The sequence below is a fragment of the Pantoea sp. YR525 genome, assembly GCF_900116775.1.
Classification (GTDB): Bacteria; Pseudomonadota; Gammaproteobacteria; order Enterobacterales; family Enterobacteriaceae; genus Pantoea; species Pantoea symbiotica.
On sequence record NZ_FPBU01000016.1, the window covers coordinates 1 to 57671 of the forward strand.

At 55.1% G+C, this 57671-nt stretch carries 55 protein-coding genes; 21 read left to right on the plus strand and 34 right to left on the minus strand.

Annotated features, from left to right (window positions below):
• The first annotated feature begins 297 nt into the window (after positions 1–297).
• Positions 298–1344, plus strand: a complete 1047-nt coding sequence (locus BM323_RS22980; RefSeq protein WP_008108172.1) for an AI-2E family transporter — start codon at positions 298–300, stop codon at positions 1342–1344.
• 35 nt (positions 1345–1379) lie between these two features.
• Here the strand turns inward: BM323_RS22980 and BM323_RS22985 are convergent, their stop codons facing one another.
• Together BM323_RS22985 and BM323_RS22990 are read right to left on the minus strand one after the other, a co-directional pair.
• The gene (locus tag BM323_RS22985) at positions 1380–2324 is read right to left on the minus strand and encodes an ABC transporter substrate-binding protein (protein WP_008108171.1); all 945 of its coding nucleotides are present in this window, start codon (positions 2322–2324) and stop codon (positions 1380–1382) included.
• Between the two features lie 10 nt (positions 2325–2334).
• Positions 2335–3099, minus strand: a complete 765-nt coding sequence (locus BM323_RS22990; RefSeq protein WP_008108170.1) for a class II aldolase/adducin family protein — start codon at positions 3097–3099, stop codon at positions 2335–2337.
• Positions 3100–3337: 238 nt separating this feature from the next.
• On the opposite strand from BM323_RS22990, the gene BM323_RS22995 reads away from it, so the two are divergent.
• The gene (locus BM323_RS22995; protein WP_008108169.1) at positions 3338–4942 is read left to right on the plus strand and encodes an EAL domain-containing protein; all 1605 of its coding nucleotides are present in this window, start codon (positions 3338–3340) and stop codon (positions 4940–4942) included.
• Complete coding sequence (locus BM323_RS23000; RefSeq protein WP_091004337.1) at positions 4917–5876, plus strand: D-2-hydroxyacid dehydrogenase family protein; 960 nt, start codon at positions 4917–4919, stop codon at positions 5874–5876. Before BM323_RS22995 ends, BM323_RS23000 begins: the two co-directional genes overlap by 26 nt.
• Here the strand turns inward: BM323_RS23000 and BM323_RS23005 are convergent.
• The 3 genes from BM323_RS23005 to BM323_RS23015 form a co-directional block, all read right to left on the minus strand.
• Entirely contained in the window at positions 5868–6347 is a 480-nt protein-coding gene (locus tag BM323_RS23005; RefSeq protein ID WP_008108167.1) for a hypothetical protein, read from the minus strand. The two genes, BM323_RS23000 and BM323_RS23005, sit on opposite strands and share 9 nt — an antisense overlap.
• A gap of 111 nt (positions 6348–6458) precedes the next feature.
• The gene (locus BM323_RS23010; RefSeq protein ID WP_238541742.1) at positions 6459–6971 is read right to left on the minus strand and encodes a hypothetical protein; all 513 of its coding nucleotides are present in this window, start codon (positions 6969–6971) and stop codon (positions 6459–6461) included.
• Positions 6922–7722 (minus strand): hypothetical protein, encoded by an 801-nt coding sequence (locus tag BM323_RS23015; protein WP_008108165.1) that lies wholly within the window; start codon positions 7720–7722, stop codon positions 6922–6924. Before BM323_RS23015 ends, BM323_RS23010 begins: the two co-directional genes overlap by 50 nt.
• Positions 7723–8081: 359 nt before the next feature.
• On the opposite strand from BM323_RS23015, the gene proP reads away from it, so the two are divergent.
• From proP to BM323_RS23030, 3 genes are all read left to right on the plus strand, one after another.
• Positions 8082–9587 carry a glycine betaine/L-proline transporter ProP gene (proP, locus tag BM323_RS23020; protein WP_008108164.1) on the plus strand — a complete coding sequence of 502 codons (1506 nt, stop codon included), beginning with the start codon at positions 8082–8084 and terminating at the stop codon, positions 9585–9587.
• Between the two features lie 120 nt (positions 9588–9707).
• Positions 9708–10685: a porphobilinogen synthase gene (hemB, locus tag BM323_RS23025; protein ID WP_008108163.1), complete on the plus strand. Its 978-nt coding sequence runs from the start codon at positions 9708–9710 to the stop codon at positions 10683–10685.
• 109 nt (positions 10686–10794) lie between these two features.
• Entirely contained in the window at positions 10795–11766 is a 972-nt protein-coding gene (locus tag BM323_RS23030) for a GGDEF domain-containing protein (protein WP_008108162.1), read from the plus strand.
• Between the two features lie 30 nt (positions 11767–11796).
• Here BM323_RS23030 and BM323_RS23035 read toward each other — a convergent pair whose 3' ends face one another.
• Positions 11797–12819 (minus strand): alpha/beta fold hydrolase, encoded by a 1023-nt coding sequence (locus BM323_RS23035; RefSeq protein ID WP_008108161.1) that lies wholly within the window; start codon positions 12817–12819, stop codon positions 11797–11799.
• A 317-nt stretch (positions 12820–13136) separates the two neighbouring features.
• Here BM323_RS23035 and BM323_RS23040 point away from each other — a divergent pair, with 317 nt between their 5' ends.
• On the plus strand, positions 13137–13628 hold the full coding sequence (locus tag BM323_RS23040) for a helix-turn-helix domain-containing protein (RefSeq protein ID WP_008108160.1): 492 nt from the start codon (positions 13137–13139) through the stop codon (positions 13626–13628).
• Between the two features lie 111 nt (positions 13629–13739).
• On the opposite strand, the gene yfaU is transcribed toward BM323_RS23040, so the two are convergent.
• The 6 genes from yfaU to BM323_RS23070 all read right to left on the minus strand — a co-directional run bounded on the left by yfaU (position 13740) and on the right by BM323_RS23070 (position 19699).
• Positions 13740–14540, minus strand: a complete 801-nt coding sequence (gene yfaU, locus BM323_RS23045; RefSeq protein ID WP_008108159.1) for a 2-keto-3-deoxy-L-rhamnonate aldolase — start codon at positions 14538–14540, stop codon at positions 13740–13742.
• 13 nt (positions 14541–14553) lie between these two features.
• Positions 14554–15840, minus strand: coding sequence for an MFS transporter (locus BM323_RS23050; RefSeq protein ID WP_008108158.1), 1287 nt, complete (start codon positions 15838–15840; stop codon positions 14554–14556).
• Between the two features lie 48 nt (positions 15841–15888).
• Positions 15889–17091: an L-rhamnonate dehydratase gene (rhmD, locus tag BM323_RS23055; protein WP_008108157.1), complete on the minus strand. Its 1203-nt coding sequence runs from the start codon at positions 17089–17091 to the stop codon at positions 15889–15891.
• A 13-nt stretch (positions 17092–17104) separates the two neighbouring features.
• Entirely contained in the window at positions 17105–17887 is a 783-nt protein-coding gene (locus BM323_RS23060) for an IclR family transcriptional regulator (RefSeq protein ID WP_008108156.1), read from the minus strand.
• 177 nt (positions 17888–18064) lie between these two features.
• On the minus strand, positions 18065–18535 hold the full coding sequence (locus BM323_RS23065; protein WP_008108155.1) for a CCDC90 family protein: 471 nt from the start codon (positions 18533–18535) through the stop codon (positions 18065–18067).
• Between the two features lie 162 nt (positions 18536–18697).
• A complete protein-coding gene (locus tag BM323_RS23070) occupies positions 18698–19699 on the minus strand; it encodes a GlxA family transcriptional regulator (RefSeq protein WP_008108154.1) in 1002 nt (333 codons plus the stop codon).
• A 100-nt stretch (positions 19700–19799) separates the two neighbouring features.
• Here BM323_RS23070 and BM323_RS23075 point away from each other — a divergent pair, with 100 nt between their 5' ends.
• A complete protein-coding gene (locus tag BM323_RS23075; RefSeq protein WP_008108153.1) occupies positions 19800–20495 on the plus strand; it encodes a cysteine hydrolase family protein in 696 nt (231 codons plus the stop codon).
• Here the strand turns inward: BM323_RS23075 and BM323_RS23080 are convergent, their stop codons facing one another.
• On the minus strand, positions 20496–20843 hold the full coding sequence (locus BM323_RS23080) for a hypothetical protein (protein ID WP_008108152.1): 348 nt from the start codon (positions 20841–20843) through the stop codon (positions 20496–20498).
• A 215-nt stretch (positions 20844–21058) separates the two neighbouring features.
• Between BM323_RS23080 and BM323_RS23085 the strand changes: the two genes are divergently transcribed.
• Complete coding sequence (locus tag BM323_RS23085; protein ID WP_008108140.1) at positions 21059–22405, plus strand: autotransporter outer membrane beta-barrel domain-containing protein; 1347 nt, start codon at positions 21059–21061, stop codon at positions 22403–22405.
• Here the strand turns inward: BM323_RS23085 and BM323_RS23090 are convergent.
• Positions 22402–23586: a BaiN/RdsA family NAD(P)/FAD-dependent oxidoreductase gene (locus tag BM323_RS23090; protein ID WP_071531663.1), complete on the minus strand. Its 1185-nt coding sequence runs from the start codon at positions 23584–23586 to the stop codon at positions 22402–22404. The two genes, BM323_RS23085 and BM323_RS23090, sit on opposite strands and share 4 nt — an antisense overlap.
• Positions 23587–23828: 242 nt before the next feature.
• On the opposite strand from BM323_RS23090, the gene pitA reads away from it, so the two are divergent.
• Complete coding sequence (gene pitA, locus BM323_RS23095; protein ID WP_139221449.1) at positions 23829–25328, plus strand: inorganic phosphate transporter PitA; 1500 nt, start codon at positions 23829–23831, stop codon at positions 25326–25328.
• 58 nt (positions 25329–25386) lie between these two features.
• Here pitA and uspB read toward each other — a convergent pair whose 3' ends face one another.
• Positions 25387–25722: a universal stress protein UspB gene (uspB, locus tag BM323_RS23100; protein WP_008108136.1), complete on the minus strand. Its 336-nt coding sequence runs from the start codon at positions 25720–25722 to the stop codon at positions 25387–25389.
• Positions 25723–26139: 417 nt separating this feature from the next.
• Between uspB and uspA the strand changes: the two genes are divergently transcribed.
• Complete coding sequence (gene uspA / locus BM323_RS23105) at positions 26140–26577, plus strand: universal stress protein UspA (protein ID WP_007889892.1); 438 nt, start codon at positions 26140–26142, stop codon at positions 26575–26577.
• A gap of 47 nt (positions 26578–26624) precedes the next feature.
• Here uspA and rsmJ read toward each other — a convergent pair whose 3' ends face one another.
• From rsmJ to BM323_RS24670, 4 genes are all read right to left on the minus strand, one after another.
• Positions 26625–27374 carry a 16S rRNA (guanine(1516)-N(2))-methyltransferase RsmJ gene (gene rsmJ, locus BM323_RS23110; RefSeq protein ID WP_008108135.1) on the minus strand — a complete coding sequence of 250 codons (750 nt, stop codon included), beginning with the start codon at positions 27372–27374 and terminating at the stop codon, positions 26625–26627.
• An 8-nt stretch (positions 27375–27382) separates the two neighbouring features.
• On the minus strand, positions 27383–29425 hold the full coding sequence (prlC, locus tag BM323_RS23115; RefSeq protein ID WP_008108134.1) for an oligopeptidase A: 2043 nt from the start codon (positions 29423–29425) through the stop codon (positions 27383–27385).
• Positions 29426–29565: 140 nt separating this feature from the next.
• Positions 29566–30846 (minus strand): coiled-coil domain-containing protein, encoded by a 1281-nt coding sequence (locus BM323_RS23120; protein WP_157179250.1) that lies wholly within the window; start codon positions 30844–30846, stop codon positions 29566–29568.
• A 331-nt stretch (positions 30847–31177) separates the two neighbouring features.
• A complete protein-coding gene (locus BM323_RS24670) occupies positions 31178–31627 on the minus strand; it encodes a hypothetical protein (protein WP_231103509.1) in 450 nt (149 codons plus the stop codon).
• Positions 31628–31956: 329 nt separating this feature from the next.
• On the opposite strand from BM323_RS24670, the gene BM323_RS23130 reads away from it, so the two are divergent.
• Together BM323_RS23130 and BM323_RS23135 are read left to right on the plus strand one after the other, a co-directional pair.
• The gene (locus BM323_RS23130; RefSeq protein WP_007889903.1) at positions 31957–32799 is read left to right on the plus strand and encodes a 23S rRNA (adenine(2030)-N(6))-methyltransferase RlmJ; all 843 of its coding nucleotides are present in this window, start codon (positions 31957–31959) and stop codon (positions 32797–32799) included.
• 39 nt (positions 32800–32838) lie between these two features.
• Positions 32839–33651 carry a CPBP family intramembrane glutamic endopeptidase gene (locus BM323_RS23135; protein ID WP_008108131.1) on the plus strand — a complete coding sequence of 271 codons (813 nt, stop codon included), beginning with the start codon at positions 32839–32841 and terminating at the stop codon, positions 33649–33651.
• Here the strand turns inward: BM323_RS23135 and rnz are convergent.
• On the minus strand, positions 33648–34559 hold the full coding sequence (gene rnz, locus BM323_RS23140; RefSeq protein ID WP_008108130.1) for a ribonuclease Z: 912 nt from the start codon (positions 34557–34559) through the stop codon (positions 33648–33650). The two genes, BM323_RS23135 and rnz, sit on opposite strands and share 4 nt — an antisense overlap.
• Positions 34560–34685: 126 nt before the next feature.
• Here rnz and gorA point away from each other — a divergent pair, with 126 nt between their 5' ends.
• From gorA to BM323_RS23165, 5 genes are all read left to right on the plus strand, one after another.
• On the plus strand, positions 34686–36038 hold the full coding sequence (gene gorA / locus BM323_RS23145; RefSeq protein ID WP_008108129.1) for a glutathione-disulfide reductase: 1353 nt from the start codon (positions 34686–34688) through the stop codon (positions 36036–36038).
• 251 nt (positions 36039–36289) lie between these two features.
• Positions 36290–37222: a nucleoside recognition domain-containing protein gene (locus BM323_RS23150; RefSeq protein ID WP_008108128.1), complete on the plus strand. Its 933-nt coding sequence runs from the start codon at positions 36290–36292 to the stop codon at positions 37220–37222.
• A 260-nt stretch (positions 37223–37482) separates the two neighbouring features.
• Positions 37483–38262 carry an L-threonylcarbamoyladenylate synthase gene (locus BM323_RS23155; protein WP_008108127.1) on the plus strand — a complete coding sequence of 260 codons (780 nt, stop codon included), beginning with the start codon at positions 37483–37485 and terminating at the stop codon, positions 38260–38262.
• 253 nt (positions 38263–38515) lie between these two features.
• Positions 38516–38791 carry a type II toxin-antitoxin system RelE family toxin gene (locus tag BM323_RS23160; RefSeq protein ID WP_008108126.1) on the plus strand — a complete coding sequence of 92 codons (276 nt, stop codon included), beginning with the start codon at positions 38516–38518 and terminating at the stop codon, positions 38789–38791.
• Positions 38792–38878: 87 nt separating this feature from the next.
• On the plus strand, positions 38879–39247 hold the full coding sequence (locus BM323_RS23165; RefSeq protein ID WP_008108124.1) for a helix-turn-helix domain-containing protein: 369 nt from the start codon (positions 38879–38881) through the stop codon (positions 39245–39247).
• Positions 39248–39325: 78 nt separating this feature from the next.
• Here BM323_RS23165 and BM323_RS23170 read toward each other — a convergent pair whose 3' ends face one another.
• Positions 39326–40147, minus strand: a complete 822-nt coding sequence (locus BM323_RS23170) for an SDR family oxidoreductase (protein WP_008108123.1) — start codon at positions 40145–40147, stop codon at positions 39326–39328.
• Positions 40148–40242: 95 nt separating this feature from the next.
• Between BM323_RS23170 and BM323_RS23175 the strand changes: the two genes are divergently transcribed.
• A complete protein-coding gene (locus BM323_RS23175) occupies positions 40243–41145 on the plus strand; it encodes a LysR family transcriptional regulator (RefSeq protein ID WP_008108121.1) in 903 nt (300 codons plus the stop codon).
• A gap of 1 nt (position 41146) precedes the next feature.
• On the opposite strand, the gene BM323_RS23180 is transcribed toward BM323_RS23175, so the two are convergent.
• A complete protein-coding gene (locus BM323_RS23180; protein WP_008108119.1) occupies positions 41147–41788 on the minus strand; it encodes a hydrolase in 642 nt (213 codons plus the stop codon).
• Between the two features lie 253 nt (positions 41789–42041).
• On the opposite strand from BM323_RS23180, the gene BM323_RS23185 reads away from it, so the two are divergent.
• On the plus strand, positions 42042–42959 hold the full coding sequence (locus BM323_RS23185; RefSeq protein ID WP_008108117.1) for a bestrophin family protein: 918 nt from the start codon (positions 42042–42044) through the stop codon (positions 42957–42959).
• Positions 42960–43048: 89 nt separating this feature from the next.
• On the opposite strand, the gene BM323_RS23190 is transcribed toward BM323_RS23185, so the two are convergent.
• The 4 genes from BM323_RS23190 to BM323_RS23205 all read right to left on the minus strand — a co-directional run bounded on the left by BM323_RS23190 (position 43049) and on the right by BM323_RS23205 (position 47088).
• Positions 43049–43945: an alpha/beta hydrolase gene (locus BM323_RS23190; protein WP_036649417.1), complete on the minus strand. Its 897-nt coding sequence runs from the start codon at positions 43943–43945 to the stop codon at positions 43049–43051.
• A 160-nt stretch (positions 43946–44105) separates the two neighbouring features.
• Complete coding sequence (locus BM323_RS23195) at positions 44106–44453, minus strand: hypothetical protein (protein ID WP_008108113.1); 348 nt, start codon at positions 44451–44453, stop codon at positions 44106–44108.
• A gap of 26 nt (positions 44454–44479) precedes the next feature.
• Positions 44480–45829: a cation:proton antiporter gene (locus tag BM323_RS23200; RefSeq protein WP_061719793.1), complete on the minus strand. Its 1350-nt coding sequence runs from the start codon at positions 45827–45829 to the stop codon at positions 44480–44482.
• A 53-nt stretch (positions 45830–45882) separates the two neighbouring features.
• Positions 45883–47088 (minus strand): MFS transporter, encoded by a 1206-nt coding sequence (locus BM323_RS23205; protein WP_008109447.1) that lies wholly within the window; start codon positions 47086–47088, stop codon positions 45883–45885.
• A gap of 92 nt (positions 47089–47180) precedes the next feature.
• Between BM323_RS23205 and BM323_RS23210 the strand changes: the two genes are divergently transcribed.
• A complete protein-coding gene (locus BM323_RS23210) occupies positions 47181–48113 on the plus strand; it encodes a LysR family transcriptional regulator (protein WP_008109448.1) in 933 nt (310 codons plus the stop codon).
• A 79-nt stretch (positions 48114–48192) separates the two neighbouring features.
• Here the strand turns inward: BM323_RS23210 and BM323_RS23215 are convergent, their stop codons facing one another.
• From BM323_RS23215 to BM323_RS23250, 8 genes are all read right to left on the minus strand, one after another.
• Positions 48193–48702 (minus strand): TIGR00645 family protein, encoded by a 510-nt coding sequence (locus tag BM323_RS23215; protein ID WP_008109449.1) that lies wholly within the window; start codon positions 48700–48702, stop codon positions 48193–48195.
• Positions 48703–48756: 54 nt separating this feature from the next.
• Positions 48757–51429, minus strand: coding sequence for a two-component system sensor histidine kinase KdpD (gene kdpD, locus BM323_RS23220; protein WP_036649830.1), 2673 nt, complete (start codon positions 51427–51429; stop codon positions 48757–48759).
• Positions 51430–51474: 45 nt separating this feature from the next.
• Positions 51475–52044, minus strand: coding sequence for a potassium-transporting ATPase subunit KdpC (gene kdpC, locus BM323_RS23225; protein ID WP_008109451.1), 570 nt, complete (start codon positions 52042–52044; stop codon positions 51475–51477).
• A gap of 11 nt (positions 52045–52055) precedes the next feature.
• Positions 52056–54104 carry a potassium-transporting ATPase subunit KdpB gene (gene kdpB / locus BM323_RS23230; protein ID WP_008109452.1) on the minus strand — a complete coding sequence of 683 codons (2049 nt, stop codon included), beginning with the start codon at positions 54102–54104 and terminating at the stop codon, positions 52056–52058.
• A 7-nt stretch (positions 54105–54111) separates the two neighbouring features.
• Positions 54112–55791: a potassium-transporting ATPase subunit KdpA gene (kdpA, locus tag BM323_RS23235; protein ID WP_008109453.1), complete on the minus strand. Its 1680-nt coding sequence runs from the start codon at positions 55789–55791 to the stop codon at positions 54112–54114.
• Positions 55791–55880 (minus strand): K(+)-transporting ATPase subunit F, encoded by a 90-nt coding sequence (gene kdpF, locus BM323_RS23240; RefSeq protein ID WP_081113208.1) that lies wholly within the window; start codon positions 55878–55880, stop codon positions 55791–55793. The genes kdpA and kdpF overlap by 1 nt, the downstream gene beginning before the upstream one ends.
• A 109-nt stretch (positions 55881–55989) precedes the next feature.
• Complete coding sequence (locus BM323_RS23245; RefSeq protein ID WP_008109454.1) at positions 55990–57153, minus strand: HD-GYP domain-containing protein; 1164 nt, start codon at positions 57151–57153, stop codon at positions 55990–55992.
• 155 nt (positions 57154–57308) lie between these two features.
• Entirely contained in the window at positions 57309–57641 is a 333-nt protein-coding gene (locus tag BM323_RS23250) for a HigA family addiction module antitoxin (RefSeq protein ID WP_008109456.1), read from the minus strand.
• Positions 57642–57671 lie beyond the last annotated feature (30 nt).

Consider the following 57671-nt stretch of genomic DNA (forward strand, 5'->3'; position numbering starts at 1 on the left):
ATAGTGCTGAACTGCAGCCAGCCTGACGGAATATGGGTGCTTCATTTTAACCTCCGGATTCTGGATTGTTTGTCCAGGATCCGGGGTTCAGTGCAGCCAGGCGTCCTCTGCTCGGTCGCCGCACCAGGGTGCTGCAACTGCCTCCGCACATAGCGAACGAAAGTCGCTCTGCGCTTAACTGAGCAGCATTACGCCATTTATGGCGACCAGCTACCAAACTTCTGTTTGTCTTAAATAACAGATGGTTAATTTCCATCAACTACACTCTCCTGAGCAAAAACCGTCTCAGGAGAGAGAATGAACAACCTGCTACAGGAAAAAATTGGCCAGAACATCCTGGTAAAACTGGCGATGCTGGTGATTATTCTGGCGGGCATTCGCGCCGCCTCGGACATTCTGGTGCCCTTCTTACTGGCCAGCTTCCTGGCAATCGTGCTCAATCCGCTGGTGACGATGTTGATGCGGCGCGGCGTCAAACGTGGCCTGGCGATTACCTTGGTGATCAGCGTGATTTTTATCGTCGTGCTGTTACTCATCGCTGTACTCGCCAGCTCAGCCAGTGATTTCAGTGATACCTATCCGCAAATCCGCGCCATGCTGGAGCAGAAGCTGGCGGTGGTGCAACATTTTGCCGCGCGTTTTCATATCAACATCTCTACCGAAGCGCTGGCGGCACGCCTCGATCCCAACGTGGTGATGGACATGGCCACATCGGTGTTGAAACAACTGTCCGGCGCGATGACCAACGTGCTGCTGCTGATTCTCACCGTGGTATTTATGCTGTTTGAGGTGCGCCATCTGCCGTACAAAATGCGTAACGCGATGGTCAATCCGCAGATCCGCATCGCCGGTCTGCATCGCGCGTTGAAAGGCGTGACGCATTATCTGGCGCTAAAAACCTTGGTGAGTTTGATTACCGGCGTGGCCGTTTGGCTGTCGCTGCTGCTGCTCGGCGTGAAGTTCGCGCTGTTCTGGGGCGTGGTGGCGTTCATCCTTAATTTCATCCCGAATATCGGGCCAATCATCGCCGGCATCCCGCCGTTTATTCAGGCGCTGGTACTGAATAATATTTATGACGCCATGCTGGTGGCGGCACTGTTCAGCGCGATTCACATGGTGTTCGGCAATATGCTGGAGCCCAGATTGATGGGGCGCGGGCTGGGACTCTCGACGCTGGTGGTGTTTCTGTCGTTGATTTTCTGGGGCTGGTTGCTGGGTCCGGTCGGCATGTTGCTGTCGGTGCCACTCACCAGCGTGACCAAGATTTTGATGGAAACCACGCCGGGCGGCAGCCGATTGGCAATTATGTTGGGTAATGGGCGGCCGGGTAAACGGGCGCGGTAACAGCCAGGTCGCCATGAATGGCGACCCTACGCCGCTTATTGAAACACGCTGTTATCGGTAATTGCCTGCACATCGACTTTGTTTGGCAGGATGTTTAACTCGCTGAACAAGTCCGACACCTTCTGCACCTTCGCCACATCATCCGGCGTTACGCCACGCACGCCGTGGGAAATACGCGCAGTAATCTGCTGCGCGTCCGCCGGTTGCAGGCGCGTTAACTGCGCATACACCTCGTTATACTGCTGCGGATGCGCCAACGCCCACTCACGCGCTTTGGCCAAACGATGGGTGAAATCCGCAATCGCCGCGCGCTTGGCGGGATCGTCGAGCGAGCTTTGCGTGGCGGTGACAAACGACAGCGCGGTCGTCAGCCCTTTGCCGTCACGCAGCAGACGCGCGCCATGCTTTTCCGCAATGCCTAAATAGGGATCGAAGGTCGCCCACGCGGCAATCTGCCCGGAGTTAAACGCGGCGCTCGCGTCGGTCGGCAACACAAATCGCACCGGCACCGTATCACGCGGCACTTTCGCCTCTTCCAGCGCTTCATACAGCAAGTGCTGCGAGATGCTGCCACGCGCCGACGAGACGACAACCTGCTTGCCGGCCAGATCCTTCACGCTGTGGATCGGCGAGTCGGCGGGCACGATCAGCCCATTCGAACCGGCATCTCCCACGTTGGTGGCGATGATCTTCAGCGGTACGCCGCCCGACGCCGCCATCAGCACCGGCAAATCACCCGCGTACGAGGTGTCCACCGCACCGGCACGCTGCGCTTCAAACAGCGGCGCCGCGCCCTGGAAATTCGCCCAGCGATATTGATAAGGCGCGTCTTTCATCACATCTGCCGCTTCAATCAGCGAACGCAGATTGCGCGCCTGATCGCCCAGCACCAGCGTGACTTTACTTAAATCAGGTGCCGCCTGACTACCAAACGCCGCGCACAGCAGCAGCGCAGAAACTACCGGTTTCAGCCATTTCATTGGGAGATTCTCAAAGTGCGTTGCGGTTGAGCTGGCGGATGTAGGCATCCCAATGCAGCTGATATTTGCGCTGGCGAATGCTGTTATCAAACGCCTGCGCGGCTTTCTCGGAAACGGCATCTGGCAGAATAATCAGATCCGCGCCGCCCGATTGTGCCGCCAGTTGGGCCTGGCAGGCGCGCTCAAGGTAATAGAGGTTGTAGAAGGCTTCTTCAATGCTGCCGCCGCTGGTCAGCAGGCCGTGATTGCGCAGGATCAGCGCGTTGAGATCGCCAAGATCGGCGACGATGCGCTGCTGCTCGTCGAGATCCAGCGCGATACCTTCGTAATCGTGATAACCGAGGCGATTATGGAAACGGGTGCTGTGTTGCGAAATCATCAGCAGGCCGTTTCGCTGCGCCGAAACGCCAATGCCCGCGGCGGTATGCGTATGCAGCACCGCATGGGCATCGGGCCGCGCGCGGTGAATCGCACTGTGAATAACAAATCCGGCAAGGTTAATTCCTAGCCCGGTTGGGTCGTCAATAATATTGCCGTCGATGTCGATTTTCACCAGTGTTTCCGCCTGGATTTCATCGAAGGTTTGCCCGAAAGCGTTGATAAGAAAGTGCGGCTTATCGCCCGGTACGCGCAGGGAAAAATGGGTGTAAATATGGTCGGTCCAGCGCAGCTTGGCCGCCAGATGGTAAGCCTGTGCCAGCTTAGTACGCGCCTGCCATTCGCCTTCGCTGATGCGCTGCCGTAACGATGTGACATCCAGGGTTTCAGTGCTCATTTCCGCTCCTCATTTCAGGTCAATGTGCTTACCTAACATCGTGGCATAGCGTTTTTGCCGCTGGGAAATGCCAATAACGGCAAAACATTGTCAGTAAACGCAAAGTGAGATTGATCATTGACCTGTATCAGACCGGTTTATTCTTAAATCGCTACCCTACACAGCCCTGTGAAAATGGTATGCTGCTGACGCCGCAACCGCAGCTTATGCGCGGCGTAAACCCACCGAGGATTGTCTGGTGCCACTAAAAAAACGACATCACGATTTTGGCTGGCTCTTAATTGTCTGCGCCGGGTTGTTACCCTTGGTGCTCGGCATCCTTTGTACGGCCATCGAAGCGCGCCATACCGTCCACCAACAGCAGATTTCCACCGCCAATACCTTGCTCACTCAGGCTGAAAAGATGAGTGATAACGCATGGGATATGATCACTGAGCTGCGTCAGTATCACTATCAACCTTGCGCACAAATCGAAGATCAGCTGCAGCGCGCCGGCACGCTCAATCCCTATTTTCGATCCATTGGTATGCTGAAAGGCGGTGACATCAGCTGCTCGTCCGCCTTTGGCCTGAAACACGGCACATTAACGGAAATGATGCTGCAGCCGCCGCCGACGACCGGCAAAGCCTGGTGGAGTATTTCGGTGCGCGGCACTTACGGCGTCCAGAATCGTCCTGCCGTGGTGTTTGTGCGCCAACTCCCCGACACCAGCGGTTTTTGGGCGGTCATCGATGGCCAATATCTGATGGACTTTATGAACGCTATCGGCGGATCGCGTGGCTACCAAATGAGCCTGCAATTTAGCGGCGGTGCGGTGATTGCCAGCGGACAGAATGACATGCGGCCGAAGCTGTACATGAAAAGTGAAGCTTTTCAGGCCGACTCCAGCCGCTATCCCATCACCGTTAGTGTGACGGTTCCGGCTTCTGAGTTGCTGAAAGCCTGGCGTCAGGCGCTGTTCATCTTCCTGCCGATGGCTGCGATTTTCTCGATTCTGTTGATGATCCTCACCGCCAACTGGCTGCGTCGCCGAATTTCCTGGCACGATGAGATTGGCCGCGCCATCCGCGCGCGTCAGTTCTCGGTGCACTATCAGCCGGTTTACAGCAACACATTGCACGCCTGTGCCGGCGCCGAAGCCTTGCTGCGCTGGCAACGGCCCAACGGTGACATGATTCGTCCGGATATCTTTATCAGCGCTGCTGAAGCCGAAGGCATGATTGTGCCGCTGACGCAGCATTTGCTGGAGTTGATGGCGGAAGATATTCAGGACTGGCAGGTCGAACCCGGTTTTCACATTGGGCTGAATCTGGCAGCGGAACATCTGCAACATGCCGATTTCGTGACAGACATTGAGCTATTTGCTGAGCGCATCAAAGATAAACAGATGTGTATTACTCTGGAGCTGACCGAACGCAGCCTGATTGAAGACGGTGAAATGGTGGCGCGTAAACTGCGCCATTTGCGCGCGCAGGGCATGAAAGTCGCGATTGATGATTTCGGTACCGGACACTGCTCGCTGACCTATCTGCTCACCTTCCCATTGGATTATCTGAAAATCGATCGCGGCTTTATTAACGCGATTGAAGGCCTCGACGTCGAAACGCCGGTGTTGGATGCGATTATTAATCTGTGCCACAAGCTGGAACTGGATGTACTCGGCGAAGGCGTAGAGACCGCAACACAATTTGAGTACCTTCGGCAGCGTGGTGTGATATTTATTCAGGGCTACTATTATGCCCGTCCGCTGGATAATGATCGGCTGCGTGCCTGGCTCAGCGAGCAAGGGCACAAGCCACTTCTCGTTGAGGAACATCATGAGCCTGAACTGCATCATTCTTGATGATTATCAGAACGTCGCCCAGTCACTTGCCGATTGGGCGTCTCTCGCCCCGCTGGTTAACACCATTTCCCTGACTGAACATTTCGCCGACCAGGATCAACTGGTTAAACACATCGCCCACGCCGACATTCTGGTGGTGATGCGCGAACGCACGCCGCTCAGCGCCGAGCTGATTGGCCGCTTGCCCAATCTGAAAATGGTAGTCACTTCCGGCATGCGTAATGCCTCCATGGATTTAGATGCCTGCGCAGAGCGCTATATCGCGGTATGTGGCACCGCCAGCAGCAGTGCGGCACCGCTGGAACTGACGTGGGGATTATTGCTTGGGCTGGCGCGCCATATCGTGCCGGAGAATCAAGCGCTGCGCAGCAACGGCGCGTGGCAGCACACCTTAGGCATGAGTCTGCAGGGCAAAACGCTGGGATTACTCGGACTGGGTAAAATTGGTGGTGAGATGGCAAAAGTGGCGCAGGCGTTTGGCATGCATGTGTGTGCGTGGAGCCAGAATTTAACCGCCGAACGCGCCGCCGAGTGTGGTGTAGAACGCTTGCCCTCGCTGGAAGCGCTGCTCAACAGCAGCGATGTGGTGTCGATTCATCTGGTATTGAGCGAACGCTCACGCCATTTGATCGATGCGGCGGCGCTGGCGCAGATGAAGCCTGGTGCGCTACTGATTAACACTTCGCGTGCCGGGATTGTTGAGCAACAGGCGATGATCGCCGCGCTGCAATCGGGTCAGCTAGCCGGTGCAGGATTGGATGTGTTTGAACAGGAGCCGCTTCCTGCGGATCATCCGTTGCGTCTGCTGCCGAATGTGCTGGCGACGCCGCATCTCGGCTATGTTGCCGACAGCAATTATCACACCTACTTTACGCAGGCGGTGGAAGATATTCAGGGATGGTTGACCGGTGCGCCGCTGCGCTCGTTACTCTGAACGGCCTGCGCGGCGTTTTTCAGCAATACGCAGCGCCACTTCAAGGCTGTCTTCCGCCAGCGCGCCATTCGGCAAATCGCGCTGGGCGTTAAGACGTTGATTAATGCGCTCCAGCGTCGGCGTTAACTGCCCCACTAATTGCTGATATTCATCAAGCTGCGTGATGGGTTGGTTACGCGCGATGCTGGTTTGTGTCAGCCGTTGCAGCTGACGAAAGCTCTCAATCGCCTGGCTGGAGAGTAATCCGGCCTGGCGCCAGCTTTTCAGGCGTTGCAGCAGTTCATCGGGTTGTTGCGCCAATAATGCCAGCTGCGCATCGGCTCGTTCGCCACAGTTAATCCACTCAATCGAGGTACTGGAAACGGCAGCCGCACGCGGTGCCGCAGGCACAAGATTGATAAGATTCCTTTCTACACTGTCGATCATCGACAGCCAGGGATTCTTAAAAGACTGGGCGTTTTTCCTCGACATGAACACTCCACCAAAGCACGGCGGCAGAGTATTACTGAATGCTTACAAACTGGCAAGCGGTGCTTACCGCCTCGCTTAATGGTAAGTTTTTCTTATTTATTTGCGCAACAATCAGGTATGGCAATAAAGCCGCGGCATACCAGAATAATTGATTATTTGATCGCCGTTCGGGAGTTGATACATCTGATAAAAATCATTATTAGCTTCGCGCCCTGAAGTGAAAAGAACCTGTGCTGCCAGCGCTGCAGGCACCGTATCGTTGGCCATAATCTGCACCTGATGCGTATTCACCAGCATAAAATCACCCTGCCGATGCCAGCTGTAATCTGATACCCGATTTAATTGATAATGACGATCGCGGAGCGTGATGGTGCCGGTCAGAATTGAACTGCCGCTGCCATCAGCTTTAAAGCGATTCCGCACCGTGGCATTTATCACGCCACCTGGCTGCGCTTCATTCTGAATACGATAGGGAAATTCACACCATTCCGGTACCGGTTCGGCTGGACGTACCAGCAACACCAGTGCCCAAGGCAAGATAAAAGCAACAAAGAGGGCAACAGCCAGAAGTGATTTACGCATCCGGTAATTCCTGAGCAGATACCATCCACGACAGACATTCATTGTTCTTTTGCGACATCGGTCGCGCGCAGAGAAATGCGCTGGTAAACACGCGGGTACGCGAACGATTGATATAAAGCAAAGGCGGTGTCGATCCATCCGCCAGACGCGGCTTTAAATCGCGAAAGCGGCGCAGGGCATCCTGAACCACAAAAGAGTTTGGCAATAGGCTTTCGGCGATAAACACCTGCGTTCGCGCCTCCTGACCATAGGATTTGTAATCAGTGCCTTCATGTCCCGCTGGTGCTAACTCGTGTCGTGCAACCAGTGCAAGCATCACATTGAGCAGCAAAAAACCGGCCAGCACTCCGCGCAGCAACCAGGATTTTTTCTTAGCGACAACAGGATTAGCTTGCGGTGCAGGCTGAATGTTCACCGGCATCTCAGGCTCTGATTTCACAGACAGCGTGTCGTTGCAGGGTTCAACATCAACCTGCTCCGCCAGCACGCAGCCAATTAGCGGCACCTGGTGAATCAAGGCGCCTGGCGCGTGGGCATGTAGCGCCAGGCGATTGATCTCGGCAATGGTCGTAGTGAGGCGATCGGCAAAGGGCACATCAGAAGGTTCCCGTTGGAACAGCACATGCAGCGCCTGATTACGTACCAGTTTCCCCTGCGCATTAAGCACGCGGCGTAATACTGCGCATTGAAGCGTACTCAACGCAACACGTTGTGTTGAGGCATTCAGCGGATAAAACACCTGTTGTTCGGCATCAAAACAGAGACTTTTGGCATACAAAACATAACGCGCCATGCGAATCCTGATTTCCAAAAAAGCAATTGGCGTAAGTATAAGTAGTTTAACCATTAGGCGCACGCTAACCGCAGAGTGTGATGTTATTTTCCTGCCTTTTTTTGACGCGTTTAAGCATGAATAAAGCCGTATCATTAGCTAAAAAATAGCCAGTTAATGGTGAAAACATGACAAATATCACACTAAATCGGTATACTCTGTCGCGGTTGGCAATCATTACCCCCCTAATAATTGCCCGGCAGGCCAGGGAAAAACGTTATTTCCCGGCTATGCTTTAATTTTCTCAACGCCGCGGACTGTTGGCATTTATTGAGTCCGCAGCGTTGAGGATTTTTCGAATTCCAATACAGGGTATCTGCATGAAACTACGTAGGAAGCGTGTAAAACCTATCGGGATTGATGATGTCACGATTATCGATGACTCCCGTTTACGTAAAGCCATTACCGCAGCCTCGCTGGGCAACGCGATGGAATGGTTTGATTTTGGTGTTTATGGCTTTGTGGCTTATGCGCTGGGTAAAGTGTTCTTCCCGGATGCTTCACCAAGTGTACAGATGATTGCTGCACTGGGTACGTTCTCAGTTCCGTTCCTGATTCGTCCACTCGGTGGTTTGTTCTTTGGCATGTTGGGCGATAAATATGGTCGCCAGAAAATCCTCTCTATCACCATTGTCATCATGTCGATCAGTACTTTCTGTATTGGCTTGATACCCTCTTATGCCTCGATTGGTATCTGGGCACCGATCCTGCTGCTGTTGGCAAAAATGGCGCAAGGCTTCTCGGTCGGCGGTGAATATACCGGCGCATCGATCTTCGTTGCCGAGTACTCGCCTGACCGTAAGCGCGGCTTTATGGGCAGCTGGCTCGACTTCGGTTCGATTGCCGGCTTCGTGCTCGGTGCGGGCGTTGTAGTACTGATCTCCACCATCATCGGTGAAGAGAAGTTCCTCGAGTGGGGCTGGCGCATTCCGTTCTTTATCGCGCTGCCGCTGGGCATCATTGGTTTGTATCTGCGCCATGCGCTGGAAGAAACGCCGGCGTTCCAGCAGCACGTTGAGAAACTGGAACAGGGCGACCGTGAAGGACTGCGCGATGGCCCGAAAGTGTCGTTTAAAGAGATTGCGACCAAACACTGGAAAAGCCTGTTGGCTTGTATCGGTCTGGTGATTGCCACCAACGTGACCTACTACATGCTGCTGACCTACATGCCGAGTTATCTGTCGCATAACCTGCACTACTCGGAAGATCACGGCGTGTTAATCATTATCGCCATCATGATGGGTATGCTGTTTGTGCAACCAGTGATGGGTATGCTGAGTGACCGTTTTGGCCGTCGTCCGTTTATCATCATTGGTTCTATCGCGCTGTTTGCCTTCGCGATTCCGTCCTTTATGTTGATCAACAGCGGCGTGTTGGGCCTGATTTTTGCCGGTCTGCTGCTGATGGCGGTGATTCTTAATGCCTTTACCGGTGTAATGGCATCGTCGCTACCTGCGATGTTCCCAACCCACATTCGCTACAGCGCGTTAGCAAGTGCCTTTAATATCTCGGTGCTGATTGCCGGTTTAACGCCGACACTCGCCGCGTATTTAGTCGAAGCCACTAACAATCTGTATATGCCGGCTTACTACCTGATGGTTGTCGCGGTGATTGGTTTGATTACCGGTATCTACATGAAAGAGACCGCTAACAAGCCGCTGCGTGGTGCTACTCCGGCTGCGTCGGATCTCGAAGAAGCGCGTGAAATCCTGCAGGAGCATCACGACAACATCGAGCAGAAAATCGAAGATATTGATGACGAGATCGCCAAGCTTGAGGCGAAACGTAAAAACCTGGTGCAGCAGCACCCGGACATCAACGAGTAATCTTCCCCCGCTCCCGCCGCCGCCCGGCGGGAGTTTTCGTTTCCGCACACAATCCTTCATCCGCAGCGCCGAAAAGGGGTAAACTATTGCCACTTTTTTAACCTGCATAAGTTGTAAAGCATGTCTGAATTTAATCTGATCCAGCGCCCAAGAAGGCTGCGCAAAAGCGCGTCAATGCGCGAAATGTTCCAGGAATCCAACCTCAGCATCAACGATCTGGCGCTGCCGATCTTCGTTGAAGAAGGCGTGGACGATTACGTGCCAATTAACGCCATGCCGGGCGTGGTGCGTATTCCAGAAAAACGTTTGGCGTATGAGATCGAACGTATTGCTAAAGCGGGTATTCGTTCGGTGATGACCTTCGGCATTTCCCACCATACCGATGCCACCGGCAGCGATGCCTGGAACGAAAACGGTTTGGTGGCGCGTATGTCGCGTATCTGCAAAGACACCGTGCCAGAAATGATCGTGATGTCTGATACCTGTTTCTGCGAATACACCAGCCACGGCCATTGCGGCGTGCTGTGCGATCACGGCGTCGATAACGACCAAACGCTGATTAATCTCGGTAAGCAAGCCGTGGTGGCAGCGCAAGCCGGCGCCGACTTTATCGCCCCTTCTGCCGCGATGGATGGCCAGGTGAAAGCCATTCGCCAGGCGCTCGACGCCGCAGGTTTCACCGACACCGCTATCATGTCGTATTCGACCAAGTTCGCCTCCTCCTTCTACGGCCCGTTCCGTGAAGCAGCAGGCACCGCGCTGAAAGGCGATCGTAAGACTTATCAGATGAATCCAATGAACCGCCGTGAAGCGCTGCGCGAGTCGCTGCTTGATGAAGCGGAAGGCGCAGATTCACTGATGGTGAAACCAGCGGGTGCTTACCTCGATATCCTGCGCGATATCCGCGAACGCACCACGTTGCCACTGGCGGCGTACCAGGTAAGCGGTGAGTACGCGATGATCAAATTCGCCGCGCAGGCGGGTGCCATCGACGAACGTAATGTGGTTCTGGAAAGCCTGGGCGCGATTAAACGTGCCGGTGCCGATCTCATTTTCAGCTATTTTGCCCTTGATCTCGCCGAGCAAAAAGTGCTCTGATTATCGTTACGCTTGGCATCGGACATCGCATCCCGTTGCCAGGCGCTTTCAGCCTTTATGGCACCAACACCAGTGTTTCAGTAATTCCATAATTAATAAGAGTAACGCGATGAAAGCACCTGCACTGCCTGCGGACGAGTCACATCGTCTGGCCCAGTTACGTGCGCTCAACATTCTGCACACGCCGGCAGAAGAGCGTTTCGACCGATTAACCCGCCTTGCCCGTCGTTTGTTTGGCGTGCCCGTCGCGCTGGTCAGCCTGCTGGAAGAGGACCATCAGTGGTTCAAATCAGCGGCCGGTTACGCTGCTGCAACCGCACCACGTAATACCTCATTTTGTGGCCATGCAATCCTGCAAGATGATGTGATGGTGGTTGAAAACGCGCTAGAAGACGAACGTTTCCACGACAACCCGTTGGTGAGCGGCGAAAACAGCCCAGTGCGTTTTTACGCCGGGTGTCCACTGCGCACGCCCGCCGGAGCCAAAATCGGCACGCTGTGTATTATCGATCACCATGCGCGCCAGTTTGATGCCGACGATATTCATACACTGCGCGATTTGGCCGCAATGGCTGAAGCGGAGCTGGTGGCTTTCCAGACCGCAACGTCCGATGAACTGACGCAAATCACCAATCGCCGCGGCTTTATGACGCTCGGCCAGCTGGCGCTGAATGAGTGCCAGGTGAAGCAGTTACCCGCCAGCCTGACGTTCCTCGATCTCGATCGCTTTAAAGCCATTAACGATACGCTCGGCCATCGCGAAGGCGACCGCGCACTGATGGATTTTGCCGATGCCATGAAGGTAAGTTTCCGCCATGCGGATATCTTTGCCCGTTTGGGTGGCGATGAGTTTGTGGTGCTGTTTAACGGCTTGCAGCTCGCCGATGCCGAAGGCGTGTTGGCGCGCTTTGATGGTTTCCTGCAACAGCAAACCCAGAATCTTGAGCGGCGTTACGCCCTGCACTTCTCATCGGGCATTGTTGAGTTCGATCCTGACCATCCGCAATCGCTGGAACAACTGCTGGAAGGTAGCGACGAACGGATGTACGCCGCTAAGAATGGGAAAAAGAAGCTGAGTTGATGTTGGTCGCCATGAATGGCGACCCTACAGTTAATTACCAGCTAAATCCGCGATTAATGTCTGATTAAACTTCTGCGGCTCTTCCATTTGCGGCGCGTGGCCCATGCCGGGGAATTCGATTAAGCGTGCGCCAGGAATCAGCTGCGCCACCTGCTTGCCCAGCACGTTGTAATGTCCGAGTTTTGCTTTCACGTCCGGCGGCGCGATATCGCTGCCAATCGCCGTGGTATCAGCGGTACCGATCATTAAGGTGGTTGGCACGCGCAGATCTTTAAATTCGTAATAAACCGGCTGCGTGAAAATCATGTCGTAGATTAACGCCGAGTTCCACGCCACTTTCTTGTGGCCCGGTCCGCTGTTCAGTCCGGCCAGCATATCGACCCATTTGTCATATTCCGGCTTCCACTGGCCGCTGTAATAAGTCTGTTGTTCATACTTTTTGATACCCGCCGCATCCAGCTTGAGTTCACGTTGATACCACTGATCCACCGATCGCCACGGCGCGCCTTTGGCCTTCCAGTCTTCTAAACCAATGGGATTGACCAGCACCAGCTTCTGCGTTTGCTGTGGATACATCAGCGCATAGCGCGTCGCCAGCATGCCGCCGGTGGAATGCCCAACAATAATGACATTGTCGATACCCAGCTGCTGCAACAGCTGATGGGTGTTCTGCGCCAGTTGCTGGAAGGTGTATTGATAGTTAGCTGGTTTGGTAGAGCTACAGAAGCCAATCTGATCCGGCGCAATCACCCGATAACCTTTCTGGCTCAGCGCTTTGATGGTGTCATCCCAGGTTGCGCCACAGAAGTTCTTGCCGTGCATCAGCACCACGGTTTTGCCGTTGGCCTGCTGCGTAGGTTTGACATCCATATAACCCATGCTCAGCGCTTGCTGCTGCGAGGAGAAGTTAAAGTGCTGCAGCGGATAGGGATTGTTGAAGCCTTCCAACTGCTCGCCATACACATTGGCGGCAATCGCTGGGGCGGTACTACAGATCGCCATTGATGCCAGAATAACGGCAAGTGACTGTTTTGGCTTGAAACGAAAATCCATAGCGCCATTCCTCAAGAGTGAAAACCTTCAGTCTGGCACGTTAATTCGCGTTAAGTATTGATGAAGTGTGCCGCCAAAAAGCACGCCGTTTACTATTAAGCATCTCAATGCGATGAAAAATTTGAGTTAATAATAACGTCCGTTATTACGATAAATATTCAACACCATCACAACAAGAAAGCCTGTAAATTCACGAAAACCAAGACCGGTCTTGATGACAAATAACAAAATAGTTCAATAATCAGAAAACTTTACATTAATTGCAGATTGGAAAGATTAATTAAATTACACTCTGTGCGTGTTAATGGAGGACTATGATGACACAGCAAAAATACAATGAAGGGGTAATTGATTCGGTAACCGAATGGATTATGGCTAACCTGGATCAACGTTTAAGCATCGATGATATCGCACTGAAGTCCGGCTATTCTAAATGGTATTTACAGAAACTCTTCGCCCGCTATCACAATGAAACGCTGGCACGCTACATTCGTAAAAAGAAACTGGTTCACTGTATCAATGATTTAAAAGACAGCAATGCGCCGATTATCAGTCTGGCGGTTAAATACCATTTCGAAAGCCAGCAATCCTTTACCCGGTCGTTTAAGCATGTATTGGGCTGCACGCCGCTGTATTGCCGCAAGCGCCAGCTCGATGATGAAACCAAACAAGCAATGCGTGAAAGTAACGATCCCTGTGTGTTGTGTCGTCAAGCGGGTTTTGATGCCACAGAACGTGCTAAAGAGATTGTCACGCCGCTAGCGCGCAACGATAGATTTCTGCCCCGGATCAGTTGTGTGATGCGTTGATAAATAACTGATCTTTTATAAATGCCTTTTAACGTCAACAGACTTATTCATTTCAATTAAATGATCTATTTCATCAATGAAAAACGGATGGCGCACCATCCGTTTACTCATTTAGTAGTTCGATTTATTCGGCGCGATTAAACGCTTTTTAAAATGCGCGAGCCGATTATCCAGCGCATCGGTATAAAGCATGGTATCCACACCGACAGCAACAAAGTTTGCCCCCCAACTGATGGCGCGTTCTGCCATTTCAAGATTCACTGCCAGAAAACCGGCCGCTTTTCCTGCGCTGCGGATGCGTTTAATACTTTGCTCAATCACCTTCTGCACTTCAGGATGCGCTGCATTATCGGGATAACCTAATGAGGCCGATAAATCTGCCGGGCCAATAAATATCCCGTCAACGCCTTCAACTTCCAGTAACGCATCCAGATTATCAATCGCCGTTTTGCTTTCGGCCTGAATCAACAGGCACAACTCTTCATTGGCGCGCGCCATGTAATTTTCCACGCGTCCCCAACGCGCCGCCCGCGCCACGCCCGCTCCGACGCCGCGCGTACCGTAAGGCGGATAGCGCGTCGCCTGCACCAACGCTTTTGCCTGCTCGGCGCTATCGATCATCGGTACCAGCAAGGTGCGCGCACCGATATCCAGCACCTGCTTAATCAGTGCGGTCTGGAATTCAATCGGACGAATCACCGGCTGGCTGCGATAAGGTGCAACCGCCTGCAATTGATGATAGAGATCCTGCACGGTATTCGGGGCGTGTTCGCCATCAATCAGTAACCAGTCGTAGCCGCTGGTGGCGGCAATTTCGGCCAGATACGACGAGGTGCTGCTCAGCCACAAGCCAATCTGCGTTTCACCTTTAGCCAATCCGGCTTTGAAAGGATTTTTTAATGGGTCCTGCATAGCTTCTCCTTATTCAATGACTTGGCTGCTGAGAGTGCGGCAACTGACGCTCCACTTTCAGGCTGAGGATAATGAGTGAACCGATGGCGGCAATCAGCGCCAGCGCCAGCAATCCAGCGGCACTGCTGTTAAATTGCATCTCGGCATTTACGCGAATCAACGGCGCGAGGAAGCCACCCACAGCGCCAAACAAGTTGACGAAGCCGATGCCTGCCGCCAGCGCGGTACCAGAAAGCAGCTGCGTCGGCATGGTCCAGAACACCGGTTGCACGGCAATAAACCCCACCGCCGCGACGCTAAGCGCGATGATGGCCAACAGCGGCGAAACTAATCCGGACAAACCAATCCCGACAGCCGCCGCCAGCAAGGTGAACGCCGCCACCCGGCGACGCTCGCCACTGCGATCGGAATAGCGCGGAATCAGCCAGGTGCCAAACAGCGCGGCAACCCACGGAATCGCCGCCACCAGCGAGGCGAGGAAACCGACTTTGGTGCCCAACAGCGCCGCCACTTGCGATGGCAGGAAGAAGATCAGCCCATATACCGCAATTTGGATAGTCATGTAGATGATGGCGAGTTGCCAGACGCGACCATTGCGCAGCGCATCACGCAGATGTGACGTCGGCTTTTGCTGCTCTTCGCTGTCCAGCTGACGTTGCAGCGCCTGCTTCTCCTCTGCGCTGAGAAAACGCGCTTTTGCCGGCGTGTCGTCGATATAGCTGAAGGTGAAAACACCGGCCGCCACCGCCAGCAATCCTTCAATGATAAACATCCAGAACCAGCCGGGATGACCCAGTACGCCGTGCATTTCCAGCAGTGCGCCAGAAAGCGGTGAACCCAGCGTCAACGCCAGCGGCGCGCCCATATAGAACAGCCCCATTACGCTGGCGCGCTGCTGCTGCGGAAACCACAGCGAGGTGAGATAAATCATGCCGGGGAAGAAACCCGCCTCAGCGGCGCCGAGCAAGGTACGCACCAGCAGGAATTTAGCTTCGGTATCAGCAAACGCCATCGCCGCCGAAAGAAATCCCCACAGCAGCGTGGTGCCGCCAATCCAGCTGCGCGCGCCGAATCGCTTCATCAACAAATTGGCCGGTACGCCAAGCAGCGCGTACACCACAAAGAAGATTCCGGCACCTAACGCGTAAGCTTCATTACTCAGGCCGGTATCAAGTTGATACGCCTCTTTGGCAAAACCGATGTTGGCGCGGTCCAGAAACGCCAGCACGTAGAGCATCAACATGAAAGGAATAAGACGTGCGCGGTTCTTTTTAACCGCGCTTAACACCAGATTATCCATGGTAAAACCCTCACGCACGGCTGCGACGCGTCGTCGCAGCCGATGCGGTTAGTGTTGATAAGGACGCTTCAGTCCATCGCGATTCAGTTCCACGCCGAAGCCCGGTTTATCCAGCACCGATTTGTGCATGCGACCGTTAACCGGAACCGGTTCGTTGATCAGCAGCGGATCAAACTGCGGGCGCAGCGTGCTGCAATCCGGGCTGGTCATCAGGAATTCACTGAATGGGCTGTTGGTGAAGGTGATCACCGCATGATGCGAGTAAACTGAAGAGCCATGCGGCACCACCAACTGGCCGCGTGATTTCGCCAGCGCCGCTACCTCAACCAGCGTAGTCAGGCCGCCGCACCAACCCACGTCGGGCTGCAGAATATCGATGCCGGTTTCTGCCAGCGTGCGGAACGATTGCAGCGTGCCGTGATGTTCGCCGCTGGTGATCAACATGCCCTGCGGCGCTTGCTGTTTCAGCTGGGCGTAACCTTCGAACTGTTGCGGCGGCAAACACTCTTCCAGCCACTTGACGTTATAAGGCGCGCAGGCGTGTGCCAGTTTGGTGGCGAAATTGACGTCCTGACTCATCCAGCAATCGAGCATTAGCCAGAAATCCGGGCCGCAGGTTTCGCGATAGTGAGCGATGCGCGCTACCTCTTTACGGATGCCTTCATCGCCATCGTGCGGTCCCCACTGCACCGCCATTTTGCCGCCGATAAAGCCCATCTTCTGCGCCAGATCCGGACGCGCGCCGGTGGCGTAGAACTGCAGTTCATCGCGCACCGCGCCGCCCAGCAGTTTGTAGACCGGCAGATCGGTGACTTTGCCGAACAGATCCCATAGCGCCAAATCGACGCATGAAATGGTGTTCATCACTAACCCGCCCGATCCGGCGTAATACATGGTGGCGTTCATCATCTGGTCGTGAATCAGTTTGATATCGCTGACGCAGCGCCCTTCAAGAAAGCGGTTGAGATGCTTTTCCACGATGAAGCAGCCCATTTCACCACCGGTGGTAATGGCGAAACCGGTTTGGCCGTTATCGGCTTCAACTTCGACAATCAGCGTGCCTAACACATTGATGCCAAAGGATTGACGCGACTGCTCATACTGTTTGTATTTGCTCATTGGCGTGGCGACGTGGTCGTCAATCCAGTGATTAGCACCTTGATCGTGATAATCGCCGCCAGCCGCCGCTTTATCAGCAGTAGCGCCACCGGCAAAGTAGGCGCGAACAGTTTTAATTTTAGGTAGGGACATGCTCTTCTCCTGGTTACGAGGCGTGTTTTTCCGCCGGGCTACGCCAGCCCAGCAGACGGGAAATATCGCGGGCGCAGGCAATCACCTGACCAGCAAGGTAATCGCGTTTGTCGTCGTCAATCTCGAGTCGGGTACCCACCAGTGAAATGGCGGCAACTAATTGCTGGCGGGCATTGAAAATCGGCGCGGCAACGCAGCGCACATCGGGATAATCTTCACCGTTATCAAAGCTCCAGCCCTGACGGCGAATGCGTGCCAGCTCGGTGCGCAGCGCGTCGGCGTTGCGCAGCGAGGTTGGCGTCACCGCCACAAAGCGCATGTCGCTAATGATGCGTTCCTGCTCTTCAGGCCGTTGCCACGCCAGAAGACACTTGCCAATGCCCGAGCGATAGAGCGACAGGCTTTTCCCTTCGTGCGAGCGAACGCTGATGGTGGCGGCAGATTCGAGTTTGAGGATGTAACAGGCGTGGCCACCATCGAGGATGCCGAGGTGACACAGCAGATTGGTCTGCTGCATTAAGCGCGTCAGACGTGGACGCGCGATATCGCGGATATCCATGTGCTGCAACGCGTGGCCGGCAAACTCCACCAGCCGCGTCCACAGGCAGTAGTTGTTGTTGCGATCGATGGTGATCAGACGCTGTTTTTTCAGTTCAGCAAACAGCAGATAGGCGCTGCTTTTGGGAAGCGCCAGCGCTTCAATGATCTCGGCGGCGCTGCACGGTCCGTGCTGGGCAATAAAGTCGAGAATCGCAATGGCGCGCGTCAGCGCCGGGACAGGCGTAATTTCCAACATGCTGGACTCCAGTCTGATGATCTGGAGCGCAGTGTTGTGGTTTTAACCTCTAAGAAGTGTGCGCCGCTTCAAATTACGTGGCGCAAAGTGCGTTTGGCGGCAACGGGTATGCGGGAATGTGAATCGCGCCGCGCTACGAGTACAGCCGACTGTACTTGCAGCGCAGAATCAGGAAATTTAAGAGAAAATGTATTTGATGGCTGCAATGACCATCGTAGTGGCCATCACCATTAACAAACGCTTTATGCAGCGCATATCGGTTTTCAGGGCAGAGACATCGGCTTTGATAACCTCAATGTCTTTTTCAATGCGATCAAGGCGAGCTTCGACTCTGGTCAGGCGCACATCTAACGCTTTTATTTCACCACTTAGTCGAATATCCATATTAGTAATCCGAATATCCAGTTCTCGAATAGCCGTACTAAGCCGGTCATCCAGCTCTTTAATTGCAAGAGTAGACCGCAAATCCAGTTCTTTAATACTCCCTGTAATGCCTTCTCCGGCCTTCATCAAATCGGCACGAGATAACGCATTATCCTGCTGCATCTCGGTAAAGATCTCGACCATGGCTTCAGCCTGCTGGTCGCTGACGCCGGCCAACTGCAGTGCTTTAAAAGCTTTATGTGTATTCATCATCGCGAGTGTCATCCGTGAAGCTCCTGAGTTGAGGTGAGGCGTAAGCCGACATCTTGCTCAGCGAGCGATTGTTGCACCATGTGACTGTTGGTATTTTGCGCGGCGTTGCGAAAAATATCAATTAGTACAACAAGTAACGTACAGACGGATGCGGGGCATCTCGCAAAATTGGCGTCAGGATCTGCCGCGAAAAGTTTTGCGATATTGCAGCGGGGAGGTGTTGAGTTGCTTCTTGAAATGACGGCGCAGCATCAGCGGCGAGGAGAAGCCTGCTTTCTCGGCAATCAGTTCCACCGGCTGATCGGTTTTCTCGAGAAAACGCTGCGCCAGTGCCAGGCGCTGATTGACTAACCACGTGCTAAAACAGCCACCGGTCGTTTGATTGAAGCGCCGGGTAAAACTGCGGCGGCTCATCAAGGCTCTATCCGCCAGTTGTTCCAGCGTGAGCGCCTGCTGCAGGTTTTCTGTCGCCCAACTCAGCGCCGACATAAAACGATCCTTACCCGCCGAATGATAAACCGGCTGCTCAATATATTGCGCCTGCCCGCCCTGCCGATGCGGAGGCACCACCAGCATCCGTGCCACGCTGTTAGCCACATCGACACCGCACTGTTCGCGTACCAGATGCAGACAGCAATCAATGCTCGCCGCCGTACCTGCTGAGGTCACAATTTGACCTTCGTCGATATACAGCACGTCGCGGTCAATCGCCACATCCGGATAGAGTCGTTCGAAATCTGCCATCCAGCGCCAGTGCGTGGTGGCGCGGCGCTGACTTAATAATCCGGCGGCACCTAATACGAATGCACCAAGGCACAAACCCACCACCTGCGCACCGCGCTGCGCCGCCTGCTGCAAGGCGTGCAGCAATTCTGCCGGTGGGAGCATGTCAGGATCGCTCCAGCTTGGCACCACCACCATATCGACATCGGCCAGTTGATCTAAGCCGTGTTCGGCCAGAATGGAAAAGCCACTGTTGGTTTTTAACGGTCCGGGATGCGTGGCGCAGATCAGCAACTGATAGCACAACGCGCCGTCATCCTGAGCGGCCTTTTCGAACACCGCGCAGGGCACCGAAAGGTGGAAGGGAATGATGTCATCGAACACCACGATACCCACTTTGATGGGCGCAGCCGTGCCTGGCATTTTTGGCGCAAATTGAACGCTATTTGTCATCCGTTGTACTCCTTCACTTACGGCGAAATCGCCATACTGCACCACATCGGAGGCCGCGATGGCCTCTTCTTTCCGCTAAACCATCAAAGGATTATTACTCATGAAAAACATTTTCGCTTCAGGAACCTTAGCGCTGGCGATGGCGATTTCTGGCAATGCGTTCGCCGCCGAGACTAAGTCAGAAAAAGCACCAACCATCCGCACCATGAGCGGCGCCACTGCTACCACTTCACTTAACGCGAAGCAGACCGCGGTGATTGTCATCGATATCCAGAATGAATATTTCCCTGGCGGCAAAATGCCAATTCCTGATGGCATGCAGGCGCTGAACAACAGCAAACGTCTGGTGGCATTCGCGCATAAACACAATATGCCAGTGTTCTTTGTGCAGCATTTGGGTGAGGCGAATGGCCCGCTGTTTGCTAAAGGCAGCCGTTTCGCCGAGTTCCACAAGGATTTGCAGCCGGCTAAAGGTGACCGCGTGATCAGCAAAGCCACACCAAGTTCGTTTGTGGGCACAGACCTGCAGAAACAGCTGGATGCGCTGGGCATCAAACAGCTGATTGTCACTGGCCTGATGACGCATATGTGCGTGTCATCAACCGCACGTGATGCCGTGCCGCTGGGTTATTCGGTGATAATTCCGGAAGATGCCACCGCCACGCGTGATTTGGCGACCTGGGATAACAAAGTTGTCGATCACAAGGTGTTGCAGCAAGCCGCACTGGCGGGTGTGGCCGATGTGTTCGCAGAAATTAAAACCACCGATCAGGTGCTTGCACTGCCGGTGCAATAATCACTGCACCGGCTGGCCCGGTAGCAATTTCTCAGACATCAAACGGCGGCAGGAGAGATTTTCCTGCTGCGCTTGCTGCTGCTGTTCGGGCGACAAATCCTGCCACACCGCTTGCAGATGATCAGCCAAACCCTGTTGGAAATGAATCTTCTGCAATGCGTAATCTGAATTACTGCCTTCAATAATCTGCTGCATATCCTGCGCGGTATTGCCGCGTCCATCGTGAGTCAGCGTACAGAACATGGCGATGTAATAACCTTTATCCTCGTCGCTGTAATGCGGCATCAGCCACCAAACCGCAGCACTGATAATGATCAGCAACGGCACAATGAATTTGAGTTTTAACATGAATGGTTTATCCGCTGGAAAAAGGAAACGCGCGATAGTAACAGCATTCGGCTGGCCGCACATATTTTGCCGGTCGCATCCATAACGTAACCAGTTAACTGTGATCAGCTTCCGAGCAATTCATTTTGCCCGTCAAAATAAGACAGAACTTAAATAGCTCGACTAACAGGTCACTATAAGTTGCAAACCCTTTCGCAATAAATCGACCAGATACGATGAACCTGACTCAGCTGACGCTGGCTATCGGTGCACTTTGTAGCTTCGAGCCGTTATATGCTAAAGAGATAAAACCCTTTTCTTCAGACATTCCACCGCTTCCTGTAAACCCCCTTTCTCACTCATCAACCGAACCGGTTTTAGCGCCTTTATCCGAGCATCTCCATTCCGATTCGCTGTTGCATGACGCTAAACATGCAGCCGCTGACAGCTTAAAAATGGTAGGGAAATTTTTCGCACGAAGCAGCTGGTATGATGATTTTAATCCGGCGGCCAATCGCCCGCATTTTCAGGGAAAGCTTGCCGGTAACAGACCCCACTTATTTTGGTTTTACCGTCTGCAGAGCTCAGTGATTGCTCCGCTTCCACCCGATCCGGACCTGATCGATCCCGTGCTCGATGGCAATCCACCGCCCCCGCCGCCGCCCTTCGTGCCAAGACCTAAACCACAAATCCCAGCCTATGCCGCTCTGCCAGCCGCACTATTTGGTATGGATGAAAATCTGCAAACACGCTTCATCTATGATGCACAACTTGCAGGCCGGGATGGTCGCCCTAACCTGTTCATTTCTGGTTTCAGCGTTGATGAGCGCTATCACAGCGAAGCCAATCACAACCAAAGTGAAAACCGCTATTACGGCTGGCTGGTAGGCTTACGTGGATTACTGACGGAAGATGAGCAACGACAGCTGGCACTGAGTGTGGCGATCAGTAAAGGTCACTTCACTCTGGAGCCTTCACAGTCCAGCGGCAACCGCCACGGGCAGGTTGATACTCAAGGTATCAATGCGATGTTGAGCTGGCAGCCGCAGCATGGCCTGCAACTGGCTCTGCCGATTGGTTTCGGTCACTATCGCGGCAATATAAGCAGTGATGAAAAAGATAAAGTGGCGCAGGTAAAAGCCCGCAGCGCCAATATAGGTGTGGATATTGGCTGGCGATGGCAAGAAGGTTCACATGCTTTCACGCCGATGTTGGGCACCACCATGCAATGGGCACGCATCAAGGATATCCATGACAACGACAATCTACATATTGGTTATTCGCAGCAAAAACAGCTGCAGTTCTCTGGCGGGATGAAATATGACTTCAGCCCGACAGATAGCCTGAAATTTGGCCTTGAAACACGCTATATGCAGTACAGCGGCCATGCGGGCAATGTTGCGGTAGATAAAGATAATCTGCGTACTGGCCGAGGCGGTAAGCACCTGCAATTTAGCGGCGACGTTGGCTGGCAACTGACTGAGAATGTTCAGCTTAATAGCCAGCTTAAGTGGCAACATCGCCTTAGTCAGGAAGGTGCCAGCAACTGGCAGACACAACTGGGTGTACAGATTGCCTTCTAAAGCGCCTGCGCGCACGCCCAGGCTGAACTCCACGCCCACTGGAAGTTGTAACCGCCCAGCCAGCCGGTAACATCCACCACTTCGCCGATAAAGAACAATCCCGGCACACCGCGCGCTTCCATGGTTTTTGATGACAGCTGGGTGGTGTCAACGCCGCCCAGCGTCACTTCGGCGGTGCGATAGCCTTCGGTACCGTTCGGCTGTACGCGCCACTGATGAAGCGTATTAACCAGCTCGCCCTGCTGCTTGCTGTTCAGCTGCTTCAGCGTGACGTCAGGAATCTGCTTCAGCTCCTGCAGCACCTCAACCAAACGTTTTGGCAGAATCTTCGCCAGGCTGTTTTTCAGGCTGAGGTTGGGATGCGCCTCGCGCTGCACATTGACGAAATCATCCAGCGAGGTGGCGGGTGACAAATCAATGGTGACGAATTCACCTGGCTGCCAGTAGCTGGAGATTTGCAGCACCGCAGGGCCCGATAAGCCGCGATGGGTAAACAGCATCGCCTCTTTAAATAAGGTGCCATCCTGCGCGGTGATGGTGGTGGGAAGCGCCACGCCCGACAGCGTGTTGAGCTGTTCCAGCAGTGGTTTATGCAGGGTGAACGGCACCAATGCCGCGCGCGTGGGGAACACTTTCAGGCCGAACTGTTCCGCCACTTTGTAGCCAAACGGCGTGGCGCCGAGGCCCGGCATCGAGAGCCCGCCGCTGGCGATCACCAGTTTTTCGGCCTGCACCGAAGTACCGTTCAGCTGTAAGGTATAGCCGCTGTCGTCGCGCTCGACGCTCAGCACTTCACTGCGCAGGCGCAACGTCACCTGACCGGCATCACACTCTTTCAACAGCAGATCGACAATCTGTTGCGCGGAGTCATCGCAGAATAATTGCCCCAGCGTTTTCTCGTGATACGCAATGCCGTGACGATTGACCAGATCGATGAAATCCCACTGGTTGTAACGCGCCAGCGCCGATTTGCAGAAATGCGGATTGTGCGACAGGTAGGCCGCCGGTTCGGTGTGCATATTGGTGAAGTTGCAGCGACCGCCGCCCGACATCAAAATTTTGCGACCGGCTTTTTTGCCGTTATCCAGCAGCAATACGCGACGACCCAATTGTCCCGCCTGCGCGGCGCAGAACATGCCGGCTGCGCCTGCACCAATAATGATAACGTCAAACTTTTCCACTGCTTTTATCCGCCTTGCCCGAAAGGCGCTGATTGTAGGGATTTGCGGCTTTTAGCGCCAGCTTCAAAAAAATGCCGTAAATGTGTCATAATGTAACTCACTAATTTTTAGCCGTTTTCAGCTAAATCTATACGCTGCATTACAATTTTAAGACAATAAAGAGCTATATTTTTCTTTCATATCGCGCACGTTGTCGCAGATAATGCGCCGCGTTCATGTCCTCCCAAAATGGCGTAACGTTTATGCTACATCTGTTTGCTGGTCTCGACCTCAGTACCAGCCTGTTACTGATTCTTGCTCTGCTGTTTGTATTGTTTTACGAAGCAATCAACGGTTTTCACGACACTGCTAACGCGGTCGCGACTGTCATTTATACCCGTGCGATGCGGGCGCAACTGGCGGTTGTCATGGCGGGTGTTTTCAACTTCTTAGGTGTTTTGCTTGGTGGATTGAGCGTGGCGTACGCCATCGTTCACATGCTTCCGACCGATTTACTGTTGAATGTCGGTTCGGCCCACGGTCTCGCCATGGTCTTCTCCATGCTGCTGGCCGCGATTATCTGGAACCTCGGCACCTGGTATTTGGGTTTGCCCGCCTCCAGTTCTCACACATTGATTGGCGCTATCATCGGTATTGGTCTCACCAACGCCCTGATGACCGGCACCTCGGTGGTTGACGCGCTCAACCTGCCGAAAGTCATCAATATCTTCATGTCCCTGATTCTTTCACCGATTGTAGGTCTGGTGATTGCAGGCGGTCTGATCTTTATCCTGCGTCGCTACTGGAGCGGAACCACCAAACGTTCACGCATCCACATGACGCCTGCTGACCGTGAAAAGATTGATGGTAAGAAAAAGCCACCGTTCTGGACGCGCATTGCCCTGATCGTTTCCGCGATTGGCGTGAGCTACTCACACGGCGCTAACGATGGTCAGAAAGGCATCGGCCTGATTATGCTGGTGCTGATCGGCGTTGCTCCGGCGGGATTTGTGGTGAACCTGAATGCGTCAGGTTATGACATCACCCGCACCCGTGACGCAGTCAATCATCTGGAGCAGTATTATCAGCAGCACAACGAATCGCTGACGCACATGATGCAGCTGGCGCCGCCTGTGGTACCAACGCCAGATGAATCGCTTGGCGGTCCGCAGGAGTTCCATTGTGACAGCAGCCGTGCGTTGCAGGCCATCGATCGTGCGCAACTGCTGCTGAACAATCTGCAGAGCTACGATCAGCTGACGGTTGATCAACGCAGCCAGATGCGTCGTCTGCTGCTATGCGTTTCCGATACCGTGGATAAAGTAGCCAAGCTGCCGGAAACCAGCGCGGAAGATAAGCGCTTCCTCAACAAGCTGAAAAGCGATTTGCTGGGCACCGTTGAGTACGCTCCGATCTGGATTATTGTTGCTGTGGCGCTGGCGCTGGGCATCGGTACCATGATTGGCTGGCGTCGTGTTGCCACCACCATTGGTGAAAAAATCGGTAAGAAGGGCATGACTTATGCGCAAGGTATGTCGGCGCAGGTAACAGCCGCAGTATCGATTGGCGTGGCCAGTTACACCGGTATGCCAGTTTCAACCACGCACATTCTGTCATCGTCTGTGGCCGGTACCATGCTGGTTGATGGCGGTGGCTTGCAGAGCCGCACCATCAAAAATATCGCTATGGCATGGGTCTTCACCCTGCCGGTGTGTATTTTGCTGTCAGGTGCGCTCTACTGGATTGCACTGAAACTGATCTAAGCAAAGCGCAGAAATATTCCAGGGCGACAGCGATGTCGCCCTTTTTCATTGCCGTTTTTCATTGCCAAATCGCCATCGCAATTAAACTCACCACCACCAAAAAACAGAGCCCGCTGGTCAGTACAAACTGCCCGCGCACCCGCTCACAGCGGCGAATGAACTCGTCGTCATGATGATCGTGATAGCGCTTCTCCCAGATATAGCGCACCAGCCGCACCTGCTTACTCGGCTGCCCGTGCGACGTGAAGAAACCCGCGCCATCCACATATTGATATAACAGCGGATCGCAACCGCGCAAAACGGCCAAAAGTGAGCGCAAAGAAGAGAAATAGCGCGCCATATTCACCAGACAAACCACACACAGAGCCCAAAAAAGCGCGATAGTGCTGATCATGTTCCCCTCCCGGCTGGAGCCACAACGACGTCGAACGCAGCGGGGAATTGCTGTAGACGCCGCACGGGAAATAAACCAGCCACTGAATGATGTCGATTGCATTGTTGTTATGCGAACCTGAGTGCGCGACTCATACGGCAGTGGCACTTATTTTCAGTGTAGGAGATCTGTTCAATTTTTTTCCAGCGATGATTTTCGTTCAGGGCGAGTGAAAAAGCCGATAACGCTTGATCTTCCTCACATGCGAACTTTCGCTTGCAGCATTTGTTAACAACTCTGGCTATACTCAGGACATAATAAAAACCGCCTGCAAGGCTGAAAAATTGGTTGGTGGCGCTTCATCGCCGTCTCGCGCAAAGGAATCGCCTACCGTGAAAGCAGGAAGATTGCCCCGAATCTTGAGAAAGGAGTTTTATCATGGCTTATAAACACATCCTGATTGCAGTAGACCTTTCCCCGGAAAGCCAGTTGCTGGTTGATAAAGCCGTTTCGCTGGCCCGTCCTTATGATGCAAAAATCTCGCTGATCCACGTTGATGTGAACTATTCAGACCTGTATACCGGGCTGATTGACGTCAATCTGGGCGACATGCAGAAGCGGATTTCTGAAGAGACGCACACCGCGCTGAAAGAGCTGTCGATCAATGCCGGCTATCCGATCAGTGAAACCCTGAGCGGCAGCGGCGATCTTGGCCAGGTGCTGGTGGATGCGATTAAGAAATATGATGTGGATTTGGTGGTGTGTGGTCACCATCAGGACTTCTGGAGCAAGCTGATGTCATCGGCGCGCCAGTTGATTAACACCGTGCATATCGACATGTTAATTGTTCCGCTGCGCGACGAAGACGAAGAGTAACCCCGTAGGGTCGCCATTCATGGCGACCTTTCTCATAGCCGCACGATCTACCCCAGCGGCGGATAAATATCAAAACGATGGCTTTTGGTCACCACTGCATCCTGCGTCACCACGCCCGCTAACGGCGGCGCATAATCCGGACGCTTCACCACAATGCGCTTTTTCGCCAGCCGGCGCGCCGGTTCCAGCAATGCATCCGCATCGTCATCCGCACCGACCAACGACTGAAACACGCGCATCTCTTTCTTCACCATCGCGCTTTTCTGGCGATGTGGATACATCGGATCGAGATAGACCACATCCGGCGCGGGCGTGATATCGCTCAGCGCTTGCTGGCTAACGACGTGTAGCAGCGTAAGCCGATCGCGCAGCCAGCCGCCAATTTCCGCATCCTGATAGCCGCGACGCAAACCATCGTCCAGCAAGGCCGCGACCACCGGATGACGCTCCAGCATGCGGACGCGACAGCCCAGCGCCGCCAGCACAAACGCATCGCGCCCCAAACCGGCCGTCGCATCAACCACGTCTGGCAGATAACCGCTTTTGATGCCGACCGCTTTCGCCACCGCTTCGCCGCGACCGCCGCCAAACTTGCGCCGATGCGCCATCGCGCCCGAAACGAAATCAACGAAGATGCCGCCGAGTTTCGGCTCATCCAGCTTACGCAGCTCAAGATGCTCAGCGGTTAACACCAGCGCCATCGTTGCCTGATCGTCCTGCTGCAAACCCCAGCGCTCGGCTAAATGTAATAAGGCGCCGTCTCCGGCGCCTGTTTCATCGATTAAACCAATTTTCACAAGCCGGCTTATCCCTGAATTCCGTAGTGTTCCAGCATCGCATCGAGCTGCGGCTCACGGCCACGGAAGCGTTTGAACAGCTCCATTGGCTCTTCGGAACCGCCACGCGTCAGGATGTTATCGAGGAACGACTGACCGGTCTGACGGTTGAAAATGCCCTCTTCTTCGAAGCGCGAATAGGCATCGGCAGCCAGCACGTCGGCCCACAGATAGCTGTAATAACCCGCCGCATAACCGCCAGCAAACACGTGGCTGAAAGCGTGCGGGAAACGGCCCCATTCCGGGCTTGGCACCACGGCAACCTGCTTCTTCACTTCACGCAGGGTTTCGAGGATACGCGCGCCTTGCGCAGGATCGAACTCGGTATGCAGACGGAAATCGAACAGGCCGAACTCCAGCTGACGCAAGATAAACAGCGCCGCCTGATAGTTTTTCGCCGCCAGCATTTTATCCAGCAGTTCTTTCGGTAACGGCTCACCGGTTTCGTAGTGCCCGGAGATAAACGCCAGCGCTTCCGGCTCCCAGCACCAGTTTTCCATAAACTGGCTTGGCAGCTCAACGGCATCCCACGGCACACCGCTGATACCGGATACGCCCGGCGTTTCGATGCGCGTCAGCATATGGTGCAGACCGTGACCGAATTCATGGAACAGCGTGATCACTTCATCGTGCGTGAACAGCGCCGGTTTGCCCTGCAGCGGACGATTAAAGTTACAGGTGAGATAGGCCACCGGCTTCTGCAGGCTGCCGTCGGCTTTACGCATCTGGCCGACGCAATCGTCCATCCACGCGCCGCCACGCTTGTGTTCGCGCGCATAGAGATCGAGATAGAAACTGCCGCGCAGTTCGCCGCTTTCGTCGAACAGGTCGAAGAAGCGCACGTCTGGATGGTAAACATCGACGTCTTTGCGCTCTTGGGCGGTGATGCCGTAAATGCGTTTAACCACCTCGAACAAGCCGCTCACCGCGCGCGCTTCCGGGAAGTAAGGACGCAGCTGCTCATCGCTGATGGTGTAGAGATGCTGTTTCTGTTTCTCGCCGTAATACGTCAGATCCCACGGATTCATCTCGTCGACGCCGTGCTCTTTCTTCGCGAAGGCGCGCAGCTGAGCCAGCTCTTTCTCACCTTGTGGACGAGCGCGTTTCGCCAGATCGGTCAGGAAATCGATGACCTGCGCCGGATTTTCCGCCATTTTGGTCGCCAGCGATTTGTCAGCGTAAGAGTCGAAGCCCAGCAGCTGTGCCAGTTCATGGCGTAGCGCCAGCTCTTCCGCCATTACAGGACCGTTGTCCCATTTGCCAGCATTCGGGCCCTGTTCGGAAGCACGCGTTGAATACGCGCGATACAGCTCTTCACGCAGTGCGGCGTTGTCGCAGTAAGTCATAACCGGCAGATAGCTTGGGATATCCAGCGTCAGCAGCCAGCCTTGTTGCTCTTTGGCTTCGGCCTGTGCTTTGGCGGCGGCCAGCGCACTTTCCGGCATGCCCGCCAGTTCCGCTCCATCAGTCACCAGCTTGCTCCAGCCCATGGTGGCGTCGAGCACGTTGTTGCTATAGGTCGAACCCAGTTCAGAAAGACGCGCCGCGATTTCTCCGTAGCGCTTCTGCTTCTCTTTATCGAGGCCGATACCGGACAGCTCGAAATCACGCAGGCTGTTATCCACCGCTTTCTTCTGCGCGGTATCCAGCGCCGCGTAGCTATCGCCCTCTTTCAGGTTGCGATACGCCTGATACAAACCTTCATTCTGGCCAACCCAGGTGCTGTATTCAGACAGCAGCGGCAGCGTTTGCTCGTAAGCTTCACGCAGTTCTGGGCTGTTCTTTACCGAGTTCAAATGGCTGACCGGCGAGAACAGGCGACCTAAGCGATCGTCGACTTCAGCCAGCGGCTGCACCAAATTTTCCCAGGTATAAGGCGCGCCTTGTGCCACAACGCGTTCCACCGCTGCGCGGCAGTCATTTAGCGCTTCGGTAACCGCAGGAACCACATGTTCAGGTTTGATGGCAGAAAACGGAGGCAGCGAAAAAGGCGTGAGTAACGGATTGGTCATAAGCGCAGTCCTTTCATGATGAAGTAGTGGCGCGAACTTTCGCGCGACGCATTTTACTAACATGCGGCTTGATGGCATGAAAATCAATGCCACTAAGCCTGGACCAACGAAGAAAAGCCCGCCAGAAGGCGGGCTGAAGATTATTTAATCGCGAGTTGGTAGTGAATTACATCGTAAGGCGCCACCCACGGCGGCAACGGCTCGCGTTCGAAGATATCTTTCGCCAGCGCCCAGCCCTCCACGGCACCGCCTTTACCGGTGAGAGACATCCCGTCATAGAGCAGCGGCGGCAGATTGCTATCAAATGGCACTTTGTCATCTGCAAAATCATTAATCACTTTGCCGCCCAGCGTGCTGACTTTGACGCTCACTTCAACCTGCTGCTCGGGGATCAGTTTCGCTTTCGCTGGCTTCACCGCAAACCAGCGCACGCCATTTTCTGCGCGCAGCGTTTTACGCTTCTCAACCTGCTTATCGAGTTGCGCATAGCCTTTCTCAATCAGCTTGCCCATGCCTTTATTGATCGATTCTTGCATCGTTGCATAACGCTGCGACATCTCTTCACTGCGCATGGCTGACGTGCCGGTTTTCAGTTGCGTGGTTAACCCCGCGATCAACTGATCAAGGCTGAAATTGAGGCCCACATCCTTCACCATCTGCAACTGCACCACTGCATTACTGGCAATGAATTGACCTAAGGTGTAACCATCGCGATCAGCGTCACTTTTGGGAAGTGTCTCGGGTAACGCGATGGTCGAGTGCTTTTTTGCGTTATCGAGCTCGGCAGTCAATGTGGCAATATTTTTTGCCTGCTGCTGCTTCAAAGCATCTTCACTGCGTTTGGCGGCATCGTGTGCTTCACGCAGTTGTTGGTTCAATAACTCCGCATCTGCGGCATGCTGCTTTTTAAGCTGTTCCTGGCTGCGTTTTACTGCTTCCTGCGCCTCATTCAGCTGTTTACTCAACTGGGCCGCATCCTGGGTTTGCTGTTTTTTCTCAGCATCCAGCGTAGCAAGCTTTTTGGCGCTTTCGATTTGTTGCACCTTTAAAGCTTCAGCATTCTTTTGCATGTCACTTAATGCCCTGCTTTGCTGTTGTGCATCCTTCAGCGCCTGCTTAAGTGTACTTACTTCCTCTACCAACTGCTGTTTCTCAGCCTGTAACGCAGCCAGTTGCTTATCACTGATCGATTGCTGCGGGACGCTGCGCTGGGCTGCATCAGCCGCTTGCTGTTGAGCCGCCTTCAGTTCTTGCGTGACTTTGGCGAGGTTTTGCGCCTGCTGTTGATTTTCAGCTTCCAGCGCAGCCAGCTTTTTCTGGCTCTCAGCCTGTTGACGTTTCAGCGCCTCTTGCGACTTATCACGCTTAGATTCAGCCTGCTGCTTCTCCAGCTGATTGATGCGCGCACGTAAGCGTGTCAATTCCGCTTGGTCCGTTGATTTAGTAGTACTTTTTGGTTGTGATGTTGGCTGTGGTTTCGACGTTTCGGCCGGAATAAAAGGTTTTGCGTGAGAAGCCTCGCCAAAAGCGCGCAGCATCTCATCATCAGAAGCCGCGCAGGCTAAAGCAGGCAACAGCGATACAGTCATTACAAGTATCCGAGACAGATAACGGGGTGTCATCACGGCCTCCCGGCGCGACAATAAGTAAACAAAAGGCTTCATCTTTATCACTGAGATAAAGATGAAGCCCGACCACAGCGCAATCACATTGCGCTGTTAAAAATAATAAATTGGAGCTGCTTTTATTAACTCAACCAGCCTGACGAATAATCAGCTGAGAAAGGCGAGTCTTAATACGGAAGCACAATTCACGGATCTGGAATTGATAACGCGGCATCACCAGATCATTGATATCAGAGCCAATGGAATCTTTAATTTGCAGATATTTATTGGTCTGTGCACCGATTTTCTGGAATTCCGCTTGATAGCTTTCATAGGAAGCCTGGCTATAAAGACGCATCGCATCCAACTCTTTACGACACTGCTGAATATTGCTCGCGCGGTCGTCGCTGAAAGATGCGCTTTCAGCTTGTGCCGGCGCAGAAGCAACAAACGGTGAACCCTGCTGCTCTGGCGCATTTTGCGCTGCAGGCTGCTCTTCCGCCATCGGCGGTGTGACTAAACTATGAACGGGTTGTTGTTTCGCGCAGCCTGTCAGTGCCAACAGGCTTGCCACCGCGATACCAGTCATTTTTTTCATTATTTTCACCAGGAATTGTTAGAGATGCTTTAAGCAAAAAATTATACGGCCTTAACCGGAAAGTTTCCTGCCAGACTCTCTGGCATTTGGCTTGTGACCGCTTGGTTTAGCGCAGACTAACTTACTTAATCTGAGGATAAAATTCGAGTACCGAATTTTCCTTAGGAATTTTCACTGATACCAGACAAGTCGCAACCGGCTATAGCGACGCATTGGCGCAAAACTTAAGCGCCTGCCAAAACGTCAGCAATTTTTATGCAGCGCGGCTATAATCGCGCCACACACGATGTTTTGACTCCCTTTGATCCAACCGCGGACCCCCTTTCTTTATGCTGAGTTATCGCCACAGTTTTCATGCCGGCAACCATGCCGACGTGCTGAAACACACCGTTGAAAGCCTGATCCTCACCGCCCTGATGGAGAAGGAAAAACCTTTCCTCTATCTGGATACCCACGCCGGTGCCGGACGTTACCTGCTGAGCGGAGAGCACGCCGAGCGTACCGGTGAATATCTGGAAGGCATTGGCCGCATCTGGCAGCAGCCGGATGTGCCGGAGTTGCTCAAGCCGTATCTCTCGGCGGTGCGTAATCTCAATCCGCACGGCACCTTAAAGTATTATCCGGGTTCGCCGTTGATTGCCCGCTTCCTGCTGCGTGAAGAGGACAAAATGGAGCTGACCGAGCTGCACTCCAGCGATTATCCGCTGCTGCGCACCGAGTTCAGCAAAGATTCCCGTGCGCGCGTGGCGCGTGGCGATGGCTACCAGCAGCTGAAAGCCAAGCTGCCGCCGCTGAGCCGTCGCGGCCTGATTCTGATCGATCCGCCGTATGAGATGAAAAGCGATTATCAGGATGTGGTGAAAGGCATTCAGGAAGGTCACAAGCGTTTCGCCACCGGCGTATTTGCGCTGTGGTATCCGGTGGTGATGCGTCAGCAGATCAAGCACATGGTTAAAGATTTGCAGGCCACCAATATCCGCAACATCCTGCAGATTGAGCTGGCGGTACGTCCGGACAGCGATCAGCGCGGCATGACGGCCTCCGGCATGATCGTGATTAACCCGCCGTGGAAGCTGAAAGCGCAGATGGAAGAGCTGCTGCCTTGGCTGCATCAGAAGCTGGTACCCGCCGGAACCGGTCACTTCAGCGTCACGCAGATCGTGCCAGAGTAAGTTCGCTTACTACGTCGCCAGCCTATCAGGACAATTATCATGTGGATCATTCTGGCTGGCGCACTTGCTGTGCTGTCGCCCGCCAAACGTTTTTCAGTACTGCTGCTCACGCTCGCCACTATTTTGGGGCTGTTCGAGGATGTGCTGGATTGGCCAGCGATGGTGCTGCTCGGCGCGATTGCCGTCATCGCCTGGATTCGCGTGGAAAACAACGCGCGCTGGATTCAGCTGATGAGCGAAGCCGCGCTGGTTGCCATCGCTATCGGCCTGTTTGTGCACTTTTTCCCCGGTTTCAAAAATCCGCGTCAGGTGGAAGATGTGCAAGCCGGGCCGCTCAGCCTGCCCTTTAGCTTCTCGTATAACTTCGATAAAGCGCTGATTCCGTTTGTGTTGCTCATCTGCTTGCCGCAGCTGTTCCGCACTAAATCCGCGCCGCCGCGACTCAAAATCTTGTGGCTGGCGCTGCTGGCGGCGATTCCGCTGCTGCTGTATATCGCGGTTAAGTTGGGTGGCCTGGCCGTTGAACCACATTGGCCGGAGTGGTTGGGCAGTTTTATGCTGGCGAACCTGTTCTTCGTATCACTGGCGGAAGAGGCATTCTTTCGTGGCTATCTGCAACAGCGCCTGCGCCAGAAAGGCGGCCCCGTTGCCGCGTTGTTACTGACTTCGCTGCTGTTTGGCGTGTCGCATTTTCCCGGCGGGCCGCTGCTGATGGTGTTTGCCACCTTCGCCGGGCTGATTTACGGCCTCGCATGGCAATGGAGCGGACGCCTGTGGGTCGCCACCGGCATCCATTTCCTGTTCAACATGACGCATATGCTGTTTTTCACCTATCCGGCGCTGCAGCACTAAACCTCGAACACTGCAAAATCATGTGCCAGCTCGGTCGCTGTAAACACCGACTGGCACTCCGCCAGCAGTTTCTCCCGATCCTTAGACAAATAGCGCGAACTGAAATGCGTAGCGATCATGCGCTTCGCCCCCGACTGTTTCGCCACTTCGGCGGCCTGAATGGTGGTTGAGTGGCCGCGTCCATTGGCTTTCTCCGCCAGCGCCGCCTCCAGCGTGGTTTCGTGCACCATCACATCGGCATTCGCGGCCAGCTGCAGCGCCACTTCGGTTGGCGCGGTATCACCAAATATCGCCAGCACTTTGCCTTTGGTTGCCGGGCCAAGATAATCGGCGCCATTGATCTCACGGCCATCTTCCAGCTGGATGCGCTTACCGGCTTTCAAATCCTGATACCACGGTCCGCGCGGTACGCCTTCTGCTTTCAGACGCGGCGCATCGAGGAAGCCCGGTTTATCGTGTTGTTCGATGCGATAGCCATAACATTCAATCACATGATTCATCGGCCAGGCCGTCACGCGCACTTCGCCGTCATCCAGCACCAAACCGGCTTCAATCTCGACAATTTCCAGCGGATAAGAGGTGTACGAGCCGCTCAAACTGAGCGCCGTCTCGATAAACTGACGAATACCTTTTGGTCCGTAAATAGTCATCGGTTCGGGGATACCGGCCATCGAGCGGCTGGTAAGCAAGCCCGGCAGCCCAAAGATGTGGTCGCCGTGCAGATGGGTGATAAAGATTTTTTCCAGCTTGCCCGGCTTTAGCGCAGAACGCATGTATTGATGCTGCGTCGCCTCGCCACAGTCAAACAGCCAGGTATCGCCGCGTTTTGACAGCGTTAGCGCTATCGCGGTGACGTTACGTTGCAGGCTGGGCGCACCGCCGCCGGTGCCGAGGAATGTCAGTTGCATGCTATGCTTCCCTGTAATCGGACATAAAAATCAATGCTATTACAATCATAGGTGCAATCTTTGCGTCAATAATCGTCATAGCGTTAAACTCTATGCCAATTTTCTTCCAACAGATGGACATAACGGATGACCAGACATTTTGACTACCTCGCCATCGGCGGCGGCAGCGGCGGTATCGCCTCGATTAACCGTGCAGCGATGCATGGCCAGAAGTGCGCGCTGATTGAAGCCAAAGAGCTGGGCGGCACCTGTGTCAACGTCGGCTGCGTACCGAAAAAGGTCATGTGGCATGCGGCGCAAATCGCTGAAGCTATTCATCTTTATGGGCCGGATTATGGCTTCGACACCACGGTAAACCGGTTTGACTGGTCAATTCTGGTGAAAAACCGCAGCGCCTACATCGACCGCATTCACAGCTCATATGACAACGTGCTGGGTAAAAACAAGGTTGAAGTGATCAAAGGCTTCGCGCGCTTTATCGATGCTAATACCGTGGAAGTGAACGGTGAAACCATTACTGCCGATCATATTCTGATCGCCACCGGCGGACGCCCAAGCCATCCCAACGTGCCGGGCGCGGAATACGGTATCGACTCTGACGGTTTCTTCGAGCTCGATGCGCTGCCAAAACGCGTGGCGGTAGTGGGCGCGGGTTACATCGCGGTGGAACTGGCGGGCGTGGTCAATGCGCTGGGCGCGGAAACGCATCTGTTCGTGCGTAAACATGCGCCGCTGCGCAGCTTCGATCCGCTGATCGTCGATACGTTGGTAGAAGTGATGCAAGCCGAAGGCCCAATGCTGCACACCGAATCGATTCCGAAAGCCGTGATCAAAAATGCCGACGGCAGCCTGACGCTGCAACTCGAAAGCGGCCACGAACAAACTGTGGATTGCCTGGTGTGGGCGATTGGCCGTGAACCGGCGACCGATAACCTCAATCTGGCGGTAACCGGCGTGGCGCTGAACGACAAAGGCTACATCAACGTCGACAAATTCCAGAACACCAATGTCAAAGGCATCTATGCAGTGGGCGATAACACCGGCGCGGTGGAACTGACGCCAGTAGCCGTTGCCGCAGGTCGTCGTCTTTCCGAGCGTCTGTTCAACAACAAGCCGGACGAGCATCTGGATTACAGCAACGTGCCGACCGTAGTGTTCAGCCATCCGCCGATTGGTACCGTGGGCCTGACCGAACCGCAGGCGCGCGAACAGTACGGTGACGATCAGGTGAAAGTGTACAAATCCTCCTTCACCGCGATGTACACCGCCGTGACCCAGCATCGCCAGCCGTGCCGCATGAAGCTGGTGTGCGTTGGCCCGGAAGAGAAGATTGTCGGCATTCACGGTATCGGCAACGGTATGGATGAGATGCTGCAAGGCTTCGCGGTGGCGCTGAAAATGGGCGCAACCAAGAAAGACTTCGATAACACCGTAGCGATTCACCCAACGGCGGCGGAAGAGTTTGTGACGATGCGTTAATATTTCCTGTCGGAAATGAAAAACCAGCCATTAATTCATGGCTGGTTTTTTTATGGCTGCAATTTACATTCCATTTTCTTCACTACTCAATAATGCATGCACAGGATAAGATTTATTTCTTTGCTGGCGGTAGCCATTAATGGCGACCCTACAACGTAGGTGCGCATTAATGCGCACTTAAAATTTAAAGGCATTGCCAGTTTAAAAATTTTTTACGGGGAGAAGGGTGTGAAAAAAGGTCGGAAGCGGGCATGAATATTATCGATATCATTATGTCCGCAGGCAAAGCCTCGGTAGACGTGGCGCTCTACACGTTGATTCCGATTATGGTGGTGATGTTATTCATCATGAAATATCTGGAGGTCAAAGGTCTACTAGATTTTGTCGTCCGTCATGCCACGCCGTTATTAAAACCCTTCGGTATTACCGGGCTGGCATTTTTTGCCATGATTCAGCTTAATTTCGTCAGCTTTGCAGCACCGCTGGCGGCGCTGGCTATTATGGAAAAGCGCGGCACCTCCGATCGTCATATGGCGGCCACGCTGGCGATGCTGTTTGCCATGGGCCAGGCCAGCACCTTTTATCCGCTGATTCCGGCGGGATTACACTGGAGCACGGCGCTGATTATTTCGATCTGCGGCGGCGTATTAGCGGCGGCGACGACCTATCACCTGTTTGGCCGTAAACTCTCCGATGCGGCGCTGTTAAATGAAGATGAAGCCGTCACCAGCAGCGAAACTAAAATGGGGCTGATTGGCATCATTAATAGCGCCGGCTCCGATGCGATTCGTCTGGCGCTGGGTTCGTTGCCGATGTTGATCATCTCGTTATCGGTGGTCGGTATTTTGAAGGAAGCGGACGGGATTGAAATGCTGACGCGTCTGGTGTCGCCGCTGCTGGATAAGCTGAATATTTCCGAAGTCTATATTCTTCCGGCGTTGACCAAATGTCTGGCGGGCGGCACCGCCTATTACGGCGTGGTGGCGGGATTGGTGGAGAAAGGTTTATACAGCGCGCACAATATCAACGCGTCGGCCGGATTACTGATTCAAACCTTCGATCTACCCGGCATCGGAATTTACCTTGGCCTGTCGAGCCGATTCCCGCGCCTGTTCCGCTTTGCCGTGCCCGGCATTGTGCTCGGTATTGCGCTGCGTGCAACTGTGCACGCCATCCTGTTCTGATTACTGTTGGCGCTGAATACGCTTTTCAGCGCCATTAAGTAAATAACACTACAATTCTCAGGCGTTATTTATTATTACCCCTATTAATTTCATCGTTATTTTCACCCATTGCATTAGCGATAATTTTAGTACTATTATCGCAACAGACATCTCTAAAATATAATTAATCCTGATGAAGTATCGGGTTAATTTACCAAACCCTTAAATTCATTGCAGGTAATATTCCTGTATATCCATTTTATTGCAGACAGGGTAAATCCATGAGCGGTAAGCAAATAACCTGGAATGGCGGATTACAATCAGAAGCCATCGATATTCTGGCGCAAGATGGCGGCATGATCGTTAGCCCAACCAAAGTGGGCTACATCATCATGACTTCCGATAAAGCCGGCCTGGAGCGTAAGTTCGAAGCCAAGCAGCGCAAGCGCAACAAGCCGGGCGTGGTGCTGTGCGGCTCGCTGGAACAGCTGCGTTCGCTGGCGCAACTCACACCAGAAATCGACCAGCTTTATCAGCGTCACTGGGATGAAGATATTCTGCTGGGCTGTATTTTACCGTGGCGCGATGATGCGCTGTCGCGTATTCCCGATGATGGTTCAAAAGAGCTGATGATGGATGGCCGTCAAACCAGCTGCTTCGTGATTAAATTCGGCAAGCCAGGCGAAAATATCGCAAAAGCATTGTGGGATACTCACGGAAAATTCTCCTTTGCCAGCTCAGCAAATCCATCTGGCCAGGGAAATCGCGGTTTGGTCGAAGGTATTGGCGAGCGCATTGAAGCCCGCGCCGATTTAATTATCGAAGCCAATGCTTACGTGAAATCCATTCAGCCTAACGATGCCAATAAAGTGCGCTATGAACAAGGCGTTATGGTATCGATGGTGGATAGCGAAGGTCGTCTGATTCCACAGCAAAATGGCGAGCGCAAAATCACGCCATGCCCGGTGCTGATTCGTAAAGGGTTGGATGTGGATAAAATTATGGCGCTGCTGTCCGAGATTTTCCCTTCATGGGATTACCGCCACGGCGATTATTACTGATCTTTTAAAAGCCTGAATCCTCTATGGAAACAGGCTTTCGTTTTACCACCCCACCGTAATCTCGCCGTCCCCCCCGCACTCTGCTGATGTTTAAACACCGCTGGCAGTTCACTCAGTGAATCGAAGCTATTGCTGATCACTGAAAATATAGATTTAACACCCACAAAACACCTATATGTCTTTCCGATATAGATAACTATATCTATAATCATTAAATCCAGTGAGGAGTGTTCGCAACATGTGAGGTAAGGGAATGCCAGAGCTACATTGGCGTAAAGCTGCTCTGAAGCAGATGCGAGCCATTGCAGACGCTAACGAAAGGAAGAAGCTGAATGAGCAAGTGAATGAGTTAAAAAAGTTTCCGCTTGTTCCGCCCAATCTGGATGTTAAGTCTCTAAAAAATGGTCAGGCTGACTACCGGCTTAGATGGGGAAATTATCGCGTTTTGTTCGACTATCACAAAGGCGAGGAACCGAAAATCATCGCTATTCAGCAAGTAATGAGACGAACCAGCGGAACCTACAAATAATCAAGGTAGAGATTTGCTGCCATAATTCACAGATTCTCATCACGCTTCTAATAAACTGATAACGTTGAATACTGGAACATAAATCCTATGATCGAATTCATCACTGACAGTGCTGGTAACCGCAAAGCGGCCATTGTCCCAATCGAGTTGTTCGAAAAACTGACTCAACATTCTGATTTGGCTGAATTATGGCAGTCAGTCCCTTACGAGGCCGGTATTAATGACGACGCCTTAATTCCTGGTGATGTAGTAAACATCACCATTAATAAGGGTGTCACGCTTCACGCCGCATGGCGTATTTATCGTAAACTGACTCAAAAGCAGGTTGCTGAAGCGTTGGGCATCACGCAAGCGTCTGTATCCGCGATGGAAAAAAGCGAAAAACCACGTGATTTCAATCTTGCCAAGCTCGCTGAGCTTTACGAATGCACGCCAGAACAACTTACAGATGATTGAACGAAAAAGCCGGTACTCCCGGCTTTTTTGTGCCACACGATTCTGCATGAAGCTCGCGTGATGTTTTAGATTATACGATTACACATCCGCGCCAAACGCCACATCCCGTTGCCCGCGCAGTTCTGCCAGCCGGCTTTCCAGCGCCGTTTCGATATTCTGATACGCCGTGCTGCCGAGCGCTAATCGCAGCGGCATGCTGGGCTGATCCAGCGTGGCGATCATCGCCGTGACGCACTTCCCGGCATCGCCGGCAATGGTGAAATCGCCCGAGAAAATCGCCTGGCGCAGCTGGCCTGCGGCGTTATCGCGATAAACCTCCAGCGCATCTGCCACGTCCAGACCCGCACCAAAATTGGTTGCGGTCGGGCCGGGCTCCACCAGCAGGAAATCAATACCGAAGCTGGCGACTTCCTGGCGCACCGCTTCGACAAACCCTTCAATGCCCCATTTCGTGGCGTGATACAGGCTGAAGTTGGGATACGCGACCTGGCCGCCTTCCGAAGAAACCTGCGCAATGCGCCCGCCGCCCTGCTGGCGCAGGAAAGGGATCACCGCGCGAATCAGCTGGATTGAACCGGTGAGATTGGTGACGATCTGGCGTTCAATCTGCGCATCGCTCAACTCCTCTGCCGCGCCGAACAGGCCGTAAGCCGCGTTGCTCACCACCACATCAATGCGATCGACGGCAGCAAAAGCACGTTTAATCGCGGGCGCGATGCTGGCGGTGTGCGCCAAATCCAGCGCAATAACCTGCAGCCGTTCACCGTAGGTTTGCTGCAGATCGGCCATCACCTGTTCACGTCGCACCGTTGCCAATACGCGATAACCGCGCGCCAGTAAACGTTCACTCATCAATCGGCCCAGCCCGCTGCTGGCACCGGTAATTAACCAGGTTTTCATGTTGTGCTCCTCATATTGAAAACCTGATGGTAGATCGCTTTACTGGTGGAGATAATCCACCTAATCGCACATGACCCGGTGAGGAAAAACCACCAATGAGACGTCCTTCCTGGCACGAACTGCAGGCCATCAAAATGCTGGGCGAGCAGCGCAGCTTTCGCCGTACCGCTGAAATGCTCGGCTTAAAGCGCTCGTCGCTCAGCCATCTGGTGAAAACGCTGGAGCACAATCTGGGCGTACAGCTGTTTCAACGCACCACGCGCAGCGTGTCGCTCACCGATGCCGGGCAGCAACTGCTGGATCGGCTTTCGCCGCTGCTGAACCAGATGGATGATGTGCTACACGACATCTCCGCCAGCCGTCATCAGCATTACGGCACGTTGCGCATCAGCGCCAGCGATGCCTCGATCGGTTTGTTGCTGGATCACGTAGTGGCGGACTTTAGCGCGCGCTATCCCGATATTCAGCTCGATTTCGCCGCGCAAGGTACGTTGGTGGATATCACCGCCGCCGGTTTTGATGCCGGCATTCGGCTGATTGAGGATGTGCCGCAAGATATGGTAGCCGTTCCGCTTGGCGGCCCGCTGACGTTTTTGACCGTCGCCGCGCCCGCTTATCTGGCAAGAAACGCATCGATTCTTCATCCGCGCGATCTGCTGCAACAACAGTGTATTCGCCAGCGCTTGCCGAGCGGTAAACGTTATCAGTGGGAATATGCGCAGGCGGGCGAAAAGCATGAGATTGACGTACCAGGTACGCTGACGTTAGACAGCAACGCGCTGATGGCGCAGGCCGCTCTCGCCGGTTTGGGCATTGCTTATGTGCCGTCGCTGTATGTGGAGAAAGAAATGCGCAGCGGCCAGCTGGTGGAGCTGCTGGCCGATTGGCGGGTGCAATCGGCGGGGATTGCGCTGTGGTTCCCGCCCAACCGACATCAATCCATGGCGCTGCGGCTGTTTATCGATGCGCTGAAAATCAGCCTGCCGCGCCCGACGTGATTCAGGCGCTGCGCTGCGGCGCTTTGTGCACCATGGTGTAAGCGTAATCGACGCCCATGCCGTAAGCGCCGCTGTGTTCACGCACCAGATCCATCACCGCATCGTAGGTCTCTTTGCGTGACCAGTCGCGCTGATACTCGAGCAGCACTTGCTGCCAGGTCACCGGCACCGCGCCAGCCTGCACCATGCGCTGGATAGAACGTTCGTGCGCATCGACGCTGGTGCCACCGGACGTATCAGTCACCACATAGACTTCATAGCCCTCTTTCAGCGCCATCAACGCCGGGAACGTCAGGCACACTTCAGTCCACAGCGCAGAGATAATCAGCTTTTTACGACCGGTTTTCTCTACCGCTTCAACGAACTTCGCGTCTTCCCATGAATTCATTGAGGTGCGCTCAATCGGCTTGGCTTCGGGATGGACCGCCAGCAGTTCAGGCCAGATGTAGCCGCTGAAGCTTTCCGTCTCAACCGAGGTGTAAATCACCGGCACGTCGAAAATTTTGCCGGTCTTCGCCAGAGCGACGGTGTTATTTTTGAGCTGCTGGCGATCGATATTCGCAACGCCGAAAGACATCTGCGGCTGGTGGTCGATGAAGATCAGCGTGGAGTTCTGTGGGTCAAGCAGGTCGAATTTAGACATGATGTGTTCCTCTAAAGTGGTTTTGAATTTGTGTGTTGTGCTGCTGGAATGAACTTTAGAGAAGGCGAGCTGGAAGAGATAACGCAAAGAATTTTACAACTTGTTCAAAGTGTTTTTAGAAGATTGATTTAAATAAATAAAATGGCATTTTCACTGCGTAATCTGCCTTAAAAAGACTGGGATTTAGCGTTGTTCAAGATCACTGACCGGCGTAACCTGTCGCTACAAAATCTAAAAAATACACCATCGCAAAATGATCGTACGTCCTCATCAACACTGGTTTCTCCGGCTGTTTGACTGGCATGGATCGGTGCTCAGCAACATCGTGTTCCGCCTGTCGCTCAACCTGCTGATGTCGCTGATCGCCATCTTTGGCTATCCGTGGTACTCCACTTTCGGCATCCACCTCACCACCGCGCCTTTTAGTTTGGTTGGTGTGTCGATCGCCATCTTCCTCGGCTTTCGTAATAACGCCAGCTATGCGCGTTTTATCGAAGCTCGCACCTTGTGGGGCAGCCTGCATATCACCCAGCGCTCACTGCTGCGGCAGATCAAAAGCATTCGTGGCGTGAGTGAAGAACAGGTGCGGGAATTTACCGGCTTACTGCTGGCGTTCTGCTGGTGCCTGAAACATCGCCTGCGTAAAACTGATGTGCAGGCCGATTTACAGCGTTTGCTGCCGGCCAACTGGCACAGCAAAGTGCTGCATCATCCGATGCCGACGTCGCAGATTTTATTGTGTTTGAGTGTATGGCTGGCGCAGCGTCGCGATGAAGGGTTGGTGTCGGATATTGTCTGGCAGAGCATTGATGAAAATCTTAATCAGCTGTCGGCGATTCTGGGCGGTTGCGATCGCATCGCCAGCACGCCGATTCCATTCGCCTACAGCCTGATTCTGCATCGCACGGTTTACCTGTTCTGTACGCTGCTGCCGTTTGCGCTGGTGGCGGATTTGCACCTGATGACGCCGCTGGTGTCGATGTTTATCTCCTACACCTTTTTGTCGCTGGAAGCGCTGGCGGAGGAGCTGGAACATCCGTTTGGCACCGCACCAAATCATCTGCCGCTTGATGCGCTGTGCGTCAATATCGAACGCAATTTGAAAGCGATGAATGGTGATACGCCGCTGCCGGAACCGTTGCAGCCAGACGCGAATTTTAATTTGACGTGAACCAGGTCGCCATGAATGGCGACCCTACCCCGATCCTGTAGGGTCGCCATTTATGGCGACCTTCCTAATACACACCAACCCAACCTGCTTTAACCCTGATTATCCAACCAACGCACATACGCCTGATCCCACAACGCGGCAGGCGTGCCCGCTTTGCCGAGACCAAATCCATGCCCGCCGCTGCTGAGCTCAATCAGCTCAACCGGCACGCGCATGCGGCGACAAGCGTCACGCATCATTTCCGTATTGTGGGGATTGGAGGTGTGATCGTCCTCGGCCTGCGCGAGGAAGGTCGGCGGATATTGGCGCGTCACGTAGTTTTGCACTGACCAGTTGGCTTCCTGGGTTGGCGTGGCGTTTTGGCCCACCATCATCAGATGTGTGTTAGTACGCTGATACGGCGCTTCAAGGGTGATCACTGGATAGATCAGCCCAACGCTATCCACATTTGGCCTGATCTGGTCCAGCGGATCCTGCGCCGGATAGGATTCGAAATCTGGACGCGCCGCCGCCATGCCAAGCAGATGTCCACCGGCGGAGAAGCCCAGCACATGCACTTTGCGCTCCATCGAACGCACCAGACGAATGGCGCGTTGTGCATCCTGCAGCGGCGCCAGATTGCCCGCCTGCCACTTTTCACCCGGTAAACGGTAGCTAAGCACATACACGGTATAGCCGCTGCCATTCAGCCAGCGCGCCACCGGCCAGGCTTCGCGGCCCATGCCGATAAAACGATAGCCGCCGCCCGCCGCCACAATCACCGCTTCGCCGTTGGGATTTTCCGGGCGGAAACGTTGAATCGCGGGTGAAACGATATTGGTCCAGGAGCCGTGGCGATCGACTTTGAGCAAGCCTGAAGGGCCGCCGCCGCCGGGCGGATCGTCGGGCCACAGCGGAATGACGTCATCGCGAGCAAAGAGTTTGCCCGTGGTCATCGAGAGAACGGTTGCTCCAGTAGCCAACAAAAAGTGACGACGTGTAATCATCTTGCCCAGTGCCAGTATGCAAAAAATGCCAGCTTCAACAGCTGAATCTCATTATGTGACGCATGTCTGATTTCGACGTTGGCGATTATGTACGTAAATCGTACAAAAAAGCCATAAAAAAACGCGCCTAAAAAGGCGCGTATTCTTGCGATAAAGACAATCAGTCCTGTTGCTGGAACTGCGTCATTACCGTTTGTTCACATTGCGATTGGTCATGACGCAGTTTGCCGCGCTCATCCTCGCCCAACTCCAGCCACGCGCTAATCACTTCCTGCGCGATTTCTTCATTAAATTCAGGCTGCTGCATAGACGACGAAGACTGGCTGGCCGCGAGTTGTGACTTCAGCTTCTCCGTGTAGCCATCTAAATCGCTGGTCTTCTTTTCACTGCTCACCAGATGACACAGCTGGCTGGCATAAACATTCTCTTCCTGATTATTGTCACCGTCGGCAGCCAAGGCACCGGCCGACAGCGACAGCCCAACGAGGGCGAGTAATAACGCTTTCATAATAGGCTCCAATAATTTCCAATAAATCAGTTTTCGTTTTGTTCGGCGCGTGCGGCCTGACGGGCAGCACGCCAGTTCAACAACGGCGTGACCGTGATGCCGTGCAACACAATGCTGCATACCACTAACGTCAGCGCCATATCCACCATCTGCTCCGCCTGCGGTCCACGCATGCCGTGCACCCATGCATAGGCAATATAATTGATACTGCCGATGCCGCGAATACCCAACCAGCCAATCAGCAAACGTCGCATCAGCGGAATATCGCAGCGCCACGTAGTGATCCACACCGCCAGCGGACGCACCACCACAAACAGCAGCAGCGCGAGTCCGATGCCAGTGAGATTCCAGTGCTGCGCCAGCGTAATGCCCAGCACCACCATCATGCCCGCCGCCAGCAAACGCTCGATAGTATCACCAAAGGAGAGCGCATCGCCGATCACCAAACCCACTGATTTCACCATGCCGCTGCTGCCCTGCGCCATGCGCTGACCGGTATTCACGCGCGCTTCTGCTGGTAAGAAACGCTCCTCTTCAGACATCTCATCTTGCGGATAGTGCTTCACCACACGCAATTCCGCGCGACGTAACCCGACGCCCGCCGCAAAGGTGGCGAGGAAGCCCGACGCATCAACCGACTGCGCGGCAGCATAGCTCAACGCAATCAGCGCCAGTGCGAACAGATCGTTGGGTGCCACATCCTGATTGGCGGTACGTAAATGCGTCGCCAGCTGACCAATCAGCCAACCCAGCGCAAAGCCGATTCCCAGTCCGCCGCCAATCGCCCACAGCGCATCTTTGGCAAACCATTCGCCCAGCGCAGCGGTGCTCAATTCGCCCGGCTGCAACAGCAAAATCGCCAGCATCAGCAGCGGCAGCGCGGAACCGTCGTTCATGCCCGCTTCGCTGGAGAGCGCCACGCGCAGGGCGTCGTCGTCACGCGCATCATTCACGGAAATCAGGCTGGCGAGCACCGGATCGGTCGGCGCAACAATGGCACCAAACGCCAGCGACATTGCCCAGTCAAAGCCAGTGATCCAGTGCACCAGCAGCGTCATGCCGCCGACGGTAAGCAGCATCGCCGGAAACGCCAGCCTGACGCCAATCCGCCAGGCATGCGCATTGAGCGGCAAGCGCAGTTTTAGCCCGGTGATAAACAGCGAGGCCGCCATGGCGATTTCGGTGAGATGCGCGGCGAGATTGGCGTGACCGATGATGTCGACTTGCAGCAGATTGAGCATCCACGGACCACACAGGATGCCCGCGAACAGGTAGAGACCGAATGAGGTCACTGGCCCACGGTGAATCCACCCGGAAGCCAGTGACATAAGAAGTAGCAGACCGCCGGTAGCGGCGGTCCAGGCCAGGAAGTTCATAACGCTCCGTTTTTAAATAACATTCTCCCTTAAGCCTGGCACATGTTAGGCGATCAGTTTTTCAGATGACGGCTGGCGAGGCGAATCATCAAAGCAAGCGCAGCGGCCAAAGTTGAGAGTGCCACCACGCCGGTCCAGCCCCAATGTGCCAGCGCCAGGCTTCCCAGCGCCGCACCGGTTGCCATGCCGATAAACACCACGGTAAACATCAAGGCGTTAAGGCGGCTGCGTGCTTCCGGCGCCAGGCTGTAAACCAGCGTCTGATGCGCCACCAGCGTGGCCTGCACACCCAAATCAAAACCGATGGTGCTGATGATAATCAGACCCAACTGAGCTGGCATCGGCAACAGCGGCAATAAGAACATCAGCGCAAATGACACCATCACCAGCGTGGCACCGTACTGCGTAACACGCGCTGGACCGATGCGATCCGCCACGCTACCGGCTAACGGCGCGGCTAGAGCGCCAGCGGCACCCGCAAGACCGAATGCCCCGGCGACGGCGCTGTCCAGATGGAAGTTTTGACTCAGCATCAACGCCAGCGTTGACCAGAAGGCGCTAAAGCCCACCGACAACAAACCTTGCGCCAGCGCGGCACGGCGCAGCGTTTGGTGGTGCTGCCACAAATGCGCCAGCGACAGCAGCAGACGCGGATAGCTCACCGAGGTACCCGGCGTAAAGCGCGGCAGCACGCGCCACAGCGCAACGCTAATCAGCAACACCGCGGCCGCCGCAATCATGTACATGGTGCGCCAGCCGAAATACTCCGCCACTACGCCGCTCACCACGCGTGACAGCAAAATCCCCACCAGCAATCCCGTCATCACCGTGCCGACGGTTTTGCCTCGGCTGCGCTCCGGCGCTAACGCCGCTGACGCTGGCACGATGTCCTGCGCCACGGTGGCGGTTAAACCGGTGACGAAGCTGGCGATCAGTAAGGCATTCAATCCACCCGAGAAGCCACACAGCAGCAGCGCAGCAACCAGCAACAAGCCTTTAATCAGAATAATGGTGCGACGATCGTGACGGTCGCCGAGCGGGGCCAGCAGCAGAATCCCCAGCGCGTAACCGGCTTGCGTCAACATCGGCACCATGCCGACGCTGCCGATCCCGACGTTGAACTGTTTGCTGATGATATCCAGCATCGGCTGGCTGTAATAAATCGATGCGACGCTGAGTCCGGCACCGGCCGCGAGCGTGAAGACCAGCGGCGCGGGCAGTTTTTCAGCTGGCATGGCTGACGTTGAGATGGCTGACATAGTGGATTCCCCCGTGAATGTGCGCTTATTAAAGCGCGTCGCCGCCATACGCGGTAGACTGCTCAAACACAGAACTGTTATGCGTGGTGCGTATGAACAACATCTCCAGCCTGGATCGCATCGAACTGATGCAGACCTTTATCCGCATCGTCGAGAGCGGATCGCTCTCAGCCGCAGCCACCCAACTCGGCACCACGCAGCCCACCATCAGCCGTCGCCTGCAAGCGCTCGAGCAGCGGCTCGGTCTCAAACTGATTATGCGCACCACGCATGCGCTGAAACTTACCGACGATGGCGAGCGCTGTTATGCGCAGGCGCGTCAGCTGGTGGCGACCTGGCACGCGCTGGAGGATGATCTCACCGGCGCCAGCGACGACCCGATTGGCACGCTGCGCGTACGGGCGCCGCATGCGTTTGGTCAGGATCAGCTGATTGAACCGCTGATTGATTATCTGCATCGCTATCCACGCTTAAACGTGGAGTGGACGCTGAATGACCGCACGCCAGACTTCATCAGCGAAAACATCGACTGCGCGATTCAGGTCGGTGCGCCCAGCGATGCGTCAATCGTGGCGGTGTTACTGGCGGAAGTGCCGCGCTTTGTGGTGGCGGCACCGTCGCTGCTGGCCGCGCATCCGCCGGTTGAAGAGGTTTCGCAGCTCACCAATCTGCCGTGGCTGGCGCTGACCAGCTTTTATCGCAACGAAATTGCCTTGCAGCGTATTAGCGATGGTCGGCCGCTGAATCTGGCGATTGCGCCGCGCCTCGCCAGCGACAGTTTGTACGCGGTGCGCAAAGCGGCCATTGCGGGCATGGGCGCGGCGGTGGTGTCGTCGTGGGTGGTACAGGAGGATTTGGCGAAAGGCGATTTGATTCAGCTGCTGCCGGAGTGGCAAGCGCCGCCGCTGCCGGTGTGGCTGACTTATCCGTGGGCGAGCTATTATCCGGCGCGGTTACAGAAGTTTTTCGCCATGATTCGGGAAGTGATGCCGAAGTTAGCGGGAGCGCAGCCGCCGACGCGGTAGCGGAAATGAAAAGGTCGCCATAAATGACGACCCTACGCGATGGTTTTGTAGGGTCGCCATTTATGGCGACCTGGATTCATCACATCTTCACCGCTTTCTTATCCCCCTTCGACATATTATCCAGCCAGCCCATCACAAAGGCCGACAGCACAAACGTCAGGTGGATAATCACGTACCACATCAGCTTTTCATTCTCGATGTTGCGCGCGTCCATAAAGATACGCAGCAGGTGAATCGATGAAATCGCCACAATCGAGGCCGCCACTTTGTTTTTCAACGAGCCGGAGTCCATTTTACCGAGCCAGCTCAGCTTCTCTCTGTGCTCATCAATATCCAGCTTGGAGACAAAGTTCTCGTAACCCGAGAGCATCACCATCACCAGCAAACCGCCGACCAGCGTCATATCCACCAGCGACAGCAGCAACAGAATCAAATCGTTCTCCGCGATGGTAAAGACATGCGGCAACAGGTGAAAAATTTCCTGGAAGAATTTGATGGTCAGCGCCAGCAGGCCCAACGAAAGTCCCATGTAAACCGGAGCCAGCAGCCAGCGCGATGAATACATCAGGTTTTCGATAAAACGTTCCATAAGTTCCCATTAATCAACAGACAAGTGGGCGAGTATAACCGAACTTATGTGAAGTTATTTCAGCCCTTCTTCAGAAATTTCCGGTGCGACGGGCAGCGGCAATGACAAACGGAACACCGCGCCGCCTTCCGGCCGATTCTCCGCCCAGATGCGCCCGCGATGGGATTCGATAATGGTTTTACCGATCGCCAAGCCCAATCCGACGCCCGGCACCGCTGACTCTTTATCGCCGCGCGCAAACTTGTCAAAAATACGCGTGAGGTTCTCCGGCGCGATGCCGGGACCGCTATCCCACACCGCGATCTCCAGCCGATCGCGATCGCGCCACGCCCGAATACCGTGCTGCGCCGCGTTGCCGGCGTATTTCAGGCTGTTTTCGATCAGATTGGTAAACACCCGTTCCAGCATGGCGCTGTCGCCTTTGATCAACACCATCTCGGGCAAATCGAGCATAAATTCATGACCCTTCAGCGACGGGCCCATGCTGCTCAGCGCGCCGCCAATCACCTCATCCAGCGCCACCCACTCTTCGCGCAGATTGAGTCCACCAGATTGAATGCGCGCCATATCCAGCATATTGCTCACCAGCCGGATGGTGCTCAGCGTCTGTTCGCGAATCTGATTGGCCTGGCCGACATACTTCGACTCTTCACTGGCCAGATCGAGCATCAGCATCTCCGCCTGACCAAACAGCACCGTCAGCGGCGTACGCAGGTCGTGCGATAGCGCTGACAGCAGCGCATTGCGCAGCTGCTCGCGCTCGGCGGCCAGCCGCGATGCGGCTTCACTGTGCGACAGCGCCATGCGTTCCAGGGCGTTGGCGATCAGCACGGTGAAGGTTTCCAGTAAACGCTGCTGTTCGGGAATCATCAGCTGGCGCAGGTTTTCCGGTTCTACCACCAGCAAGCCGCGACAGTGATTGCCACTTTTCAGCGGCAGAATCTGGTACGGCACCGCAGGCAAGGTATCGGTGCCCGCGCCCGCCGGTTGGCCTTTGCTGTAACTCCATTTAGCGATGGCCAGATCCGGCGGCGTACCAATCGCCGTATCGCCCACGGTTTGCAGCTCGCCCTGTTCATCCGGCAGCAGCAGCAAACTGCGCGCCTGCAAGGTGACATCGATGATGCGCTGGCTGGTGCTGGCGATATCCTGCGGCGTCAGGTCGCTGCCGAGCGCTTTCGCCATCTCATACAGATGCCGCGCGCGCTGTTCTCGATAGCGCGCCACTTTGGCCTGATAGCGCACGCCAGCGGTCAGATTCCCGACAATCACCCCCACCGCCAGCATCACCGCGAAGGTCACCAGATACTGCAAATCCGACACCGCAACGGTGCCGGTAGGCGCGACAAAGAACAGGTCGAAGGCGATGATGTTGATCACCGTGGCGAACACCGACGGCCAGCGGCCATAGCGCAGCGCCACCAGCACCACCGCCAGCAGATAAATCATCACGCTGTTGGCGGGATCAAACTCAACCAGCAGCCAGCGTCCAACGCCGGTGACCAAAATGCACAGCAGCAGCGCCATCAAACAGCCGCGCAGATAGAGCCGCCATTTTTCGCTGCTGGCGCGCTGGCCGCTAAGCGGATGCGGCGCATCGCGCACCGGTTCATCCAGCGCCACCACCAGCAAATCGAGATCCGGGCCGAGTTCACCGAGCCGCTGGGCAAAGCTGTCGCGCCGCCAGCGCCGTTGCGGCTGACGACCGGTCACGATTTTGCCGAGATTGTGCTCGCGCGCGTAGCGCAGCACCGCGCGCGCTTCATCGGGATCGGAGAGCGTGGCGGTTTCCGCGCCAAGTTCCTGCGCCAGCTGCAGCGTGCGCAAAATGGCGCGCCGCCGAGCTTCCGGCAATCGATTAAGGCGCGGCGTTTCGACATACACCGCGTGCCATTCGCTGCCGAGCCGCGCCGCTAAACGTGCGGCGGTGCGCACCAGCTTTTCGCTGCCGGTATCATCACCGATGCACAGCAGAATGGCGTCACGCGTGTGCCACACTTTGTCGCGGCCTTGCTGGTCACGCCAGGCGCGCATCTGATCATCAACGCGATCGGCGGTGCGACGCAGCGCCAGCTCGCGCAGTGCGAACAGATTGCCTTTACGGAAGAAATTTTCGATGGCGCGTTCGGCGCGGTCGCCGACGTAGACTTTGCCCTCTTTCAGCCGCTGACGCAGATCGTCCGGCGGCAGATCCACCAGCACCACTTCGTCGGCGCTATCGAAGAAGGGATCGGGCACGGTTTCACGCACCTGAATGCCGGTGACGCCGCCGACCACATCATTCAGGCTTTCCAGATGCTGCACGTTAACGGTGGTGATGACGTCGATGCCCGCTTCGAGCAGCTCTTCAATGTCCTGCCAGCGCTTGGGATGACGCGAACCCTGCACATTGGTGTGCGCCAGTTCATCCATCAGGATCACCGCCGGATGACGCGCTAATGCCGCATCGAGATCGAATTCAGCATGACGTGAACGCCCGGTGGCACGACGGGGTAACAGCGCCAGCCCGTTGAGCAGCGCGGCGGTCTCTGCGCGGTCGTGGGTTTCCACCACGCCGGCGAGCACGTCGAGACCTTGCGCGCGCAGGCGCTGCGCCTCCTGCAGCATGGCGAAGGTTTTTCCCACGCCCGCGCAGGCGCCGAAGTAGATTTTCAGCTTACCGCGATGGCTGTCGCTGTGGTTTAGCAGCAGCGCATCGGGATCGGGGCGGGCAATTTCGTCGTTCATCGATCGTCCATTGAAAACGGTCGCCATTAATGGCGACCCTACGGTTTATTGCAAATCATCCAGCGCCAGATTGAGGCGCAGCACGTTTACCGTCTCTTCGCCGACAAACGGCAACAGCGGGCGCTCGGTGTGGCGCACAATCAGCGCCTCAACATCCTTTAACGCCATGTTGCGCGCGGCGGCGATGCGCGGTGCCTGCCACAACGCGGCTTCTGGCGAAATGTCCGGATCTAATCCGCTCGCCGACGCCGTCACTAACTCCACCGGCACCGCTTTGGGTGCTTGCGGATTAGCCGCACGCAGCGCGGCGACGCGTTCCGCCACCGCTTTGTCCAGTGCTGGATTGCTGCCTGCCAGATTGCTGCCGCTCGAGGCCAGCGCATTATAAGGCGCATCGCCGGTCGCGGAAGGTCGGCCCCAAAAGTGACCCGGCTGATTAAATGCCTGGCCGATCTGCTCGGAGCCGCGTACCGCACCATCTTGCTCAATCAGCGAACCGTTGGCCTGTGATGGGAACCACCATTGCGCCAAACCGGTAGTGAGCAGCGGATAGACCGCGCCGGTGAGCAGCGTAAGCACTATTAACAATACAATAGCCGGACGTAACTGACTCATTTCTCTTCTCCTTAAGCCAGACCAAGCAGCGTCAGCAGCAGGTCGATGGCTTTAATACCAATAAACGGCACCACTAATCCGCCCGCACCGTAAATCCACAGGTTGCGACGCAGCAGCGCCGCCGCGCTCAGCGGGCGATAACTCACGCCTTTCAGCGCCAGCGGAATCAGGAACACAATCACCAGCGCGTTAAAAATTACCGCTGACAGAATCGCCGAGTTCGGCGAATGCAGCCCCATCACGTTGAGCATATTGAGCTGCGGATAGGTGGCGGCAAACGCAGCTGGAATAATGGCGAAATACTTCGCCACGTCGTTGGCGATACTAAAGGTGGTGAGTGAACCGCGCGTCATCAGCATCTGTTTACCGATGTGCACTACTTCCAGCAGCTTGGTCGGATTCGAATCGAGATCGACCATGTTGCCGGCCTCTTTCGCCGCCTGAGTACCGGAGTTCATCGCCACCGCCACGTCAGCCTGCGCCAGCGCTGGGGCATCGTTGGTGCCGTCGCCGGTCATCGCCACTAAACGCCCTTCGGCCTGATACTGACGAATCAGCGCCAGCTTGGCTTCCGGCGTCGCTTCCGACAGGAAATCATCGACGCCCGCTTCCGCCGCAATCGCCGCGGCCGTTAACGGGTTATCGCCGGTGATCATCACCGTTTTAATGCCCATCTTGCGCAGCTCGGCAAAGCGCTCTTTGATGCCGCCTTTAACGATATCTTTCAGCGCCACCACGCCCAGCACCTGCGCGCCTTCCGATACCACCAACGGCGTGCCGCCAGCACGCGCCACCTCTTCCACGGCGGCATTCACTTCCAGCGGGAAACGGCCATGATTGGCTTCAATGTGACGACGAACCGCATCGACCGCGCCTTTACGGATCAGGCGATCCTGCACGTTGACGCCGCTCATACGCGTTTGCGCCGAGAACGGAATAAAGCTCGCGCCCATGCTGCTCAGATCGCGTTCACGCAGATTAAATTTCTGCTTCGCCAGCACCACGATGCTGCGCCCTTCTGGCGTTTCATCGGCCAGCGACGCCAATTGCGCCGCATCAGCCAGTTGCTGTTCGCTGACGCCCGGCGCAGGCAGGAACTGTGTCGCCTGACGGTTGCCGAGCGTGATGGTGCCGGTTTTATCCAGCATCAGCACATCGACGTCGCCTGCCGCTTCCACCGCACGGCCGCTGGTAGCAATCACGTTCGCGCCCAGCATGCGGCTCATGCCCGCCACACCGATGGCCGACAGCAAGCCGCCGATGGTGGTAGGAATCAAACATACCAGCAGCGCCACCAGCACCGTGATGCTGACCGGCGTGCCGCCATACGCCGAGAACGGCCACAGCGTGACGGTCGCCAGCAGGAACACAATCGTCAGCGACACCAGCAAAATGGTCAGCGCCACTTCGTTCGGCGTTTTGCGGCGTTTCGCGCCTTCCACCATCGCAATCATGCGATCGAGGAAGGTTTCACCCGGATTGACGCTGCACTGAATCACCAGCCAGTCGGAAAGAATGCGCGTACCGCCTGTCACTGAGGAGAAATCACCGCCCGATTCACGGATCACCGGCGCGGATTCACCGGTAATGGCGCTCTCATCCACCGATGCGCCGCCCTCCAGCACTTCGCCGTCACACGGAATGATGTCACCGGCTTCCACCAGCACCACATCGCCTTTGCGCAGCGTATCGGCCGCCACGCTGTGCCACGTTGCGCCGTAGCGCGCTTCGGCCAGTTTTTTGGCATCGCTGGTTTTGCTGATGCCTTTCAGGCTGTTGGCCTGCGCCTTGCTGCGCCCTTCTGCTAGCGCTTCGGCGAAGTTGGCGAACAGCACGGTAAACCACAGCCAGATGGCGACGCCGGCGGTAAAGCCCGCGTTGCCGCTGAGCGTGCCACTGGCCATGCCCACCGCCAATACCGAAGTCAGCACGCTGCCGATCCACACCAAAAACATCACCGGATTGCGGAACTGCACGCGCGGATCGAGTTTTTTCAGCGCATCCAGCATGGCAACGCGGGTTAGCGCCGCATCAAACAGCGCCAGTTGTTGACGACTCATGATTCCGTTATCCCTGAATAAGTTGCAGATGTTCCGCGACCGGGCCTAATGCCAGCGCGGGGATGAACGTCAATGCGCCCACCAGCAAGACGGTGCCAATCAGCAGCGCGATAAACAGCGGGCCGTGCGTTGGCAGCGTACCGTTGCCCACCGGCTGAATTTTCTTCGCTGCCAGCGAACCGGCAATCGCCAGCACCGGAATGATGATGCCGAAGCGGCCCACCAACATGCAGAAGCCAAGCAGCAGGTTCCAGAACGGCGTGTTGGCGCTCAATCCGGCAAAGGCGCTGCCGTTGTTGTTAGATGCCGATGACACCGCATACAGCACTTCGCTGAAGCCATGAATGCCGGGATTGGCCATGCCGGCGCGACCAGCGTCGGTCATCATCGCCAGCGCGGTGCCGAGCAGCACCAGTGTTGGCGTCACCAAAATCGCCAGCGCGGTCATCTTCATCTCCCACACGTCGATTTTTTTGCCCATGTATTCCGGTGTGCGACCGATCATCAACCCGGCAATAAACACACCGAGCAGCACGAACAGCAGCATGCCGTACAGGCCAGCACCGACGCCGCCAAACACCACTTCACCCAGCTGCATCAACCACATCGGCACCATGCCGCCGAGCGCGGTGAAAGAGTCATGCATGGCGTTGACCGCACCACACGATGCCGCCGTGGTGATCACCGCAAACAAGCTGGAGTTGAGAATGCCGAAGCGCGTCTCTTTGCCTTCCATGTTGATGGCGCTGTCCGCCCCGAGCGCGAGGAAGTGCGGATTCCCGCGCAGTTCGGCCCACATCACGGTGATCACCGCCAGCACGAACATGATGGTCATCGCCCACAGCAGCATGTGGCCCTGACGACGATCGCCCAGATGCTGGCCAAAGGTGAAACAGAGCGCCGCCGGGATCAGGAAGATGCTCAGCATCTGCACGAAGTTGGTCAGCGCCGTCGGATTTTCGAACGGATGCGCCGAGTTGACGTTGAAGAAACCGCCGCCGTTGGTGCCGAGCATTTTGATCGCTTCCTGCGACGCCACCGGACCGAGCGGCAGCGTCTGCTGCGCGCCTTCCAGCGTGGTGAGCGCATGGTAAGGTTCGAAAGTTTGAATGCTGCCCTGGCTGACGAAGAACAGCGCCATCAGCAGGCTGATTGGCAGCAGCACGTAAACGGTAATGCGCGTCAGATCGCGCCACGCGTTGCCGAGCGTCGCCAGCGAACGGTTGGCAAAACCACGAATCAGCGCAAACGCCACGGCGATGCCGGTCGCCGCCGACAGGAAGTTCTGCACCGTGAGGCCCGCCATCTGACTGAAATAGCTCAGCGTGCTTTCCCCGGCGTAGGATTGCCAGTTGGTGTTGGTGACGAAGCTGATGGCGGTATTAAGCGCCAGATCCCAGCTCAGATTAGGTAGATGCTGCGGGTTCAGCGGCAGCGCGGCCTGCGTCATCAACATCAGCAGCAGCAAGGCAAAACCCAGCGCGTTAAACAGCAGAATCGCCAATAAATAGTGCGGCCAGCGCATGGCATCGCCGTCGGCTCCGGCCAGTCGCCACAGCGCGCGTTCGGTACGCGGCAGCAGCGGCTTGTCAGCCACAAACAGGGCGAGATAACGTCCCAGCGGTTGTGCCAGCACCATCAGTACCAGCAGAAATACCGCAATTAGCATGAATGCATTCGCAGCCATCAGAATGCCTCCGCATTAAGCAGGGCATAAATCAGGTAGCCCAGAAGAACAAACACCAGCACGATGCCGGCTATCACGCCCACGCTCACAGCAACCTCCAGAGGATTTTGGTAGTGCTGCAAGCATGCGCGGCGCGGCATAAAGAAGAGGTAAAAAGGCGGGAAGCGGGCGTAAATAAAGTATAAAAATGGTGAAGAATTAAGCGCTTTCTAACGCCCAGATGCGGTTCAGATCGATGTTCTGCCACAAGCCGCTGTCTTCCGCGCCGGTGATGCTGTCGGTGCAGAAGCTGTCGCCGAGATCGAGCTCTTCCGGTTTCACTTCACGTTGCGCGTGCAGCGACCAGAACACATGCACTTTGGGCTTGAGCAACGATTTTTCGCCCGCCTGCACCACCAGCGCCACGCGCCCGGAAGCCAGTCGCACCAGCGATCCCACCGGATAGATGCCGATGGTGCGCACGAAGGCGTGCAGCAGCGAGTTATCGAAGTGGCCACGCCAGCTCAACATGTTGTGCATCGCTTCGGCAGGCGTCCAGCCTTTGCGATAAGGACGATTCGAGGTGACGGCATCATAGACGTCGCACACCGATGCCATGCGCGCATACAGTGAGATCTCCTCGCCTTTCAGACCGTGCGGATAACCGTTGCCGTCGTATTTTTCATGGTGATGCAGCGCGATATCCAGCAGATCTTCACCGGCATTGGCCTCCATCAACATCTGCGCGCCGACAATCGGGTGCTGGCGCATCACGGTGAACTCTTCATCGCTGAGCTTGCCGGGTTTATTCAGAATCTCCAGCGGCACCGCGGCTTTACCCACATCGTGCAGCAAACCGCCCATGCCAACACGGCGCAGCTGATGCTCATCGAGGCCCATTTTTTTGCCGAGCGAGATCATCAAGCCGCACACCGCCATTGAGTGCAGATAAGTGTAATCGTCGTGATTCTTCAGGCGCGCCACGCTCAGCAGCGCAGTCGGTTCGCGGGTGATCGAACCGGCAATTTGATCAACCAGATCAAGGGTGTAATCGAGGTCGAGGCCTTGCCCCATGCGCGCCTCGTTAAACATCGCCAGCACCTGCGGTTTCCCCTGATTGAAGATGCTTTGCGCCTGATCCATCTCCTGGAAAAACGGGGTTTTAGGAATATCTTTTTTCGGCGCAGGCGCAGCGGGCGCCTGAACCGATTTGTCGAGATCGATCCATAACTGCAGGATCCCCTCATTGCGGATCATCGCGATCTGGCGTTTATCAGTGATCAGCATTTGGTTGCGAATGCGCTTATCTTTGACCCACCAAACCTCAAGTTTGTGGATAAACATTCCCTGCCGCAGTTCGTCAACGTTAATCAGCTTTATCACGATATCGCTCCTTAATATCAGTGGGTGGTAAGGAGGTATCGGCAGCTGAGCAAAAAATCTTCAGGAGTGATTTGTGCGATCGGTAAGGTTTGCGAGATGGGTGCGCATAAATGCGCACATTACGTCGTAGGGTTGCCATTCATGGCGACCTGGTTTTAGGCTACAGCCGCTGAACGTTGCGCAAGAAAGGCACTTAACGGCGTGACCCGGCTCAACTCTTCCTGTGTTCTGGCGTCGTTTTCTACTTCCCACAGATCCAAATGGCGCTGCAGATTCAGCCACAAATCGACTGACGTATCGAAAACAGCTGCCAGCCGATAGGCCATTTCGGTGGTCAGTTTACGGTTGTTATTCACCAATGCACTGACGGTGTTGCGGTGCACATTCAACATCTCTGCCAGGTCATTCACTTTGAGGTTTAGCGGCTCGAGGAACTCGTACTGCAGAACATCACCAACGCTGGTCGGTTTACGCATCGCCTGTTTCATTTTTGCTTCTCTTTAACGGTTAGCAACTGG

Coding starts and splice junctions, on each gene's coding strand:
- BM323_RS23130 (WP_007889903.1), top strand. CDS start 31,957: ATGCTGAGTTATCGCCACAGTTTTCATGCCGGCAACCATGCCGACGTG.
- BM323_RS23005 (WP_008108167.1), bottom strand. CDS start 6,347: ATGTCGAGGAAAAACGCCCAGTCTTTTAAGAATCCCTGGCTGTCGATG.
- BM323_RS23135 (WP_008108131.1), top strand. CDS start 32,839: ATGTGGATCATTCTGGCTGGCGCACTTGCTGTGCTGTCGCCCGCCAAA.
- BM323_RS23050 (WP_008108158.1), bottom strand. CDS start 15,840: ATGGATAATCTGGTGTTAAGCGCGGTTAAAAAGAACCGCGCACGTCTT.
- BM323_RS23190 (WP_036649417.1), bottom strand. CDS start 43,945: ATGATTACACGTCGTCACTTTTTGTTGGCTACTGGAGCAACCGTTCTC.
- kdpA (WP_008109453.1), bottom strand. CDS start 55,791: ATGGCTGCGAATGCATTCATGCTAATTGCGGTATTTCTGCTGGTACTG.
- uspB (WP_008108136.1), bottom strand. CDS start 25,722: ATGATCAGCACTATCGCGCTTTTTTGGGCTCTGTGTGTGGTTTGTCTG.
- BM323_RS23205 (WP_008109447.1), bottom strand. CDS start 47,088: ATGTCAGCCATCTCAACGTCAGCCATGCCAGCTGAAAAACTGCCCGCG.
- BM323_RS23015 (WP_008108165.1), bottom strand. CDS start 7,722: ATGGCGCGTTATGTTTTGTATGCCAAAAGTCTCTGTTTTGATGCCGAA.
- BM323_RS24670 (WP_231103509.1), bottom strand. CDS start 31,627: ATGAAAAAAATGACTGGTATCGCGGTGGCAAGCCTGTTGGCACTGACA.
- BM323_RS23030 (WP_008108162.1), top strand. CDS start 10,795: ATGAAAGCACCTGCACTGCCTGCGGACGAGTCACATCGTCTGGCCCAG.
- gorA (WP_008108129.1), top strand. CDS start 34,686: ATGACCAGACATTTTGACTACCTCGCCATCGGCGGCGGCAGCGGCGGT.
- hemB (WP_008108163.1), top strand. CDS start 9,708: ATGTCTGAATTTAATCTGATCCAGCGCCCAAGAAGGCTGCGCAAAAGC.
- BM323_RS23035 (WP_008108161.1), bottom strand. CDS start 12,819: ATGGATTTTCGTTTCAAGCCAAAACAGTCACTTGCCGTTATTCTGGCA.
- BM323_RS22980 (WP_008108172.1), top strand. CDS start 298: ATGAACAACCTGCTACAGGAAAAAATTGGCCAGAACATCCTGGTAAAA.
- BM323_RS22985 (WP_008108171.1), bottom strand. CDS start 2,324: ATGAAATGGCTGAAACCGGTAGTTTCTGCGCTGCTGCTGTGCGCGGCG.
- kdpC (WP_008109451.1), bottom strand. CDS start 52,044: ATGAGTCAGTTACGTCCGGCTATTGTATTGTTAATAGTGCTTACGCTG.
- BM323_RS23165 (WP_008108124.1), top strand. CDS start 38,879: ATGATCGAATTCATCACTGACAGTGCTGGTAACCGCAAAGCGGCCATT.
- BM323_RS23155 (WP_008108127.1), top strand. CDS start 37,483: ATGAGCGGTAAGCAAATAACCTGGAATGGCGGATTACAATCAGAAGCC.
- yfaU (WP_008108159.1), bottom strand. CDS start 14,540: ATGCAGGACCCATTAAAAAATCCTTTCAAAGCCGGATTGGCTAAAGGT.
- BM323_RS23070 (WP_008108154.1), bottom strand. CDS start 19,699: ATGACAAATAGCGTTCAATTTGCGCCAAAAATGCCAGGCACGGCTGCG.
- kdpB (WP_008109452.1), bottom strand. CDS start 54,104: ATGAGTCGTCAACAACTGGCGCTGTTTGATGCGGCGCTAACCCGCGTT.
- proP (WP_008108164.1), top strand. CDS start 8,082: ATGAAACTACGTAGGAAGCGTGTAAAACCTATCGGGATTGATGATGTC.
- BM323_RS22990 (WP_008108170.1), bottom strand. CDS start 3,099: ATGAGCACTGAAACCCTGGATGTCACATCGTTACGGCAGCGCATCAGC.
- BM323_RS23085 (WP_008108140.1), top strand. CDS start 21,059: ATGAACCTGACTCAGCTGACGCTGGCTATCGGTGCACTTTGTAGCTTC.
- BM323_RS23150 (WP_008108128.1), top strand. CDS start 36,290: ATGAATATTATCGATATCATTATGTCCGCAGGCAAAGCCTCGGTAGAC.
- BM323_RS23200 (WP_061719793.1), bottom strand. CDS start 45,829: ATGAACTTCCTGGCCTGGACCGCCGCTACCGGCGGTCTGCTACTTCTT.
- rnz (WP_008108130.1), bottom strand. CDS start 34,559: ATGCAACTGACATTCCTCGGCACCGGCGGCGGTGCGCCCAGCCTGCAA.
- BM323_RS23215 (WP_008109449.1), bottom strand. CDS start 48,702: ATGGAACGTTTTATCGAAAACCTGATGTATTCATCGCGCTGGCTGCTG.
- BM323_RS23010 (WP_238541742.1), bottom strand. CDS start 6,971: ATGAATGTCTGTCGTGGATGGTATCTGCTCAGGAATTACCGGATGCGT.
- uspA (WP_007889892.1), top strand. CDS start 26,140: ATGGCTTATAAACACATCCTGATTGCAGTAGACCTTTCCCCGGAAAGC.
- BM323_RS23175 (WP_008108121.1), top strand. CDS start 40,243: ATGAGACGTCCTTCCTGGCACGAACTGCAGGCCATCAAAATGCTGGGC.
- prlC (WP_008108134.1), bottom strand. CDS start 29,425: ATGACCAATCCGTTACTCACGCCTTTTTCGCTGCCTCCGTTTTCTGCC.
- BM323_RS23075 (WP_008108153.1), top strand. CDS start 19,800: ATGAAAAACATTTTCGCTTCAGGAACCTTAGCGCTGGCGATGGCGATT.
- BM323_RS23000 (WP_091004337.1), top strand. CDS start 4,917: ATGAGCCTGAACTGCATCATTCTTGATGATTATCAGAACGTCGCCCAG.
- BM323_RS23170 (WP_008108123.1), bottom strand. CDS start 40,147: ATGAAAACCTGGTTAATTACCGGTGCCAGCAGCGGGCTGGGCCGATTG.
- BM323_RS23250 (WP_008109456.1), bottom strand. CDS start 57,641: ATGAAACAGGCGATGCGTAAACCGACCAGCGTTGGTGATGTTCTGCAG.
- BM323_RS23080 (WP_008108152.1), bottom strand. CDS start 20,843: ATGTTAAAACTCAAATTCATTGTGCCGTTGCTGATCATTATCAGTGCT.
- rhmD (WP_008108157.1), bottom strand. CDS start 17,091: ATGTCCCTACCTAAAATTAAAACTGTTCGCGCCTACTTTGCCGGTGGC.
- BM323_RS23195 (WP_008108113.1), bottom strand. CDS start 44,453: ATGAAAGCGTTATTACTCGCCCTCGTTGGGCTGTCGCTGTCGGCCGGT.
- BM323_RS23210 (WP_008109448.1), top strand. CDS start 47,181: ATGAACAACATCTCCAGCCTGGATCGCATCGAACTGATGCAGACCTTT.
- BM323_RS23040 (WP_008108160.1), top strand. CDS start 13,137: ATGACACAGCAAAAATACAATGAAGGGGTAATTGATTCGGTAACCGAA.
- BM323_RS23065 (WP_008108155.1), bottom strand. CDS start 18,535: ATGACACTCGCGATGATGAATACACATAAAGCTTTTAAAGCACTGCAG.
- kdpD (WP_036649830.1), bottom strand. CDS start 51,429: ATGAACGACGAAATTGCCCGCCCCGATCCCGATGCGCTGCTGCTAAAC.
- pitA (WP_139221449.1), top strand. CDS start 23,829: ATGCTACATCTGTTTGCTGGTCTCGACCTCAGTACCAGCCTGTTACTG.
- BM323_RS23180 (WP_008108119.1), bottom strand. CDS start 41,788: ATGTCTAAATTCGACCTGCTTGACCCACAGAACTCCACGCTGATCTTC.
- BM323_RS23060 (WP_008108156.1), bottom strand. CDS start 17,887: ATGTTGGAAATTACGCCTGTCCCGGCGCTGACGCGCGCCATTGCGATT.
- BM323_RS23185 (WP_008108117.1), top strand. CDS start 42,042: ATGATCGTACGTCCTCATCAACACTGGTTTCTCCGGCTGTTTGACTGG.
- BM323_RS23160 (WP_008108126.1), top strand. CDS start 38,516: ATGCCAGAGCTACATTGGCGTAAAGCTGCTCTGAAGCAGATGCGAGCC.